Below are 55,221 nucleotides of genomic sequence, written 5' to 3'. Positions count from 1 at the left end.
TCAGCATTTGCTGCGGTTGGGCAGATTTCACCCACCTATTACGTGCAGGACGGTGTCGTGCCACGCAGCACTTTGCCGAGGGTGCTCATGGCAATAGAGAGGCTTAGTCGGGAGTATGAGTTGCCGGTGGCCAATGTTTTTCATGCTGGCGATGGGAATTTGCATCCTTTAATCCTCTACAACGCAGACACGCCTGATGTGGAGTCTCGTGTTCGGGATCTGGGTTCAGCCATTCTGCGTGAGTGTCTTGATGTTGGCGGCAGCATCACTGGTGAACATGGGGTTGGGGCTGATAAGCGCTGTTATCTCGATTGGATGTTTGCAGCGGATGATCTGTCCACAATGAAACTGCTACGAAGAGCCTTCGACCCAGATGGACGGGCCAATCCTGACAAAATTTTCCCCACTCCAAAAAGCTGTGGTGAGTCGGCTCGGCGGCAGGTCATCTTGACTTCAGAAGGTCTTGAGATGCCTTCAGAAGCCAAGGCATTCTGACTGCTCCGGAGGTGAATCCTTGACTGCGACTATTGCCTTAAATAACCATGTCCTTCAATTGCTGAACAGTTCCGACATCTCCTCATCGTCATCAGTTGGAGGCCAGTTGAGATCTACGCTTACCGGGGCATGATCACTAGGCTTTTCATGGCCCCTTAGATGTTTGTGAATCACACAGCTTCTGGCCTGACTGAGAAGCTCATCGCATAGGTAGATGTGATCAATACGCCAACCCTGATCACGGTCCCAGGCACCACTTCGATAGTCCCACCAGCTCCAATGGTTGGCATCTGGTTCGAACACGCGGAACACGTCGTGGAGCCGGTCCCCTAGAACGTTTAGGAGAGCCTCTCTTTCCAGCTTGCTAGCCATAATCCCGCCCGTTAGTCGTTCGGGATGATGAATGTCTCTTGCTTCCAAGGCGATATTGAAATCCCCAACGAGGCAGAGGGGTTCATCCCGTTTCGCTTGTGCACTCAGATAGCGGTTTAGGCAGCTCAGCCATTCGAGTTTGTAGGGATATTTCTCCGATTTCAGAGCGGAACCGTTGGGAACGTAGACATTGACGATACGAATGTTGTTAACGAGCGCGCTGATGACGCGCTTTTGCTCTCCCAGTTGCAAGGCTTCGGTATCCTCTGGGAGCTCATCAGTGAAGCCCCGGCGCACATCTTCGAGAGGTTGGCGGCTAACGATTGCAACGCCGTTGTAGGCCTTCTGTCCGTGAAAGTGCACTTGATAGCCCTGTGCTTCAAAGACCTCGTGAGGAAACAGCGGATCATCCACTTTGGTCTCCTGGAGGCAAAGGAGATCGGGTTGGGCATCCTGTAGCCAAGCTTGCACCTGATCGAGGCGGGTGCGAATTGAGTTGACGTTCCAGGTAGCGATCTGCACAGGTCATGAAAATCTGACCATGACAATTAGCATTAGCCTTACTGAACTTGGGGATGCGTCATTGATCAACAGAGCCCCCTTAGGTCTTCATATCTTGCGCAAGCTTGGCTTGGCTGCACTGCCAATTGCCTTGCTCAGCCTGACAACAGTTGTCGATCCTGCTGAAGCACAGCTTTCAGGTGATTATCAGACACCTCAGGAGCGTGATCTTTACAACACCGTTCCGGGGAACAACGACAAAGGAACGATTCTCGATGCCACCAATCCGATGGACCTTATGAATCGTTTGCAAAGGTCCACAGCAATGGACGATGCCACAGCTCCTTCTGATGCAATCGATGCAGCCCTCAAGGCCCTGGAATTGGAGAGTTCTGAGGCTTCGGCGAATCAGCCCTGAGGACAGTGTTTGAACCTTTTGTGCGGATTGAGTTAAGCCTCCACTGACTCGCCAGGCCATCAATCAAGGGATCCGCTTCGCCTGGTTTGTTACGGCGTTCACTAGCTTCTTGAAGCAGAGTTTGTGCTTGCTGGTCTTGGCCTTGCTCCTGCCGCATGAGAGCAAGAGCGAGCAAGGGACGCGCGTCTGTTGGTGACTCATTCGATAGAACGCGATAGAGCGCAGCGGCAGCCTTGGTTTGTCCTGTCTGGCGCTGCAAATCTGCCAGGAGAAGCCCTATGGGTATGCGCTTGCCTTTCGTTTTGGACTCAAATCTCTTTTTGAGTTCAGCAACGGCTGCTTTTTCTCTCCCGGCCTCTAGGTCAAGCAAGATCTTCAGTTGCAGGACCTCGAGGTTGTGAGGCTGGATGGTCATTAGCTGGTTGATGTCCTTCTGGGCTCCATCGCGATCTCCCTGTTCGCGCTTTAGTTCCGCGAGCATCAACTTCCATAACCAGGTTTTTGGCTGCCTGGCCATTAGCAGTTCAATTTGGCTCATTGCCTCCTCGTTGCGGCCTAGGACCAGCAATCGCTCCAGCAGCTTCTGCTGTTCTTCTGTGTTCAGATCACCATTATTTTGTTGATCTAGCAGTTCTTTCACCTGCCGATTGAGGATCTCCCGATTGCCCAGAGCTCTTGACTCAGGTGCGATCAATTGCGCTCCAAACCAGGCCAGTGCTGAGGCGGTCATGAGCCCAGTGATCAGAAGGATCATCCCGCGGGAGGGCAGAATCCTTTGGGGCTTAAGCACTTCAGCCAGCAGAAAATTACCTGGTCAGTCTGGGACGGTTCACGAATGCTGGCTAGATTTCCAATTGGGCCAGTGGATGCCCTTTTTTTCGATGCGCGACCATCCGATTCCTGCGGCCACTGAGCCGTTGCAGTACAGGGCCATCGGTGTCGTAAGAGGCACTTATCGGCCGCAAGATTCTGAGCAGTTCACTCGAGGCTTCCTGGTGGATTCTGACGGGGTTGAGATTGAGGCTGTTGTCCTAGGCCGGGTGCTCACCTTGATGCGTCGTCATCTAGCCATGGATCAACCTCATCTATGGGTCGTCTATCCCCGCTGCCGCGAAGCGGATCATCTGCATCTACAGATCTCTGGAATCTGGGAGCCCAGCACCCTGAAACAAACCTTGCTTGATGAAAGTGATTCAGAGTGTTCGAGTGATTCCAGCTTGGAAATTGAAGATCAGCTTCCTCAAGGGGACGACTACTTTTCTATTCGTGGTGAATTGATCTATACCAGGCCTGAAACCGGTGACCTGGTTTTGAAGGTTCGCCAGAAGCCTAGGGCTGATGGCAGTAGACCATTGCCGTTCAAATTGCAATTAAAAGGGGATGTGCCCCTCAGTAACTTGCGTCATTTTGTGAGCTTGGAGGTGCGACGTCGTGGGCAGCAGCTTCACCTTGAAGACTATGAAGTGATGGGGCCGATGCCTACTCGCGGTGGCAAGGGGCGAGGCGGAAGAGGTTCCCTTGTTCGACGGGATGGACGCGGTAGCCAGCCCAATAACTGAATGTCGTTGATCCAATCTTTCTGCTTAAGCCTTGGTGTTAGATCCTTCGCTTCATTGGCTGTCTATTTAGGCGTTGTGATTGCTATTGGTTTGGCGGTTGACAAGCTGTATTGGCAATCTGTTTATGTTTGGTTTGGTCAGTTTCCCAAGGGACTTCCTCAGGGGCAATGACTGCCCTGTTTGTTGACTGCCCAACTGGTCTGGCTGGTGACATGCTCCTGGCCGCATTTTTGGATCTGGGTGTGCCTCGGGCCGTGATTGAGGCTCCTCTTGCAGGACTTGGCCTTGAGCAGGGTTATGCCCTTACGGTCGCAGAGGACCGCAGCGCTGGCTTGAGGGGCCTGAGGTTATCCGTCGAAGGGCTCGAATTGGAGCCTCCTCATCGGCTTTGGCATGACATCAGAGCGCTGATCATGGAGGCTGATTGGTCAGAACCATTGCGCGCCAGGGTGTTGACGGTGTTCAAAGCTTTGGCGGAAGCAGAGGCTGCGGTTCATGGTCACCCCATCGAGCAGGTGCATTTTCATGAAGTGGGCATGATCGATGCTTTGGTTGATGTGGTGGGCGTTTGTGCGGCTGTTGAGCACTTGGCTCCTGAACAGATTGTCTGCGCCGTACCGCCGGCGGGGCGAGGCAAGACGGCAACAGCTCATGGCTTCTTGCCGGTTCCGGTCCCGGCCGTTTTAGAACTAGCCCGAAGACATCAAATCTGCCTCGAGGTTGGTGATGACCTCCCGGCTTGTGAGCTCACCACACCGACGGGGCTTGCCTTGATGGCTGTGCTGGCAGAGCGCTTTGGTCAGCCTCCGTCGTTAAGAATCAACGCGATTGGCGTGGGTTTGGGACACCGCACCCTTGATCGCCCAAACATCCTGCGAATCTGTGAGCTCGATGGTTTCGCGAGAGAGCGATCTGAAGAAGAGATGGCTGGTTTGAGATGGCAGCCGGTGGTTGTGCAGGAAGCCTGGATTGATGACGCCACGCCTGAGGACGTTGCCGTTTTCAGTGATCAGTTGAGGGATGCCGGAGCGTTGGATGTTGTTTCTGAGCAAGTGCAGATGAAAAAAGGTCGCCAGGGGGTCAGTGTGAAGGCATTGGTGACTGCTGAAGAGGCTCCTGGGTTGCGAGTGGTTTGGTTCTCTCAGGGAACGACTCTGGGGTTGCGGGAGCACTCCCATGGGCGGTGGTTGCTGCCTCGTCGTGGGGGATCCTGTCCCACGCCATGGGGCTCAGTGCGTGTCAAGCAGGTACGGCGACCTCAAGGGATCCTCACTGTCAAGCCGGAGCATGACGATCTCCTTCGCCTCAGTGTTGAGACGGGCCATTCTCTGGAGGAGTTACGCCGTGAAGTGTTGTTGGCTTCGGAGGATTTTGTTGCAGATGAGGATTGGACATGGTGATCTCAGGCTTGATTCGCCATGGGCGGGGGTTGAGGTTTTGGCTGGGCAAGGTGGCTCTCCCAGGTGGGTTTCGACTCTGGATCACGCTCGCAAGTCTTGCCTTTGTGGCGGTGGCATTGGTCAGCCATGGGGCACAGTTGCGTCAGCTTTCCCTGAGTGACCTGGCCTGCTGGTGGCTGGTGCTTGGCGTGGGCATCAGCTGGTCGAGCCTCGTGGTGAATGCACTCGCTTGGCGAGTGTTGGTGGGTTGGTTGGGCCATCGACCCAGGCAAATATCACTGATTCCCCTTTTCCTGAGTAGCAATCTGCTCAAGTATCTGCCTGGCGGGATCTGGCATTTGGTTGAGCGAATGCGGGTGTTAAGGCCCCATCTGGGGGCCGGGCCTGCATTGGCTTCTGTGTTGCTCGAGCCCTTGCTCATGGCCGTAGCGGCCCTGCTTTGGGTTCCCTTCGGAGGTTGGCAGTCAGGCCTTGCGATGGCCTGTTGCTTGCCAGCAATGTTGTTGATACCTCGCTGGAGAGAGCCCCTGCTCAGACGCTTAGAACGTGCCAAAGCCAAGCAGCTCGATCGGGTTGAGGCGGGTCTGGTTGGTGGTGTTTCAGCAGAATCATTGGGCAGTGGACGAGACGACTACCCCTGGGGTTCGCTGGTGATGGAGATGCTCTTCGTGGCGTTTCGCTTTGTTGGATTTTGGTGTTGTGTGATGGCGTTTTCGCTGAGCACCAGCTTGTCGATGGGGGAATGGTTGGCAGCGTTTGCCTTGGCTTGGACTGTGGGCTTGGTCGTTCCTGCAGCGCCTGGAGGGCTAGGGGTTTTTGAAGCCACTCTTTTGTTGCGAGTGGGCTCTGAGGTACCGGAAGCTCCCTTGTTAGCGGCGGTGCTCTGCTACAGGGTGATCGCAACGATTGCCGATGCGCTTGCCGCTGCTGCGGTTGCTGGGGATCGTGCGTTATTGAAGCGACAGACGGTGCATTAGCGAGGCAGACGGCGAATGCAATGAGGCGATGAGATATCTAAGCTTTCAAAAGCTAAATTGTCTACAAAAGTCTGAAACCCTTATTGAAGATTTCAGATTAGCGACAGCATTAATAAATCTTGTGGCTCTAAGTAGAACGTTCTCTGTGTTGTTGAGTCGAGACAAATCGGTGTGCCTTGTTGCTCGACATGGTTTGGTTTTATTCTTTCTGCATGGCTAAAAAGGCTGAGTAAATTTATCGGAATCAACGGCACTTCTTGTTGCGAAGTTGCTTGCATTTTGCGTTAGAAGTGCTGGAGAGATTCTGGTTTCTTGGGGCATTCTAGGGGTGGAATTTCCCTTAATGATTGTCAATCTATAAAATCATGGCTGGAGGCTAAAGCCTTAAAAGAGAGGCTTCTGGGTTAAAAATTCTCTTTGAGCTCAAAGAATAGTAACTTGCTACTTTTCTTTCAAGCAGTGGCTTTTACGGTTTTCTTTTCATCGCTTCTGTTGAAAATTTTCAATTTACCTGTATTGGTTTGCACCGCAAGAAGTTCTCTGAAATCTTCTTATGCTCGTAAATTTCGCTAAGCACCGGTTCATTGTGAACATAAATATGTATCGCATGCATCACACTGTTGCTAGCAAAGAAACTGACCATGGATGTTCTTGACCTTTTCCCAAGGTCCATCCTCAAGGGGGAGCTTGAACCCTCAGTGCTCAGCAGCCTGCAGAGTCTTGCGGCTCAGGTGCTCGCGAATCCAGAAAACAGCCCTGATGCATCGGCGAAGCTGGCTGGGCAACTAAACCAACAAAGAGAGCTTGCTCTCAATCAACTAGAAGTTCAGAATTTTTGTAATCAAGCTGTCTTGCCTGGTTGTGAACGTTGGATTCGTCATGTGATTGATCGGCAACCTCCGCAAGGACGTGGCCCATGGACACCAGGCCGCTATCGGCTGCAGATGGTGGATGTTTGGTTGAACAGTCAACGTGCTGGTGATTACAACCCGACCCATACCCATGGTGGAAGTTTTTCGGGTGTTGCATTCCTGCAAGTGCCATCTCAGATCAGGCCAGAGAGTTTTGATGGTCAGCTTTGTTTTCATGGCCCTGAGGAATGGCACATCCAAAGTTTTCGCACAGGAATGGCGCACTATGTTTTGCCAGTGCCAGGTGAGTTTTATGTTTTCCCGGCATGGCAACCTCATTCTGTGATGCCTTTTCGAGGTGAAGGAGAGCGCTGGTCATTGGCTTTTAATGTTTTGGCATTGCCTAAGACAAAGGATCAGCCCAAGCCACAAGATGAGCCCACCACCTCTCAGTTCAATCGAAACGTGTCCCTTTCATCCCAGAGGGCTGAGGTGAAAGGGTTTTAGCTAATTTTGTGGTTGAAAAATCAATGCTTTACCTTGGCCAAGAACAGTCCAATAGTCTGGAGAGAATTAAATCATGCCCTGCAACTTTGCTAAAAGAAAAGACGCTTAGTCGTTACCTGATATCAGAGCCAATAGCAACAAGTGAAAGCATCATAGGCTCCATATATTAATAGTCTCGAAGCAACTTAAGCCACGCTCAAGGTTTAGATCTAAGAGAGAGGTCGCTTGATTGTGTGTTTAGCCAAGTGGCGCATTCACTGTATACCAGATTGGCGAACCCATTTCAACTGTAACCCCGACTAATCGTAGCGAAAGGAAAGCGGACACGCCAAGAAATAGGCGTATTAGAAACACATTATTGGATTTTTCCATGATTTGGTAGTCAATCAAAAGACACCAATATCTTAGTCTTCGCATGCTGCCAATCTCGTATCAAATAAGTGATTTATCTGTAGCAAATATTTTGAAGGAGAGGCTTTTTTTTCTGTCGAGTCTCTCTTCGCAATTCTCGCTTATTAGGAGTCTGTGGTTTTGAATCGGGTCTGCCTTTCTGAACCCGACCCAAAACTCTTGTTGAAGATCATTTGAAGTATTGAAAACTAAGTGAGTGGTTCTTTACTTAAAGGAGGCTTTTTTCGTTCCCCTTGATCGAGCCCTGGGACCAATGCCAGCGAAGCGATTAATCCCAGAGCGATGATAATCAGTGCTGGCAAGATGGATTCCGCCATGCGTTCATCTGCGGCGTATTGGTACAGCCGTACAGAAAGGGTGTCGAAATCAAAGGGTCTCAGAACAAATGTGAGAGGTAGTTCTTTAACCGTGTCGACAAAAACCAAAAGCGCTCCTACCGCTAGGGGACCTTTCAGCAAAGGCAGATGAACGCGTCGAAGCACCTCCTGCCATTGACAGCCAAGTCCAGTAGCGGCCTCATCCAGGCTTGGGGAGAGGCGCTCGAAGGCAGCGTCGAGTCCTCCTTTTGCAACTGCCAAGAAGCGATCGCTATAGCCCCACAGCAGCAGCAGAATCCATGCGAGGTTCCATGGAGCACCGTTGAATGGCATCAGCGCAATGGCCATTACAGCTCCTGGAATGGCATAACCAATACCTGCCATAAATGAGAGGTTGCCCATCCAGCGAGTTGATGACCAACGCTTGGCGATTGCAAGGATCAGACCTGCTACCACTGCCAGGCTTGCTGCTGCCAGCCCAAGTCCAAGACTGCGTTCTGTCAGTGGGATTAGATCAGGATCTATCCCTTGTTCGAGTTGATCGAGATTGAGGATGGCCCACAGCAGGGGCACACCCAAAGTGATCGTGGGAGGAATGAGGGCTAGGCACTGAGCGCACAGGGCGCGTACACCGTGCAGCTTCCAGGCTGGAGAATCGCCACCAGCGACACCCTCTGTCCAGCGGCGGCTTCGTCGTCTCAGTCGGCGTTCATACCCCACCAGTGACATCACGATGATCAGCGCGATCATTGCTAGTCCAATGGCGCCGGCAGGATTGCCTTCCATTTGCCAGGTTTCAACGATGCCAGCTGACAGGCTTGGGATGGCGAGTAGTGCTACAGCCCCGAGTTCATTGACGACTTCCATGCCCATCAGGGCAATCCCGGCACCAATCGCTGGCAAAGCCATGGGCAGAGCAATGCGTCGAAAACTGTTCCACGGTCCAACCCCAAGACTGCGACAGGCTTCCAGTTGGCGGCGTCCGCAGATTGAAAAGCTTTCAGTGCTGAGGAGAAAAACGTAGGGATAGGTTGTCAGCGCCATGATCAAAATCCCCCAGCCCATGCCATGAATTCGTATGGCATTGCGACTGCCAAGGTCGATCAGGATGGCCGAGAGTAGGTAGGCGGGTGTGGCGAGGGGCAATAGCTGAGCCACTCGTAGGGCTCGACGTCCTGGGAAGCGGCAGTTTGCTAATAACCAGCCGTTTGCAGTTCCAAGTAGGCCACCCAATAAGGATGTCCCGATGAGCAGAGTCAAGGTCCCTTGAATCTGTTGTGGGCCATCGACTCCCAGGCTGGCCGATCCATTGATGAATCCCTGCAGTGCTTCACGGATCAGACCAATCAGAGGCCAGAGAGCAAGCACAGCAAGCAGAATGGCCATGCTGTTGAGAAGCAGGCGGTCTGGTTGCCAATGGCGTTTGCGCAGGCGGTTCGAGCCGTAGTTTGAGGGGACGGCGTCTTGGGTCATCAGGCGATCAATCTCAACCGTTAGAGGCCATCAGGGAGAAGGTTTTGATGTTGAGCAAGCGAAGTTGGGTGGCATTGGCAGAGTTCTGCAGCGGTGAAGACTTTTCTCAGCATGACCTCAACTGCGTTCAACAGCATTGTGAGTCACGACATTCTTTTGGCTCTGCGATGGCTTTGAAAGCTGGCCTTCAGCTTCTTTTTGTGCTCGAGTTCCCTTCCAGCTTGTTGATTGAGGGGTGGTTTTCTAGGGGCGTCGCTCGCGTACCGGAATAGGCACAAGTGAGGGTTCCATCAGTCCGCCGCCGCTGTTGTCGTCATCGGAATCGGCCAATAACCAAAAGGCCAGCATCACGAGGGCCAGGGCGGTGATGGCGGTCAGCAGTTCAAGCATGGCCCTCTCCGTTGAAGAAACACTTTAGCCAGGTAGATCTCAATGAGAAGTATTAGAAGCTTGATTTGGTTCATACTGAAGTATCAATTCAGCACAGCAAACATAACCAGCGAGTGTGCAGTCGTTTTTATTGCCTCAGAATTGAGTGCGCTGTTGATCAAGCTGTTGGTCAGGTTCTCCTCCTGGCGCGGGTTGAGTAACTGCCATTGATGCAGCTGTTGAGTAGCAAGCAGTGGGCGAAGTTGTCGATCTGTTTGCCTGTTGGTTGGATTCAGCTGAACCCTTTGCCGGCGTCCTTTGCTACGCAGGCCTGAAGCTGGCGTCGCAGGGTGTCGTGATCGAGTTGGCGTCCAATCAAAACCAGTTGGTTCTTGCGCTCAGCGGGCCAGTCGCTGTCATCAATGGAGAAGCGCTTGCCGGCCAAATGAAAGATGTGGCGGCGTTCGCTCTCGTTGAACCAGAGAATCCCTTTGGCACGAAAGACTTCTGCAGGAAGTTGATTGTCTAAGAAATTTTGGAACTTCCGCAGCGCAAAAGGGTCATCGCTGCTGAAGGATAAGGATGTGAAGCCTTCGATTGCTAGGTGATCAGGGTTGTCATCGTGGTGATGACTTTGATGACTGTGATCGTCGTGGTGATGACTGTGATGACTGTGATCGTGGCTCTCTGCAAGGTCTGCTTGTTGTAAGCGATCGGTTTCAAACAGGCCAACGCTTAGCAGTAGCGGTAAGGGCACGTTTCCTTTGATTGATCGAAGGATGCGCGGATTTTGTTTGAGGTCTGCCAACTTGGATTCAACCTCTTTTAATCGCTCTTCAGGGACGAGATCTGTTTTGTTGAGTAGCAGGATGTCGCCATAGATCACCTGGGCTCTGCCGACTTCGCTTTCCAGGAGCTGGTCGTTAAAGTTTTCCGCGTCGATCAAGGTAATGATCGAATCCAAGCGGGTTTGATCTCGCAGTTCACTGCCAAGAAAGGTCATGGCAACGGGTAGCGGATCTGCCAGGCCTGTGGTTTCTACAACGAGGTAATCGATTGGGTCTGGACGTTCGAGAATCCGATCAACCGCTTCGAGCAGCTCCCCATTGATCGAGCAGCAGATGCAGCCATTACTGAGTTCAACCATGTCCTCGCTGGTGGTCACGATCAACTCGTTGTCGATTCCAATCTCACCGAATTCATTCACCAATACGGCGGTTTTTAGGCTCTTCTGATTGCTGAGGATGTGGTTGAGCAGGGTGGTTTTGCCGGCGCCTAGGAAGCCAGTGAGGATTGTTACCGGTACGCACCGGTCTTGCTCGAGCGCTTCGCCATGATCAGGTTGAGTGGTTGCTTCGGATGCGATTGCTTCGTTCATGGGCTTGCCGTCAGGGGAGCGGGAGGGTGCTGGAACCACGGCCATTGATTCCATGCTGGCAGCAGTTTCGTCTTAGTGAGTTTTGATCAGCCAGGCTCAAGCAAATTGATTGCTTCGGCGAGCTTCAAATCACGATCGCTCAATCCGTTGACGTCATGGGTCGTCAACTCGATCGTCACAGTGGCATAGACGTTGCTCCATTCCGGGTGATGGTTCATGGCTTCAGCTAGCAGTGCCACACGGGTCATAAAACCGAAGGCTTCCACAAAGTTGCGAAAGCGCCATTGCCGTCGCAGCCGTTGATCCGCCAGGGTCCACCCCGGCAGCTTTTCAGCTACGGAAGAGAGCTGTTCAGCAGTAAGCAGGATTGCCGTCATGAGGTTGTGTTGTGAGATTTGGAGTCATTCTTGTCTGTGATGGTTGCTGTGTTGTGTTGCTCTAATGATGCAATGGCTGAAGGGTGATTTGATGTTGTCCCCTAGGAGTGATTGCGGCAGTTCAATCCAATGCTGTTGTCCGAGCTGGTCGGATACTGTTCAACAATTTTTTTTGAACCAGCCGCATTATTGAGCGCTGTGGTGCGTTGTCGAGAGGTTTTCTTGTAAGAGCATCGATCAACGATGCACATTTGGCAGTGCATTTCTGCGGCTCAGGTTTGATCTGTTGGCATCGATTGCCCCTGATCTGGTGATTCAGCTAGATCGTGGAGACGATCAACGAGCAGATCCACGTCGGTCTCAGTACCACCATCTTCAGCCCAGGCATCAGGGTTGTGGCGTTGCTGCACCAACTGGTTGAGTTTGGAACCATTGCGGCGTGCGAATAAGTTGGCTGTGCTGCTTGGTGCTGCTTCTTTTTGGTTAGCAGTTGGCTTGACTGGTTTGGATTTCGAGAGATCAGGAATGGCGAGATTGAGGGCACCTCGTAGTAGATGCTCGATGGCTTGTTTTTGATCCATGCCGTGCATCGCGGCATAACGATCAAGTCGCTTTAGCAATTCATCAGGCAGATCATTCATGGCTTTTCATTTCGCCAATCGCGTGGATCGCCACCCGCCTGTGGCTTCCATACCGGCGATGTTCCCAGAGATAAATTGCCTGCCAGATGCCTAGTAGCAGCCTGCCTTGATCAATGCTGAGGCTAAGAGTGCTGCAGGTGAGAGCTGTGCGGATATGCGCGGGCATATCGTCTGGCCCTTCATCGTCATGGAGATAGGAACGCCGGTGGCCTAGGCCGTTGATTGGCCGGAATCCCTCTTCTGGTACGAGAGCCTTGAGATAAGCCGAGAGATCTGTGAGCACTCGTGGGTCTGCGTTTTCGTTGATGGTGAGGCTGCAGCTGGTGTGCAATGCCGTGAGGTGGAGAACACCACGCTTAATCCTCGAGGAGGCAATCCAATGATTGAGTTGGGCAGTGAGGTCTGTGAAGCCCTCACCTGTCGTGACGATCTCCAGCTGATGTAACGCTTGCTGAAGAGACATCGCTGTTGGGGGGAGTGACTAGCTGCCTAAGTTTGGTCTACACAGTTGAGCTGGCAGCCATGGGGCGTGCTGTTTCGCTGAAAGGGTCTGCTGGCGATCATTGCTTTGCTTGCTGCGCTTGCGAGTGGCTGTGCCCCTCTCCATGTGTAGCGGGTGCTGAAGCAGCTGAAAAATATCTGCCCGATGGCTTGTCTCGAAACCTTTTGCTGGCAAAGACAACACTCGCCAATGGATGACTTATGCCTTGATGGCCAGCAATGGTGAGGAATTCCCTTGTGGTTGGATGACCTTGACTGATGACTGATGCCGTAAGGAATGCACCTGGAACAGGAGATGACCGTCAATGTTGAACCTGAGCTCACCCTCTTGTTTGACGGGGCTTGTCCTTTTTGTTGCCGTGAAGTGAGCTTTTTACGCGCTCATGATCGTCACGGCCGCTTGAATTTTGTTGATATTGATTCCCCTGACTATGAGCCTGAGGCCTTTGCTGGCATCAGTTATCGGCAGGCAATGGGGCGCATGCATGCGTTGCGTCGCAATGGTGAAGTCGTGCGAGATGTCGCGGTCTTTCGCGAGGCTTATCAATTGGTGGATTGGGGATGGCTCTATGCACCCACGGCCTGGCCTGGTGTTGCTCGTGTTGTGGATGGGGTCTACAAGATCTGGGCTCGATTACGCCTGCGGCTCACTGGCCGCGAATCCCTCGATCAGCTATGCCGCTGCCGCATGAAGCGGCTTTAGTTTTTTGCTTCTCTTTTGCCTAACGCTTAAGGGGTAAGGGGGAGTCAAGAACCACGAACTTTTGGCCTTAGGGCGCTCGTCTGTTTAAGGTTGATGCAGTCATGGATCCAGCCCTTGCCTGCGCTGGCTTGGCAACGACTTGGTGAATATCTGCACGAGACCCAGCTTTTGGGTTCGATTCAAAGCACCCTCTATTGGGATCAGAACACTCGCATGCCTGTTGCCGGCGCAGCTTGGCGCGGTGAGCAACTCAGCCTTCTCGCTAAGCAATTGCATGCTCGTCAAAGCAGTTCACAATTTGAGGGGCTGTTGGTGGAGGTTCGCGCTGAATTTGAGCAAGCTCGTTTAGCGGGGGAGTTGGAGCCAAGCCAGGTTGTTGAGCGAGCTCGCAACCTGGAGCTGCTTGAGCAAGACCTCAGGCGACAGCAGCGCCTAGATCCTGCTTTGGTGGGAGCACTCGCTACTGCGAAGTCAAAGGGATATGCCCGATGGCAGCAAGCCAAATCAACGGCTGATTTTTCCTGCTTCGCGCCGGCTTTGCAGCATCTGATCAGTTTGCGGCAGGAACAGGCGCAGCAGCTCGCAGAACAACGCAGCTGCTGGGAAAGTTTGGCCCAACCTTTTGAGCCGGATCTGACCTTCACGCGTTTAAAGGAGCTGTTTGCTCCATTACGTCAACGCCTGCCTGATTTAGTTGAGAAGGCACGCGCTTGGACTCGTTCTCGTGCTGTTTCATTGAGATGGGATTTGCATGACACAACTCAGCAGGATCTTTGTGAGCGCTTGCTGCAGCAATGGGGTCGGGATCTGAGCATCACTTGCGTGGCGCGATCACCTCATCCGTTTTCAACCACCCTTGGACCTCAGGATTTTCGACTCACGACAAGAGTGGTGCCTGGGCAGCCCTTGTCTTGTTTTTTGGCCACCGCCCATGAATGGGGACACTCCCTCTATGAACAGGGTCTACCTGCTCAAAGTCATCAATGGTTTGCCTGGCCGTTGGGCCAGGCCACGTCGATGGCGGTGCATGAGAGTCAGTCTCTGTTTTGGGAGAACAGAATTGCTCGCAGTAGGGCTTTTTGCAAATGCTGGTGGCCTCATTTTGCCTCTGTAGGAGCGCCACTCAGCTCTGCTGATGAGCTTTGGCTGGCGATGAATCCATTAACACCAGGATTGAATCGCGTAGAGGCCGATGAACTCAGTTATGGCTTGCACATTTTAATTCGAACAGATCTTGAAATTGCGCTGCTAGAAGAAGGCTTACCGGTGGAGGATTTGCCTGATCAATGGAACCAGCGCTATAGCAATTTGCTTGGTGTGATTCCCGAAAATGATGGCGAGGGCTGTCTGCAAGATGTGCATTGGAGTGAAGGTTTATTTGGCTATTTCCCTTCTTATCTGATGGGGCATCTGATTAGTGCGCAGCTATCAGAAGCGATGCAGCAGGCGATTGGTCCACTTGAGGAACATGTCGCTCATGGGAATGAGCATCAGCCGTTGGCTTGGTTGCGAGAGCATATTCACCCGATTGGCCGGATGATGAATGCTGAGCAATTAGTGGAGCATGTAACCGGAAAAGCTTTATCGAGCAAGCCTTTCCTTGATTATTTAGAAGACAAGCTCGAGCATTTACGTGACCTTTGATTGAGAAGGATGTGAAAACGCATGGCTCGAGCCAAACGCTTACTGCCATCTGGCTGCAGTTTCCATATCACGCTGCGTTGCAATAGCCGGCAGTTCTTGATTGCTAAAGGGTTAAGGCGGGATGTGTTGTTGGCGGTCCTTAAAAAGGCCCAGCAGAAGTTTGCTGTGAGGGTGTATGGGCTCTGCCTGATGGCTAACCACCTGCACTTGCTGCTTAAGCCAACCAATACCAAGGATTTGCCGAGGGTGATTCACTGGTTTGCTTGGTACTCCGCCATGGCACTCAACCGCTTGAGCGGGTGTTGCGGGCATTTTTGGGAGGCTCGGTATTACGCCACAGCGATTGCTCCGAAAAATCACAGGCGAGCACTGAATACCTTGCGGTATATCCATGCCAACCCCAAAGCAGCAGGAGTAAGAAAAGGATTCTTTGATCCCTATAGCAACTATGGCCACTACAGCCGGTTGAAAGCAGATGGCATCAGTGAATGGCACCCAACCTTTTTAAAGCTATCGGCATCCCTGGATGGATGTGCCAGGCGCTATGAGCGTTTCTGCCAGCGCTATCGCCATAACAGTACAAGTCTGAAAGATGACGGCCATAAGTGCTTTGGCTGTGGAGCCTCGCCAGAATAATTAAATAAGCTAGGGATGAAGTTTGGACCACATCCATTGATGTGGTGTGACGAGAATCGTGGTGGTATTTATGCGAACGGGAAGAAGATTGATATTAGCCAATTGCGTGTGGGGTGGTAGCCCGTGACCAAGATCACAAGGACTCTTGTCTCAGATCATCGAGCCAGAGAGTGATTCCGGCGATCGTATGACCATCGGATGGGAACAACCCCACCGATCCACTACCAAATTAAATCCATGAACAACACTGAACTATCCTTGAATCAACTAAAAGCCATTACCGGCGGAGCTTGGATCGGTGAAAATGGTGAGGGCTGCATTAGTCCAAGTCTTGCCGAATTCCTGAAAAAGTTGGGCTGGGATCCTTCTAAACCGGTGAAACCCATTATGAAAGCCTTCTAAATAATCAGAGACAATCATTCTGATCAACCTATTCCTGGTCTTCTGAAAGAGGGTTGCAATGAGATCAAATAAGCCCTTGCTGGTCTCTGAACAACTTCCTTACGATTTCACATCTTTAATTAAACCAATGAATGACTTTACTAACACTTAGCTGAGCCTTGACGAGCTAGCAAACATTACTGCTGCAGATCGTTATAAGTATTGGTGAATTCCTTGCCAATACTTATAACGATCTAAATAACGATCTAAAAAGCGTTGTTGTTTTCTATGGTGAATGGTACGGTGGCGCTGCTGGCGATAAAAGCTGGGATCGCGCAGCTTTAGACGCAGGCCAAGCAGCATGCATCCGGGACATGGAATGCAACAACTGCAACAAGGAAGAGCAGCCGAAGTGATTAGCTTCCGATAGCGTTATCTACCCCGTAGCAAGGCGGTTTTTTGCTGCGAATTCGATCAAATCCATGAGAATTGGCATCAAGTTGCTGTCAAGTTCCGTAACGCAAATGGCATTCGAGATGGCGACAAAGCTCTCAGCCTGTGGTGATTAAGTTAGGGATATAAGTAGTATTACGATAAAAGAAGTTGACGGTACTTTATGTTATGGATGCGAAGAAATTATTACTGAGTTCGGATATTTTGGTTTTATCTCTCTGGCCACATCAACTGCAGTAATAGATCTCCCCAGAGCAACAGTAATTCCCTTATCGCTGCATTGCTTCAACACTTTTCTCTGCTAACGATGTGAGCACCTCTTTCCCCTGCTCACTTACCAACACATCATCTTCAATACGAACACCGATCCCCTTCCAATGATCAGCAATCACTGGTTGCCCCTCCGGCACTGGCAAACGGTCACTGACATACAAACCCGGTTCCACTGTTAACACCATGCCGGGCTCAAGATCCACCGGATGCTCACCAAGGCGATAGGCACCGACATCATGAACATCAAGGCCAAGCCAATGGCCAGTGCGATGCATATAAAGGTGTCGGTAGGCCCCTTGCTCAATCAGTCCATCAACACTGCCAAGCAACAAACCCAACTCCACAAGCCCTTCAACGAGCACCCGCACCGCAAGATCATGCACGCGATCAGCAGTGCCACCCGGTTTCACCTCAGCTATCGCTGCCTGCTGCGCTGCTAAAACCAGCTCATACAGAGCGCGTTGCTCTGCGCTAAAGCGTCCGTTAACAGGGAATGTACGAGTGATATCTCCGTTGTAGTAATCAACGAGCGAACAGCCTGCATCGATCAACACCAGCTCACCATCAACAAGCGGAGCATTGTTAGCGGTGTAATGCAACACGCAGGCGTTATCGCCGCCGGCCACGATCGATCCATAGGCAGGGCCGCGCGCGCCTTGCTCAAGAAAATGCTGCTCGATTACAGCCTGCAGCTGTCGCTCATTCATTCCCGGACGCGCCGTATTCCGAGCCAGCTGATGAGCTTGCGCAGAAATCCGAGCCGTCTCACGCATGCGCTCGATTTCCTCTGCTCCCTTGCGCAACCTCAACTGATGGATGAAAGGACAAGGGGCTACAAGACCAAGCGCTGATACGCCGCTGCGTGGGGATTGATCGAGTTGCTTAGCCCAGGCCTGCAGAACCAGCGGCTCCACCTTTGGATGCTTCCCCACCCTGAAGCCAATCGCTTCGGCGCCTTTGAGGTAATCGCCCAACAGCTGAGGCAATTCAGCTATTGGATGAGCACGATCAGCACCGAACTGCGCTACTGCTCCCTCAACACCCCAACGGAAGCCATTCCATACCTCGGTCGTTGGCTCTTTGGGTTGCACAAACAGCACAAAACGCTCACCTTCGGGCCGATAGGGCAAAAACAAAGCCACCGCATCAGGCTCATCCAAACCGGTGAGATACCAGAAGTCACTGTTTTGACGAAACGGATACTCGCAATCGGCGTGATGCGTCACGAACGAAGCCGCTGGAATTACCGCTGCCACACCTCCCAATTGCGCCATCAAGCAAGCGCGACGCTGATGGAAGATACACAGATCGATCACGGCCAGAGACACAACAGCATTTGGACGTCAGGATGGCAGCAGAACACCATGCAGGGGGAACCCTCCATGCCATCGTCCGCCATTAGCGGATCACCACTAATCCTGATACCTAAGACGGTCACACTGCGTGGCCATGATCAGGAGTGGCAAAAGCATTTACGACTTGTCGTGATCAACCACGACATCCTTACTCCCCCCCGCCAGGCATGAGCAACGACCTGCTGGTCTTAACGCTATTGGTCGTTGTAGTTATCACCGGTTCTGCCTTGTGCTCAGGTGTGGAGGCAGCACTGCTCACAGTGAATCCTGTGCAAGTGCATGAGCTGGCCGCACGGCCCCAACCAATCGCAGGCGCCAGACGCTTAGCCCAACTACGTCAACGCCTGGGACGCACTTTGTCTGTACTGGTGATCGCCAACAACGGCTTCAACATTTTCGGCAGCCTGATGCTTGGCGCCTTTGCGGCTTATGTCTTTGAGAAGCACAACATCAGTGATGTGGCCTTACCGTTGTTTTCGGTAGGTCTCACATTGCTCGTGATCGTGCTGGGCGAGATCCTGCCGAAATCCCTCGGCAGCCGCCTGGCCCTCTCGGTTTCCCTGTCCAGTGCCCCAGTGCTGCACCTGCTCGGCCTGCTAATGCGTCCTGTGGTGGTGTTGCTCGAACGGTTATTGCCAGCAATTACCGCCGAGAACGAACTGAGCACGAATGAGAATGAAATCAGGCTGCTGGCAAGGCTGGGGTCGCAAAAAGGGCAGATCGAGGCTGATGAAGCTGCCATGATCGCCAAGGTGTTCCAACTCAACGACCTCACAGCCCGCGACCTGATGATCCCCCGGGTGGCAGCTCCCACCCTCGATGCTGCTGCCAACCTTGAAACACTTCGCCCTGAACTGCTCACCCACAACGCCGAGTGGTGGGTCGTGCTTGGCAAAGAAGTCGATAAAGTTCTTGGCGTGGCCAGTCGCGAAAGGCTGCTCACCGCCCTTCTGCAGGGTCAGGGTCACCTCACCCCTGCAGACCTCAGTGAAACGGTGGAATTTGTACCTGAAATGATTCGCGCCGATCGACTACTCACTGGCTTCCGTCGTGACAACAGCGGCGTGAGAGTGGTGGTTGATGAGTTCGGCGGTTTCGTGGGCGTGATCGGTGCCGAAGCGGTCTTGGCCGTACTGGCCGGCTGGTGGAGGAAGTCAAGCTGATGACGCAAGCACCACCCTCCACACCCGAGCGCTGTCACCTTCTACTCAGCCAGTGGGTCAAACAACTATCGCTGAGTAACCGCGAATACAACCAATTCGCTGGGGAGCTGATCGCACTAAATCGCCAACTCAAGCGATTGGAGCAGCGTCGCTTGCGCATCGCAGTGTTTGGTCGAGTAGGAGTCGGCAAATCAAGCCTGCTCAATGCACTGCTGGGTCAGAACGTCTTTGCCACCGATGTAGCCCATGGCTGCACCCGTCACCAACAAGCGGTGGATTGGTGCCAACCGATTAATAATCTTGATTCTGTAGAGCTGGTCGACACTCCCGGCATCGATGAAATCGCTGCTGCCGGCAGGGCACGGCTAGCGGCGAGGGTAGCTCTGCAGGCAGATCTGGTGCTACTGGTTCTTGACAGCGACCTTACCAGCGTCGAAGCAGCTGCCCTCAAGACCCTGCTCAAAAGTGGCAGGCCGATCGTGCTTGTGCTCAACCGCTGCGATTGCTGGTCTCCAGAGCAGCGCAATGCACTTTTGGCAAGTATTCGCAGCCGCCTACCCGCTGCAGCTCTCCAACTACAACTCCATGCGGTGGCCGCCGCGCCACGTGAGGCCCAGCTTCGTGCTGATGGCCTTGTGCGTAGCAAGATCTGCCCCCCTCAAGTGGAGCCGCTGCGCAAAGCCCTGATTCACCTGCTGATGGAGCAGGGTGAGTTACTTTTGGCTCTCAATGCCTTACGCCAGGCCGACCGTTTTTACCAGGTCCTCAAGCGAGGACGGTTGCAGCGAAGCAAGGCTGCAGCACAAGGCTTAATCGGCCGTTTTGCTGCCATCAAAGCTTCCGGTGTGGCAGCCAATCCTCTAGTGCTGCTGGATCTAGCCGGAGGTATGGCTTGTGACACTGCTCTGGTCGTCAAGCTTTGCCAGCTCTATGGCCTGCAGATCGGCGGCCCTGCAGCCCGGCAACTACTCGGCCGACTCTCAAGCCACAATGCCCTTCTAGGAGGTGCTCAGCTGGGCATTCAACTGGCACTCAGCGCAGTGCGTCAGCTGCTGCTGCTGGCAGTTCCCTTCACCGGCGGTTTAAGCCTGGCGCCAGCAGCCCCAGTTGCCCTCGCTCAAGCAGCCCTCGCCGTGCACACAACACGACGCACCGGCCGCCTAGCAGCACGAGAACTACTGCTTGGCAGCCAACGACGCGAGGCCCAACCCGCTGCACTGCTAAGGCGCCTGGCGGCCAACGACCCTCAAGTCCGGCGCTGGCTGATCGATTGGCCAGAGCTGGCGGCCAACGAACCGTGCCAACTTCAGACCCTGCTTCCATGAGCAAGCATCAGGGCACCATCGCCCTGTTTGGCACCAGCGCCGACCCCCCAACCTGCGGCCACCAAGCACTGTTGGAAGGCTTGGTGGCGATGTTCCCAAAGGTCGCCACCTGGGCTAGCGACAACCCAATGAAACACCACTGCGCCCCATTGGAGAAGCGAAAAGCTCTGTTGGCTACTTTGGTGAAAGCGATCTCTAATCCGCAGTTAGAGCTGGTGCAAGAACTCAGCAGTCCATGGGCGATCACTACTCTGAAACTCGCAAACACTCGCTGGCCTAGCAACGAATTGGTGTTTGTGGTTGGCAGTGATCTGGCTGGCCAAATCCCCCACTGGAAAGATGCTCGAGCTGTCTTGCAACTCGCCCGCCTCGCCATTGCTCCCCGTCAAGGTTGGCCACTACAGCTACAACAACTCGAAGCCCTCGAATGCTTGGGTGGTCGTATCGAGCTGCTACCAATGCAAATCCCCGCCACCTCAAGTTCTGAGGTGCGCAGTCAACCCAAGCCGGCCCAGATCCCTGCAGCATTGTGGCCATTGGTTCTGGAACACAACCTCTACGGCCTCGCCACCAGTCCCTGATGCGCCTTGCTCTAGCCCAGCTCAATCTACTTGTAGGCGATCTGGCTGGCAACGGCGAAAAGATTCTGACTGCCTGCCGTGAGGCTGCTGATCTCGGCGCAGATCTGGTACTCACGCCTGAGCTTTCCCTGTGGGGATATCCACCCCGAGATCTGTTACTTAGCCACAACCATCTCGTTCAACAAAGCGATGTGCTCAACCAGATGGCGAGCATCCTGGCCCGCGAAGCCCCTGAGCTGGCAGTGCTCGTGGGCCTAGCTGAGCAAGCCCATGACCCTCAACTGCCCCAGCTCTTCAATGCTCTAGCCCTGATCAAAAGATCCCAATGGCAGGTGGTAGCTCGCAAGCAACTGCTACCAACCTATGACGTCTTCGATGAAAAACGCTATTTCCGCCCAGGAGGAACCCCGGCTGTGTTGGAATTTGAACGCGATGGGCGTCGCTGGCGCCTTGGGCTCACAATCTGCGAAGACCTCTGGGTAGAAGAAGCACTGCAGGGCAAGCGCATTGCCGGCCCTGACCCCATCGCAGCGCTCCTGCCACAAAACATCGACCTACTACTTAATCTCTCGGCCTCACCATTCAGCCAATCCAAAGAACTTCTGCGCCAGCGCTTGGCCGCTAGGGCTGCACAGAGACTGAGCGCTCCGGTGATCTATGTGAATCAAGTGGGCGGAAACGACGAGCTGGTCTTTGATGGCGCCAGTTTCGTCGTCGATAAGCATGCTGAGCTTGCCCTGCAATTGCCCAGTTGTCGCGAAACACTAGCCATCTGGGATGCAACCTCTACAGCCACCCATCTCGACATCCCTACGATCGAACCCCTGGAGAAACTATTCCGGGCCTTGGTTCTAGGTGTGCGTGACTACGGTCGCAAATGTGGCTTTAAGCGTGCCCTGCTTGGCCTCAGCGGTGGTATCGATTCGGCTCTCGTGGCCGTGATCGCTGCAGCGGCAATAGGTGCCGATCAGGTGACATCCCTACTGATGCCTTCACCCTGGAGTTCAGCTGGTTCAATTAATGATGCCCTAGCCCTCGCCAAACGTCTAGGGATGGCTACCCACACTGTGTCGATTGCGACCTTGATGACGAATTTTGAGGCCGCCCTCATCCCTCCTCTCGGCAAGCCACCCGAGGGCGTGACTGCAGAGAACCTCCAATCCCGCATCCGCGGCACCTTACTGATGGCATTGGCCAACCAACAAGACCAGCTGCTGCTATCCACTGGCAACAAATCCGAACTAGCAGTGGGCTACTGCACCCTCTATGGCGATATGAACGGCGGCCTAGCCGTGATTGGAGATGTCTACAAAACCAACGTCTTTAGGCTCTGTGATTGGATTGACAGCCCTGCTGCCGAAAAATGCCGCCAAGAGGTAGGACTACCAACTAAAGGCGAACTGATCGGTACGACAATCCGCCAAAAGCCTCCCAGCGCCGAATTGCGCCCGAACCAACGCGATAGCGATTCACTACCCGACTACGCCCTCCTCGACCCTCTGCTTAAAGCTCTGATTGAAGAACGCCTCAGTACGGAGCAACTTGTCAGCAGAGGACATGACCCTGCCCTCATCGAGCGGGTGCAGCAATTACTGCGACGGGCCGAATTCAAACGGCGTCAGGCCCCGCCCCTGCTGAAGGTGAGTTCGCAGGCCTTTGGCAGCGGCTGGCGGCTACCGATCGCCGCCGAATAATCACCACAAAACCTGGTCAGGCTGTCCTGATGTCGCCAACCTAAAAGAAGTCATTGGCGTCCATGGACTCCTCTCTACTTTCGGCCCCAATAGCCAGCATCGGGGTACCGACCGAAATTAAAGCCGATGAGCTGAGAGTGGCTCTTACTCCTGACGGGGTGAAAGAACTGGTCACCAAGGGGCTAGAAGTAAGGGTTCAGGCTGGCGCCGGGGCTGGAGCAGGCATTGGTGATGAGGCCTTCGCTGATGCCGGTGCCAAGCTTGTCAACCGCGAGGAGGCCTGGGCAGCCCATCTCGTCGTGAAGGTGAAGGAGCCTCAGGAAGAGGAATTCGGTCTACTCAGGCAAGACATGGTGCTCTTCACTTACCTACACCTAGCCGCCTACCCGAAGGTGGGTGAAGCGCTCCTCAATGCTGGCACCACCGGCGTGGGTTACGAAACGGTGCAACTAGAAAACGGCAGCCTGCCGCTACTGGCACCAATGAGCGAAATCGCTGGCCGTCTAGCCGCACAAGTGGGCGCCCATTTGCTCGAACGACCTCATGGCGGACGCGGCGTGCTAATCGGAGGCTGCACCGGCGTGCAACCAGCCCGGGTGGTCGTGTTGGGCGCTGGCACCGTGGGCTGGAATGCAGCCAGGCTGGCCGCCGCCATGGATGCCGAAGTGATGCTGCTAGACCGCTCACCTGAACGCTTGCGCAGCCTTGAGGCAAGGCGCCGCGGCAGGCTGATTAGCGTTGTCAACAGCCGTGGCCTGCTGGAGCGACTCATCCCCACTGCAGACCTTTTGATCGGTGCCGTCCTGACGCCCGGAGGTCGAGCACCCACCCTCGTCGATGAAGAGATGGTGAAACAAATGAAGCCCAATTCAGTGATCGTGGATGTAGCGATCGATCAGGGAGGTTGTGTGGCCACCAGCCAAGAAACCACCCATACCCATCCCACCGTGACCATCCACGGCGTCCAGCACTACGCCGTCGGCAACATGCCAGGTGCGGTGCCTTTTACCTCCACTGAAGCTCTGGTGAGTGTGACCCTGCCCTACATCCTTGGCATTGCCGGGCGGGGCCTTGAGGAGGCCGTCACCGAACGTCCCGAACTTCTTTCCGGGCTCAACACAATTCAAGGCTCCGTTTGTCATCCGGGTGTCGCCAAGGCCCTAGGGCTACCACCAAGGCACCCAATGGCATGCTTACGCTAAAAAGCCTTCACCACAAAACCAACTCTCAAAAACGCTGCTTCGCAACGCTTTTAATCAGCATCACGACAGTGGTGTATCAGAGCTGAATGAAATCTCACTCAACCGATCCAAAGGCCTCTGCAGGGAGTCCTTCGCAATCCCCTCCCTGAGAGCCAATAGCAATCCTGCCGCTTCCGCATAACTACGAGCTCTCTGCACTCCAGAGGCAATTCCCAGCGCCTCTGGCGTCACCTTCAGCACGCTCGGGTTGGTCACGGTGATCAAAGGGACACCCCGCTCCAAGCAAGCCAACACCGCTTCACCGCCAAGAGCACCCTCCGGGGCCACCACGGCACCAAGCTGCTCAGCTCGCAACAGCTCTGCTCCTGCAGGCAATGCCTCTTCAGTTGTGAGTGGCACAAGATCCGGTGCGCGGCTTAACCCCACCAACACACAGGCCAAAAATGTATAGCCCAACTCCTCACCAGCAGCACGTGGATCCAAAAGTGGATCGCATGGCAGTGGAGACAAAGCCGGCGCATGAGCGCAAGGCAAGCCGAGCTCACCCACCAGCAAATGGCTAATCACCGCCTCGGCACCGGCAAGCGCATCAACACCACTGCCCTGGCGATAGGCCCTCAGAGCCTCGCTTTGAGGATCCTCCGGGAAACGGGCAACCACAGCGATTGCGCTGGCACCGGCATCGCGAAGCTGCTCGCCAGCCCGCAGCAGCGCATCGGGCTGGCCTAATTCACCCCAGCTAGCCCCACTACTCCCCTCACGTAAGCGCACCTCCAAGGGAACGTCTGTGGTGACCACTGGCCCGAGATTCAAGCCAAGACTGGCGCGACAACCCTCAGCAACCTGCCATTGCCTCTGCCGCAACTCCGGTTCGATGCCAGCATCCAACAACAGACCAATCCGTTGCTGACGCACAGGTCGCAAGCCAAACTCACCAGCAGCAAAACGATCCAAGCTGTAGCCCTCGACGTATTGAATGCGCGGGTCACTCCAATAAAGCGCCGCTCCATTGATCACATTCGGATGGGTGATCAAGCAACCGCTAGCTGCTGCTAACAGCCGAGCACTAGGCAAAGCATCACCGGCATAGCCACCAATCGCACAGCCAATCCCCGTAGGCACCACCAGCAAGGTAGGCAATGGAGGCGGGATCGAAACGCTTGCAGAGAGAAGAAAAGAAGGGATCAAAACGTCATCCCCTTACGTGTCAGAACTAACCACAACCGCCTCAATCTTCAACTTGCGAGAGTGGTCACCAGTGGATTCCACTGCTGTGATCGCCCATCGCAAGGGCTCGCCATGTGCAGCGAGCTGTTCTCGTAACCAGGGCCGCAACTGATGCAAAGGCAACTGCGCAGACCAGACCAGCTCAAACTGCATCACACACAAATTCAAGCTCACTTCAGATGCTCACCAAACTGGGCTTCATTGAAGACATCCTGTCACCACAAAACTGGCAAAAAACGCTGTGCTCCGAGCCATCAATCTCATTGGTGTAAGCAAAGCTACGCCAAAAGCTGTGACAGTGATCCAAATCAAAATGCGTCATGCTGCTCAAGCCTCTCAAGAGAAAGGCTCAACACTCAGGCCACCGTTGAAGTCACTCTCGAAAAACACCGCCAAGATCACCGCTCACCCGTTCTGCATCGCAAAAACTCCAACCATCAAAAAGCCGGTCTCAAAAGACCGGCTCACTGAAGTTAAATCAAGCGTAAGGCTAGGTACAAGACCCACCTACAACCTCCAGAATCTCCTGGGTAATTGCTGCCTGACGTGCTTTGTTGTAGTCAAGCGTGAGAGTCTTAGCTAAGGCCTTAGCGTTGTCGCTGGCATTGTTCATCGCCGTCATCCGACTGGCCAACTCGGAAGCCGCCGATTCCTGAAGGGCACGCAGCATCTGATTTTGCAGATAGAGAGGCAACAAAGCATTGAGCAGTTGCTCAGGACTCTGTTCAAAAATGATGTCCGACGGCAGCGGAGGCTGCTCATTAGCAGGTCCAACACCTTTCTCAACTGTGAGACGACTATCCTTTGTCGTCAGCCGGAAGATCTCATCATCGGCTTCGGCGATGCCCTGGGGATCAAGCGGCAAGAGGGTTTGCACCACAGGATTGCAGCTCACAAGGTTAATGAACTTGGTGTAAATCACCTCGATTCGATCTGTGCTTTGAGAAAGGAATTCGGCTAAAACCTCAGTGGTGATCGACTCTGCGTCATCAGAGGTTGGAACTTGCTCAAGGCCAGTGAAGGTAGCCCGAATCGTGTACTGGCTTGATCGATTGCTGAAATAGGTGATTGCCTTGCGACCAATTAAGACAAGATCAACCTTGTATCCCTGGCCATTCAACTCGGCATAGCGCTGCTCAGTGCGCTTAATGATGTTGGAGTTGTAGCCTCCGCAAAGGCCACGATCACCTGTAACAGCAAGCAGGGTAATGGTTTTGAGATCGCTGGTCTTCAAGAGAGGCGCATCTGCCATCTCAAAACTCATTCGCGATTGAATGTTCTCCAACACGCGAGCCAACCGGTCTGCGAAAGGGCGACTTCGCAACACCTGTTCCTGTGCTCGACGCACTTTCGCAGCCGCTACGAGACGCATCGCCTCAGTAATCTTTCTGGTGTTCTTAACGGAAACGATCCGGTCGCGGATGTCCTTGAGGTTCGCCATGGATAGGGTTCTCCGGGTTTACCTTCAGGGTCAGGCCGAGGCCAGCATCGACGACTTCACCTCGTTGATGGCGGCCTTGAGAATGGTCTCAGCATCCTCGTTGAGCACTTTCTCAGTCTGAACTTTGGTGATGTACTCGGGCTTGTTGGTCTTGAGGTAATCACGCAATTCACGTGAAAACTGAGTGACCTGATCCTCAGGCACCTCATCAATCAAGCCTTTCACTCCTGCATAAACGATCGCAACCTGCTCAGCCAAATTCAGCGGTGCAAACTGAGGCTGCTTAAGCAGCTCACGCAGTCGCTTACCACGCCCCAACTGCTTCTGAGTTGCTTCATCTAAATCAGAGGCGAACTGAGAGAAAGCAGCCAATTCATCAAACTGAGCCAACTCAAGCTTCAACGTGCCGGCAATCTTTTTGATCGCTTTGGTTTGAGCAGCACCACCAACCCGGCTCACTGAAATGCCAACGTTGATGGCAGGACGCAATCCTGAGTTGAAAAGATCTGAACTCAAGAAAATCTGACCATCCGTGATCGAAATCACATTGGTAGGGATATAAGCCGACACGTCTCCTGCTTGGGTTTCAATGATCGGCAGTGCCGTCATCGAACCGCTACCCATCGCATCAGAAAGCTTTGCTGCCCTCTCAAGAAGGCGGCTGTGGAGATAGAACACATCTCCTGGATAGGCTTCACGACCGGGAGGACGACGCAGCAGCAGTGACATCTGACGATAGGCCTGGGCCTGCTTAGTTAGATCGTCGTAGATGACCAACGTCGCCTTGCCCTTGTACATGAACGACTCAGCAATAGCTGCGCCCGTGTAAGGAGCCAGGTACTGCAAAGCAGCAGGGTCGGAAGCGCTAGCTGCCACAATCACGGTGTAATCGAGAGCGCCCTTCTCGCGAAGCACCTCAACTACGTTGGCCACAGAGGCAGCCTTCTGGCCGACAGCTACATAAACACAGACAACATCCTCTCCCTTCTGGTTGATGATCGTGTCGATTGCGATCGCAGTCTTACCTGTCTGACGGTCACCAATGATCAACTCACGCTGACCCCTACCGATAGGAATCATCGAATCGATTGATGTAATCCCTGTCTGCAGCGGCTCATGAACTGACTTACGTTTGATGATGCCTGGAGCTATCGACTCAATCAAGCGACTCTCAGTACTGGGGATATCGCCTTTGCCATCCATCGGTTGACCCAAAGGAGTCACCACTCTGCCCAGCATCTCATCGCTGACGGGCACTGAGGCAATCTTGCCAGTAGCTTTGACGGTACTGCCTTCCTGAATACCAACACCCTCACCCATCAACACCGCACCAACATTGTCGTCCTCCAAATTGAGGGCGATCCCTTCAGTGCCATCCTCAAATTCCACCAGTTCGCCAGCCATGACCTGCTCAAGGCCATAGACACGAGCGATACCGTCACCAATCTGCAGAACAGTACCGACGTTGCTGACGGAAACCGACTTGTCATAGTCGGAGATCTGCTGCTTGAGAATCGCGCTGATCTCGTCGGGGCGGATGGAAACCATGGGAGGCGTTGGTGTTGAGGAAGAGGGTGAGAAAGGGAAAAAGGTAGGGAGCTAGCTCACCTTGGCCAGTGCCAGGCCAAGACGTCGAACCTGTCCAGCAACGCTGGCGTCGATCACCTTGGAGCCGACGTTGACAACGAAACCACCGATTAAATCTGGATCAATTTTGAGGTTGATCTCCAACTTGTCGGTATTGGCCACAGCCTGCACTTTCTTTTGCAGCGCAGCCTGTTGCTGCTCACTGAGTTCAGCAGCAGAGGTCACTGTGGCGAGAGCGATGTTGCGTTGCTCGCGATAGAGCTCAATCAAGCGCTCAAGCACCGCATCCAAAACGCCGATTCGCTGACGATCGGCGAGCAGCTTCAGAAGGTTGAGGAAAGAAGGTGTGACCTGATTAGCAAAAAGCTTTTGCAAGGCAGCCTTCTTGGCCTCCACTTCCAAAACGGGTGAGGCCATTGCCCCACTTAGCTCAGGGCAGTCGTTCCACAAGGCCAAAACTGCCTTTGCCTGATCAACCACCTGATCGACTTCCTTGCGGCTTTCAGCCACTTGAAGAAAGGCCTCGGCATAGGGGGTGGTAATGGTGTTAAGCAGTGGCATCAGACTTCCCCAAGGTTTTTGATGGACTGACTCACCAACTTGGATTGAGCCTCGGCATTGAGTTTCCCAGGTAAAGCAGATAGTGCATTCTCGATCGCCATACGGGCAGCTTCTCGACGCAATTGAGCGCTAGCACGACTGGCTTCAGCATTGAGATCTGCTGTAGCACCCTGCTTCACACGTGCCATCTCCTCAACCGTGCGTTTTTCACTGTCAAGACGAATGGCTTCAGCACGAAGCTTGCAATCCTCGCGGATCTGTTCGGCTTTCTGATGGGCAGCTGCCAAATCCTTTTTGGCAGCTGCCAAAGCCTCGGTGGCCTTAAGCAGACGCTCTTCAGCATCCTGAAGATCAGCCATAATGGCGACACGGCGGCGCTCAAGGATCCCCCCTATAAAAGGAGGAAGGAATTTGTAGAGACCGAAAATAACAATCGCCAGATTGACAATGTTGGCGTCAAACAAGTCGAGGTTCAGGCCGAAACCACCCTCACTGGCAAAGAACAAAGGACTAATCATTTGGCTGCCAGCAGGCGGTTAACGATGAGATCACCAAGCTTTTCTGCATCACCCTTAAGTTGACTCAAGGCCAAATCCCTCTGAGCATCAATCTCACGGCGAGCCTTCTCCCGAGCTGTATTCGCATCAGCATTTGCAATAGCGAGGGCTTCTCGGTAGAGCTGTTCAGAATCCTTTTCAGCTTCTTGAATTAACTGCTGGGCAGCAATACGAGCTGACTTGAGCTGTTCCTTAAGCTCTAACTCCAGCTTCTCCGCCTCCGCAAGCTTTTGCTTCGCCTCAGCGCGACTGGTTGTGACATAGACCTCTCGTTCTTCAACGACCCGACCAACGGGTCTGAAGAAGAGAGCATTGAGGATGAAGGTGAGGAGTACCACCTGCAACGCCATGAGCGGCAGAGTGGCATCGAAGTCAAATAGACCTCCAGCACCGAACAGAAGCAAGCTGGTCATGAGGCGAGAGTGACAGCAGTTGAAGCAGGACTCAGAACGGAGTGAAGGCTGGAGGGCGATGAATGCCCCCGGGGAAGAGTTCCGATCAACTCACAACCATGGCCGTGAGGTGATGAGAGCAGCCAGCGAGCGACTCCGGTCTGGATCAACCAGCGAAGGGATTGGCGAACAGCAACACCAAGGCGACCACAAGGCCATAGATGGTGAGAGATTCCATAAAGGCAAAAGAGAGCAACAGGGTGCCGCGAATCTTGCCTTCAGCTTCAGGCTGGCGGGCAATGCCCTCAACAGCGCCGCCTGCAGCGGTGCCCTGACCGATACCTGGGCCGATGGCCCCGAGGCCTACAGCTAGACCAGCGGCAACAACAGACGCGGCGGTGGTAATGGAATCCATGGTTGAACTAAAGGTGTGGGGCGCTAAAACAGCGCGTATGGGGACCGAGAGGTTGATACCAGCGCCAGGGACATCTCGGAGATTGTGAGATGGGCCCGAACAAGCCGGACCTGCGCGCATGGAGTTTGCCAGACCGAGGGGTTAGGCCTGGCTAGATCAGAGTTTGATCAATGGTGCTCTTCTACCGCTTCACCGATGTAATAGGCGGCGAGGGTGGCGAAGATTAGAGCCTGAATGGCACTGGTGAACAGGCCAAGGAACATGACCGGGACTGGCAGGAAGAGGGGAACAAGGAAAACCAAAACCGCAACAACCAATTCATCAGCAAGGATGTTTCCAAACAGACGAAAGGAGAGTGATAAAGGCTTGGTGAAATCCTCCACGATCTTGAAGGGGATCATGATCGGGGTGGGATGGACGTAGTACTCGAAATACCGCAATCCCTTGCGACTCAAACCGGCATAGAAGTAAGAGAGCGACACAAGTAGAGCAAGTGCCACGGTGGTATTGATATCAGCCGTAGGAGCACCCAACTCCCCACTGGGGAGGTGGATTAATTTCCATGGGACCAAAGACCCGCCCCAATTGCTTACAAAGATGAACAAGAACAAGGTGCCAATGAACGGCATCCAATCGCGATAAGCCTTCTCACCAATCTGGGTGCGAGCTAAATCACGGATGTAATCCCAGAGGAACTCGAGAAGATTTTGAACCCCGTGTGGATCACGCTCCATCTTGCGTGTGCCCACAACAACAAGGGCAAGAATGGCGCCAATCACAATCCAGGATGTCATGAACACCTGGCCATGGAGCTGAAGATTGCCAATCTGCCAGTAAAGGTGTTGACCCACCTCCAGTTCGGCAAAGGGAAGAGCAATTGGCAAGAAACCCATCAGGCTGGAAATTCGGTGTCGAGAAAACGACGGTTTGAGGAGAAGCCGGCAAACCGGCAATTCAGTTGATCCAGGTTTGGTTCAAGTTCATGACTCAAGCAAAACCTGCAGGATCATGGCGGGCTTATAGAGCAGAAAACCGAGCAGGGCCGGCAGAAGCTCAAGCTGAGGCAAACGAGAAACCGCAAGTACAAGCAAAACGGGAACGAGAAGCTGAAACTTGCTCACACTCTTCGATCCGTTGCCGAGCTTGCCAACGCTGCGAGCTAAAAGCCGCAGGTAGAGAACTCCAGACAAAGCACCGACTAGCACACTGCTAGCGATGTGAAGATCGAAGAAAAGTGCGGTGACGGCCACCGCAAAAGCGGAGACGGTCAACGTTGCCAGGATGTAGCGCCGCTGTAGCTGCGCATAGTCGTCAGATGAAGCCGTAGAAGCCACAGCTGACAACTCAGGATCCATAGAGAGCTCAGTGTTAGGGCTAGCCTCCACAGCTGTTTCCAGTCCACCCTGTCCCTCCTTTGGAGGGTCAATTTCAGGCTGGAGCAGCGGGGATGCCAGCAAGGGCGCCGAGGCTCTTGGATAAAGGCCCGCGGAATCTATCATGTAGATGCAACATTTCCAGGCGAAAGCAAGAGCACCTGCCGCCGTTGCAAATCCCTGGCCAAAGAGCTGATCCGCTTCGAATCCCAGCCAAGCGGCAAACATCCGAGAGCTGTATCAGGCGCCGCCTCGATTGCCTGAAGCAACTCAACTTGCTCAACACTTAGCTCTAGAGGAGCCATCTCGAAATCCAGCACAGACTGGCCAGGCCAGCCCCAGAGACAGATAGAAAGCTTTCCCGTAGCAGCAAGCAAGTCCTTATCATCTGTCCAACCCAGGGAGGCCTGTGGCCCCTTGGAGAGGAAGAACTCGAAATGACTGATGTCTGGATCTAGCTGTTCCATCAGTTGCCATTGCTGACGCTGCGGTAACGCCAAAGCCATCTCAAGCAATTCACCCTGCAACAGCCTTACTGGATCCCAAACCTTGGGATTAGAAAAACCCACAAACTCCAAATCAGCTGAAGCGACAAAAGCAAAAAGTCGTTCAAGGTTGTAACTCGTCTCCTGGGGATGGAGATACATATCTGCAAAGTTCACGTCTGCTACGCAGTCGATAGCCCAGCGCTGTTCATGATTAAGCCTGAGGCGGTTGTGCTCAGGCAAGATTGCAAACAGCTGCCGGGCCAATCTCAGGCCCTGCTCATCAGTGCCCACTCCCAGGGACGAAAGAAACCGCTGAATGCGATGAATTTCCCATCGACCAGCTTCGGCATAAAGGAAAAGGTGCAGCAAAGCCCCTGGCTTTAAACGGGATGCCAGAGCTTTGAGTCCAGCTTCTGGCTGTCGCAAGTGGTGCAGCGCACCAACGGAATTGATGTAGTCAAATTGCCCCTCATCTTCAAGCTCGAGCAAGCTTTGGTTCTCGATACGAACATGCGCCTGATCGTTGCCTCCGGAACGCTGTAAACGCTCTCGAGCCACCTCCAGCGCGCCGCGGGAAATGTCCACAGCCAGAATCTCCGCGCCGGGATTGAGATGGGCTAGGTAATCGGTACTAACACCCGTACCGCATCCGGCATCAAGGATTTTTAGAGGCTCACTACCAGCACATTTTCGGACAACAGAACCGGTACAGACCGCATAGGCCATATCCACACACCAACGCCAGTTGTATCCAGGCGGCGGCCCGTCCTGCAAAGGATCTCCTGGGTAAGGGAAGCGGTCATAAAAAGCACTGACAACAGGTGTGGCCTCATCGCACGGCTGAGCAGCAGAGGACATCGAAAGGGAGCTGGCAACAAAGAGAGCATTTCATGGCCTCCCCCGAAGGGAGTCAGGACATCCCCTACAGCACATATCCCAAAGCGAAGAAAGCTGAATCGACAAAATCAAACTCGTTTCTAGAAAGAAGATTGTGAAGAACAAGAATCGAACCTATGACATCTCCTGAATGCCCTTGAACTTCTCTTGTCCAATAATGTTTTAAGCAGTTTTTTGTTGTCAATTAAGACTTGGCAAAGTGCTATTAACACGTCTCAATAGGTAAACTTGACTAAGACCTCCCCTCTTGAGCAGCTCCTCCGTCCTATCCCGCCGGAGTCAAAAACAACGGCAAGGGGCATTACGGCTTAGCCGTAATGATGGAAGCGATCAGTTGTCTTTCTGGCAAAAACGTCTCCCCCTCCCCTGGGCACTCTGGCCCGCTGAAGGCCGTTTACTACTTACCCTTTTTGCCTTCTGGAGCCTGGCAGGGCTGATGGTGCTTGGCTCGGCTAGCTGGTGGGTCGCCACTCGAGAAATGGGAGAAGGTGCTTATTACCTCAAACGACAACTGATATGGATGGCTGCCAGCTGGAGCCTGCTTGGCCTGGCTGTCTCTACCAGTCTGCGCCGTTGGCTAAAACTTGCAGGACCAGCCCTCTGGCTAAGTTGCTTCCTCGTCGCAGCGACCCTAGTCATCGGTAGCACCGTCAATGGGGCCAGTCGCTGGTTAGTGATCGGCCCTCTCCAGATCCAGCCATCAGAACTAGTCAAACCCTTTGTGGTGCTGCAAGCCGCCAACCTGTTTGCCCACTGGCAGCGCATCAGATCTGATGAGAAATTGCTCTGGCTTGGCATCTTCGGGGCCCTACTTCTACTGATTCTCAAACAGCCCAACCTCAGCACTGCCGCACTGACGGGCATGTTGTTATGGCTGATGGCACTGGCCGCTGGTCTGAGGTTGCGCACTTTGCTGGCAACCGCCATGGCAGGCGGCCTGCTTGGCACAACCAGCATTCTGATCAATGAGTATCAGCGCATACGAGTGATCTCCTTCCTCGACCCATGGCAAGACCCACAAGGGAGTGGTTATCAGCTCGTACAAAGCCTGCTTGCCATCGGCTCCGGGGGGTGGTTTGGCGAGGGCTTCGGCCTCTCCACCCAAAAACTGCAATACCTGCCCATACAAAGCACTGATTTCATCTATGCCGTTTTTGCCGAGGAATTTGGTTTCGTGGGCTCGGTGATGATGTTGCTCTTCCTGATGTTGGTTGCTTTCCTCGGCCTACGGGTAGCTCTGAGTTGCAGAACCAACCAGTCGCGATTGGTTGCTATCGGCTGCACAACGATCCTGGTGGGTCAAGCCGTGATCAATGTGGCCGTGGCCTCCGGCGTGATGCCCACAACCGGCTTGCCCTTGCCAATGGTGAGTTATGGAGGCAATTCACTGCTCTCAAGCGTCATGATTGCCGGTCTTTTGATCCGTTGTTCCCTTGAATCAACAGGGCTCCTTGGTGGCAGATCCCCTCGACAGCGACGTCAGTCGATAGGGTAAATACCGTAATTTGATCCGGCTGAACCGGCTCTACCCATCCCTGCTCTGGACCTGGTTCTCTCAGATCTAGCCCGCAACGGTGAGCAAATGCTCAGCCACGGGCTAAGCAATCAAGGTCCGCTCACCCTGGCCCTCGTTTTTGCTGCCGGCTTTCTAACCAGCCTAGGCCCCTGCTCCCTTTCCCTATTACCCGTCACCCTGGCCTATCTGGCAGGTTTTGATAGCAATCAGGCCCCCTGGCTCCGCAGCATCGCATTCTGTGGCGGCATTGTGGGTTCCCTGGTACTGCTTGGCAGCCTTAGTGGTCTGATCGGACGGATTTACGGTCAGGTGCCTGGAGTGGTGCCCACCTTGGTAGCACTGCTGGCGGTAGTGATGGGACTGAATCTGCTGGGCCTCCTAAAACTGCCCCTGCCTACAGGACCAGATCCAGATCTTTGGCGGCAACGCGTTCCAGCTCCACTTGCCCCAGTAGCCGCCGGGTTGGCCTTCGGCCTAGCCGCCTCCCCCTGTACGACACCTGTACTGGCTGTACTACTGGGATGGATCGCCCAAAGTGGTCAACCTTTGGTAGGAATCGTGCTACTCACCTGCTTTGGCATTGGGCAGGTCCTACCACTGCTACTAGCAGGAAGCGCAGCTGCCATCCTGCCGAAATTACTGGCACTGCGACCATTAGGCCGCTGGATCCCCCCCATGAGCGGAGCCGTTCTACTCACGACGGGCGTTCTCACTCTGTTGGCCCGCTGGAGCTGAACCTATGGCCACCTTTAAACGCCTTCTTGCCTGGATCTCCGACCTACGAATAGCCATAGGTTTGCTACTCGTTATCGCACTCGCAAGTGCCCTAGGTACTGCGATACCCCAGGGAGAACTCCGAGAGAGCTACCTGGAAGGCTATAGCGACAAACCCTGGCTGGGCTTTGTCAACGGTTCGATGATTCTGCGCCTGCAGTTGGATCACGTTTACACCAGCAGCTGGTTTTTAGCGCTGTTGGCCTGGCTTGGGCTTGCACTGATCCTCTGCAGCTGGCGAAGACAATGGCCTGCTCTGCAAGCAGCTCTGCAATGGATCGACTACCAGGAGCCGCGGCAATTAAGCAAACTTGCCATCGCCGAAACAATCTCAAGCCCACCAAAAAACGAAAGTATCGACAAACTGGCCGCCCATCTCCATCAACAGGGATGGCAAGTCCAACAACAGCCTGGCAGGCTTGCCGCGCGGCGCGGGATTATCGGCCGAGCAGGGCCAATGCTTGTGCATCTGGGCCTAGTGCTGCTGATGATAGGGGCCGTCTGGGGTTCCTTAGGTGGAAATCGTTTGGAACAATTCCTCGCCCCGGGGCGTTCCCTCGACTTGTTAAACCGTGATGGGAACAGCCATCTCAAACTCACCCTGACAAACTTTGGAATTGAAAGAGACCCAGCGGGTCGACCTGAACAGTTTCGCTCACAACTAGAGCTGCTTGAGCCTGGTCAAGACACTGCCAAGCTGCACGAAGTCAGTGTCAACCATCCGCTGCGCTTCCATGGCTTAACTGTCTATCAAGCAGACTGGTCTCTAGCTGCGATCACACTGCAACTTGGCCGCAGCCCTCTACTGCAGCTGCCTCTGCGCACTTTCCCAGAGCTTGGTGAACAGGTCTGGGGGCTCGTACTACCAACCAACCCTGATGGCAGCGAGCCAGTCCTTCTGAGCCTCACCAGCGAAGCAGGGCCAGTACAAGTGTTCGATGCCACTGGTGAGCGATTGGCCAGCCTGCGACCAGCAGGCCCAACGGCAGAAGTAAAGGGAATACCAATCCGCGTCGTCGATGTTCTACCCGCCAGCGGCCTGCTTCTCAAGCGCGATCCGGGCGTGCCTCTGGTCTACATCGGTTTCTTGATCACCCTGGTGGGTGGGGGACTGAGCATGATTGCCACACGCCAACTCTGGGCGGTAGGCGACCCTGAAAATGAATGCCTACACGTTGGCGGTCTCTGCAACCGCAATCTGACCGGCTTCGCTAATGAGCTGCCCAGCCTGCTTGCAGCAGCAATACCACAGCAATAAGAATCAATATTTACAATATTGCCAATATTTTTTTAATCCTCTGATTTTAGATCAACCAGCACAAGAAAAGTCAAATAAGCCTAGATCAGTATAAACAGTTTTCATTTAAATAGTTATTCCAAAAACATTTAAATGCTGGCTTCACCCTTTCTTCAAGCATGCTCTAGAGGGGCATGCTTCTTGGTTGATGATTTTCAAATCACACTCTTGCGTTCCAAAACTCCTCCGCGCCGACATTATTTTCCATCTATCTATTACCACCTATCGTACCATCACTATATTGATTCAAGGTGCAAATATTATGAAGTTCTGCATTGCAGTCGTGATAAATTGCTCCGTCATTGATCAACAAGGGATTGCTAATGCTTGAGAATAATTATTCTAGTGCCTGAGTGTTCTATTGTGGCATGATTTACATAGCAATCTTCAATGCAATAAGCATTTTCACCTGAGACACTTGGATCAGTATTAATTGTACTGCCAGCATGATTTGGATGAGGTGTAATTGGCTTGCTCGCCATAATCAAGCCATAAGACTCTTTAGCAAAATTACGCTATCAATCTGACTGGGCATAAAACCAGCCGCATCTATTGCTTAAGTGACTAGCAGAGCTGACGACTGCCATGGCTAACCCGCACCACCGTATGCACATTGCCGCGCGGATTGAAATCTGCTTCTAATTGCATCCAGACCGGATTACAGGCGACAACCAAATCATCAAGAATCTTGTTTGCGGCCTCCTCATGTGAAATCTTGCAATTCCGATAGCTATTCACATAGAGCTTGATCGCTTTGAGCTCAATCACTCTCGGGCCTGGCTGATAAAGCAGACGTAGCACAGCAAAGTCGGGATACCCAGAGAACGGACATTGACAGGTGAACTCAGGCAACTCAATTGAGATCTCATAGGGCCGCTCAGGCCTCGGATTGTCAAAGCAGATCAGCTCACCCTCAGCAATCACCCGTTCGCCATAGAAGGGTTTAGATGCCTGCGCTTGAGTACTGCTCACGGGGATGGAACGATGCCTAAAACGGACCCTAGATCTCGACTCCTAGCTCGGCCTTAGAGAAGAAAGCATCTGCTTTGGAGTCAACGCAAACCGCAGCAACGCTCATCAAAACCCCAATTTAAGAAACTCTTCAGATAACAAAGTCGAAAATGTTCACCATGAACAGCGTGATCGCTGTAAAAAGGAATTGAAGGACAAAACGTTGAGCTAGGTCATCGCATCGTCGTTGATCCATCAGCCGGAAGTAGCCCTCCGCAAGGCGAAGCAACGCTCCTTTCCACGAAGCGGCACCTCTGCCATCAAGGCAAGAAACCCCATCCCTTCGAGGCTCATCCCATGACCACTCAAGAACGCACCTATCGCGGCGTCACCTACAAGACTGCTGACCACGAGCAGCCCAGTAATAGCGCCGTGAAGCATGTCTACCGCGGACAGCGCTATGAGGCTCCCCTCAAGCATGACGCACGACCTGCTGATACCGAGGTGGAACTCAATTATCGCGGCAAGGTCTACCATCACCGCCAAAATGACGCCGCAACAAGCTGCAACAGCTAAATCGGTAACAACAGCCACAACCCAGGCCCGTTGAAAAAGCCCTAATGGGTTCACTCACGGGCCCAGTTCATGGACATCTGGTTAATCGGTACTGGTGACAGCATCCAGATCCGCCCTGCCAGCATCCATGGAATGCTCTGGCTACAGACCCATTTTGAAGATGCCCACTGGGATGCGCTTGCTTCAAGCCAAGTCAGACTTCCTCAATTGGACGCGGAAGCCCTTTCCCAGGATGCAAAGAACGCAGGAATGAGCCTCGGGCATCTATCTGCCCTATCAGTTCCAGGCCGTTTCTGACACACTTCCTTTATCTCTGAACGAGCAACATCAAGCCGTCATGAAGAAAGTCGAGGCGATTGTCCGTCCCTTCAAGCTTGAGGACGTCAAGCTTGCATTAGTCAATGCCGAGATCATCGGCATGACTGTGAGTGAAGTGAGAGGCTTCGGACGCCAGAAAGGCCAAGTTGAGCGCTATCGGGGCTCGGAATTCACCGTTGAATTCCTGCAGAAGTTAAAGGTCGAAGTAGTCGTCGACGACGACAAGGTGGAAGCTGTCGTGAACGCCATTGCAGAAGCTGCCAAAACAGGCGAAATCGGTGACGGCAAGATTTTCATCTCTCCAGTGGATTCCGTAGTACGTATCCGTACCGGTGAGCGTGACAGCAAGGCCCTCTAGGCCAACGTCTGAGCCACAATTCTCTCAAGAACTGGAAGATCTACGAGGGTCTCGTCACCCAGCCAGAGCAGGTATTCATGATTACCCGCCGGTCCAGTGATCGGAGAGGCGATAAGTCCCTTGGGCCACCAATCCAAAGACCTTGATGTGTCGATCACGCTCTTCAAGGCATCCACATGGGCCAAGGCATCCCTGACCACTCCACCTTTACCCACCCGCTCACGCCCAACCTCAAACTGGGGCTTCACCAGCAGCACTGCCTCCGAGTGGTCTGGCTTAAGTAGTTTCTTGATGGCAGGCAGCACAAGCCGCAAGGAGATGAAGGCAAGATCAGCAACAGCAAGGCTCGGTAAAGGCTCCTCAGCCCCGTAGAGCTGATCAGGGCTGAGGGTGCGCAGGTTGGTGCGCTCTCTGAGCACCACACGAGGGTCGTTGCGCAAATCCCAGGCCGTCTGGCCATAGCCCACATCGATTCCATAAACCCGAGCGGCACCATGCTGCAACAGACAATCGGTGAAACCTCCTGTCGAGATGCCGCCATCCAGGCACACTCTTCCCTCAACATTGAGAGGAAACTCCCGCAGAGCGCCCAGCAACTTTTCCCCGCCACGAGACACGAATCTCGGTGGCTGCTCAACCTGAAGCTCAAGCTCCTGTGACACCTCATGACCAGGCTTATCAAGCAGCTGGCCATTACCATCTCGCACCTTGCCGGCGCGGATCAGCTGCTGAGCCTGATGGCGAGAACTCGCCAAGCCCTTCATCAGCAGCTGCAGATCAAGACGCTGTTTGTGGGACATTTCGTCATAAAAGCAGACTTGAAAACGAAACAAAAACCTCTTAACTACCGCAAAAAGCGAAAGCTTCCGAGAAGATCACCGCAACTCGCCCGCAAGGACGTGTCTCAAGGCCAACCTCCACAACCCATAGCTCTCCATCGGTACCAAAGCCGCAGCAATCACCATGTTGTTCCTCAAAAGCAACTCGCCACAGTGCTGGAGCTACTTCCGCCGGGCAGCTTTGTGACCCTTGAAAATCAACCCAACGATCTACCGCCATTCCAATTGATCCAATGCAAAGGTGGCCGTTGCTGGGTACGGCAACAGGCCTGGGGGCAACATGTTCATTGGGAAGTTGAACACCGCCGACTCAAGTCAGCCTGAATCCAAAGACTTAAGTTCAAGAATCAACCGCCCATCTGTGAGCCCTTGATCGAGCGCTACACACTGCCCGAAATGGGCGAGATTTGGACCGACAGGGCCAAGTATCAAAGCTGGCTAGATGTAGAGATCGCTGCTTGTGAGGCCAACTGTCAACTGGGGAAGATCCCAGAGACTGAAATGCAGCAGATTCGTGAACGCGCAACCTTCGAACCACAGCGCATCTTGGAGATTGAGGCAGAGGTTCGCCACGACGTCATCGCCTTCCTGACCAACGTTAATGAACACGTAGGGGATGCCGGCCGCTACATCCATGTCGGCATGACCAGCAGCGATGTGCTGGATACGGGTCTGGCCCTGCAGTTAAAAAACTCTGTGGCATTACTACAACAAGAACTGGGCAGCCTTCAAGAGGCGATCCGCAGCTTGGCAGTGGAGCACAAGGGCACAGTCATGATCGGCCGCTCCCATGCCATCCATGGCGAACCCATCACCTTCGGTTTCAAACTGGCCGGTTGGCTAGCAGAAACAATGCGCAATGCCGAGCGACTCGAGAGGCTGGAGAAGGATGTGGCTGTAGGCCAGATCAGTGGCGCCATGGGCACCTACGCCAACACCGATCCAAAGGTTGAGCAGCTCACATGCGAACGCCTTTGCCTCATCCCAGACACCGCTAGTACCCAAGTCATCTCTCGCGATCGTCATGCGGACTATGTACAGACCCTGGCATTAGTGGGGGCGTCTCTAGATCGATTCGCGACAGAGATCCGCAACTTGCAGCGAACCGATGTACTGGAAGTGGAGGAGAGCTTTGCTAAAGGACAAAAGGGAAGTTCGGCGATGCCACACAAACGCAACCCGATTCGGGCTGAGCGGATTAGTGGTCTTGCAAGGGTCCTACGCAGCTATGTCGTCGCAGCACTCGAAAACGTGGCCCTCTGGCATGAGCGTGATATCAGTCACAGCTCCACTGAGCGAATGATGCTGCCGGATTGCTCCGTCACACTCCACTTCATGTTGCGAGAGATGACCCAAGTCGTGCAGGGCCTTGGTATCTACCCAGCAAACATGCGTCGCAACATGAATATCTATGGCGGCGTGGTGTTCAGTCAGCGGGTGCTATTGGCGCTTGTTGAGAACGGCATGAGCAGAGAAGATGCCTACAGTGTTGTCCAGCGCAACGCCCATGCTGCGTGGAATACCGAAGGAGGTAACTTCCGCGCCAATCTTGAGGCCGATCCTGAAGTATCGACCCTTCTCAATGCCAAGGCGCTAGCCGAATGCTTCAGCACAGAGCTACACCAAGCCAACCTGGACGTGATCTGGCAACGGCTCGGACTCTGAATCCGATGTTCTGGACGTCTAAACCGATTGGAATGATTTGAGTCGTTTAAGTCTCGCCAGACTTTTTACCATCATTGAATGGGTTCTAACGCGCTCTCAAACCCCACAAAACCAGTGAAGGTCAATGTGATCTGCTTCTACCCCTTGCCGACAACTTGATGGCTGACCTGATGCGTATCGAACACGACAGCATGGGCCCTGTTGAGGTGCCCGCTGGGGTTCTCTGGGGTGCACAAACCCAGCGATCGCTCCTTAACTTCGCCATCAGCACAGACCGCATGCCAGTCGAACTGATCCATGCCTTGGCATTGATCAAACAGGCTGCCGCCAGCGTGAACTGTCGCCTGGGTGTGCTCGATGAAGTCCAGCGGGATCAAATTATCAAGGCCGCCTCTGCTGTTGCATCCGGTCTTCACGACGATCAGTTTCCACTGAGGGTGTGGCAGACCGGTAGCGGTACCCACACAAACATGAATGTCAACGAGGTGATTAGCAACCTGGCGTCTCAGGCAAACGACGAACCCCTAGGTAGCCATAGGCCGGTGCATCCAAACGATCATGTCAATCGATCCCAGTCCACCAATGACGCCTTCCCTACAGCTATACATATCGCCGCAGTCCAGGGGATCACCAAAAACTTGCTGCCTGAACTGGAGCGATTGATCGCAGCCTTTGCCCGAAAAAGCGATGCCTGGAGTGACATCATCAAAATCGGTCGCACTCATCTACAGGATGCCGTACCTCTCACCCTTGGCCAGGAGGCCTCTGCGTGGCGGGATCAAATTGCCTCAGCCCATAGTCGTATTCAGTCAAGCCTGATAGAGCTCTACCCCCTGCCGCTTGGAGGCACCGCCGTGGGGACTGGCCTCAACGCCCCAGCTCGCTTCGGTCAAGAAACAGCTGCGCAACTTGCCAGCATCACAGGCCTGCCATTCAGCTCAGCGAAAAACAAGTTCGCCGTGATGGCGAGCCATGACGGGTTAGTGAATGCAATGGCTCAGTTGCGCATGTTGGCGGTTGCCCTTTTCAAGATCTCCAATGATCTGCGCCTACTGGCCTGTGGCCCAAGGGCCGGCCTGGCAGAGCTGCATCTACCTGAGAATGAGCCGGGAAGCTCGATCATGCCTGGGAAAGTCAACCCCTCTCAATGCGAGGCCATGGCCATGGTCTGTTTACAGGTCATCGGGCTTGATTCAGCCGTGACCATGGCAGGTGGGAGTGGTCATCTCCAAATGAACGTCTACAAACCCCTGATTGGCTTCAACCTGCTTCACAGCATTGAATTGCTACATGACGCCTGCCGCAATTACCGGCTGGCAATGGTGCAAGGGATTGAAGCAAACCGAATCAAGATCCAACATGATCTAGAGCAATCGCTGATGCTAGTGACAGCTTTAGCCCCAGAAATCGGTTACGACAAAGCCAGTGAGATTGCCCACCTCGCCCATGAGAAGGGATTCAGCCTGCGTGAAGCAGCACTAAAACTCGGCTATGTGAGCAAAGAAGACTTCGATCGAATTGTTAATCCGGCATTGATGACATCTGCTCGGCTGTGACCCCCCGATGACATCAAATTCTGGCGAATCAAGAAGCATCCAGAGCCAGAGTTCCGCCCAGCAACGAATCAGCAATCTTCATGGTCAAGCCCAGCGCGCCCGCCGGGGTTGGCGACCCTGGATGCTCTTTCTAGTTTGCTCCCTTTTCTATTTCTACGAGTTCTTCGCACGAGTCGCACCGGGCGTCCTACAACCCGAATTGATGCGGGTCACCGGCTCGAGCCAAGGAGAGTTTGGTCTCGCCATGGGAATGTATTTTCTCGCATACGCTCCCTCACAGCTTCTTGTAGGCCGCCTTCTCGATCGCTTCGGAGTCCGTGCCGTCGTTGCCCCAGCGGCACTTGTCGTAGCCCTGGGTTGTCTGCTCTTTGCCAGCACCAACAATGTGGTGGTGCTGGGACTAGGGCGCTTGATGCAGGGATTGGGCAGTTCAGTTGCTTATCTCGGCGTCATCTATCTCGCCATGATCTGGTTCCCGCCAAAACGCCATGGGATGGTCCCGGGTTTAACCGTAGCGATGGGCACTCTGGGCGCATCTTTCGCTCAATACCCACTTCTGATTCTGACGAAGTCATGGGGTTGGCGCGTCCCTTTGCTGGTTTGTACAGGGGCGGGTCTGATCATCGCTCTCATGCTGTGGAAACTCCTACCCAAGCGCCCCAATTGGTTCGTGGAGTTGATGCGAGAAGACGGGTTTGATCCAAAGAGTCCGCAGCCACTCGCGAGTCTGATCAAGGAAATCATGCGCGACCGGAATATCTGGTGTCTTTCTCTCGCCGCAGCAGGTTTATATCTCCCGATCTCAGTGATTGGCGATCTTTGGGGAGTGACCTTCCTGCACATCCACTCAGGTTTGTCGACAGGGCTATCGAGTTTGCTCACCACTCTCATCTTCATTGGTTTCGCCGCCGGAGGAATTGCAACTGGGCACTTATCCGATCGCTTGAAGCGCCGCAAGATTCTTTTTGTCACTGGAGCAATCTTGTCGTCCGTGATCGCCGTTGCGATTGCCTTGACGAACTCAGCCCCGCTTTGGTTGACCGCGATGTTGATGATCGCGCTCGGATTGACAACAGGTTCCCAGCTGCTGGCTTTCGTGATGACGGCCGACGTGGCAAAACGTCATAACCGTGCGGTCAAACTAGCTTTCGTGAACTTCGTTGTCATGGTGCTGCCAGTCTTCATTCAGCCCGCTGTTGGCTTCCTTGCTCAAGTAGGGGTTGCTAAGGGCTTGGTCCCATCCCCGGGCCAGGAGCTCCAAGGCTATGGTCTCGTTGTGGTGCTGATGTTCATATCAACAGGGCTCTCCCTCTGCGTGAAAGATACGAAACCGCGCAAGGAGAAATTTGTCATGGCCCACTAACCAACCAGAACTCGCCTGATCAAGCCACCCGCTCTGTAGCAGGATTGCGTTCTTCGTCAACTGCAGCCGCATTTAACAGATCCTCTGCCTCACACACAGGGAAGCGATTGATCGCTTTCAGTGCCAAACGTGCATTACGACGCAACTGCTCACTGATCGCCTCGCAGTAAGGCACCTGTGCGAGCAGGTCCACCGTGCGGCGGAGGATCCGCACGACATCGCCCTCATCCAGTGACGTATTAGCAATCAGATCACTCCAGGCTGTACCACGGGCCCAGGCATCGATCAAACCCATCAGCTCAGGCTCCCACCAAGCGGGAACAACCACTTGGCAGCGTTCCTGTGCCCGCAAGAGCTCTCGGCGAATACCTGCTAGATCATGGAGGGCCTCCTCCGCACTCGCCGGTGGTGGGTAGCCACTCCAAAGATCAGGACGATTGACCTCCGTGCTGATCGCCTCGAACACCGCCGCCAGATTGGCAGGGTGCAAGTCATCCAAATGGCCACTCATCAATGAAAGACCCAGCCAAAGTTCGTTGTCGCCGCGCATCGCCGCCACAGTGCGTCCAATCTCCGTGGGTTCCAAATCATCAAGACAACCAAAGTGCTGCAAGATCTCGATCAAACTCAAAAATGTCTCCCAATGACGGTTGGCCCTCTGGTGCAGCAACTGCTGACGTTCGCAGATCTCAAGCTCAAGCTCCTCCATACGACGACGATGTTTCTTGAGCTGTTTGCGATCCCCCCAACGATGAGCCGGTTGCTGCTCTAACTCTTCCTCAAGACCACGAACCCGCTGCGCCTGGGCCAACACCTCACCGGCCAGGTCGTACTGGGGAGTCGTCATGTCGTGACGCTTGGCCATATGGGCGACAGCAAGAGCAAGGCTTCCACTGTGCTGATCCCCATGGCGAAGTTCGCCAGAGCGCTGCAGATCCGGCTCATTCATTTCAGTCACTTGCAAGCAGCTCAATTCCGCATGCAGACTGACAACCGCCGGACAGGGCAGCAGTAGCCAAACGTTCTCATCGGTTAGGCAAAGCAGAAGCGGAAACTGACCTGGGCCCTCAAGCTTGTCGACGATCACAGCTGGAGTGACACGTCCCCGCAACTGGGGGGCCTTCAGGCTCACCAACGTGCCAACACTGGCAAACTGCAAAGCCAGGGTGAGCTCATTGGCCAAGGTCTCCTCAGCCTGTTGCTGCAAAATCCGCAACAATCGCCGCTCCTCACGCAATCGACTGCGTCGCTTTTCATAATCCTCAAAGTCTTGCCAGGGAACATCACCAGCAACTCCCTGCAGTTGCCCCAGCTGTAGCCGCAGTTGTTCCAGCGATTCCTCCTCGTACACCAAATCCAGGCTGGCTAAATAGCGACCAAAACTGCGTTCTACAAGTTCCCTTGCCTTCTTGAGGTCATGGCGCTGCAACAAGTTCAGCACCATGCCGTAGCTAGGGGTGAACTGACTCACAAGAGGATCTGCTGGGCTGGTGGCCAGCTGGCCTGCCTCACGCACGCCCTCGAAACGACTTTGCACTGTGACCACATAACCCTGAGAATCCAACCCGCGCCGCCCGGCACGGCCCGCCATCTGTAAAAATTCACTGCCCATCAGTGGTCGGTGGCCACGCTCAGTGCGCTTCGACAACGCTGAAATCACAGTGCTACGTGCCGGCATGTTGATCCCTGCCGCAAGCGTTTCAGTAGCAAACACCACCTTCACAAGCCCCTGCTGAAACAACTCCTCGATCAGTTCCTTCCACGCAGGCAGCACACCAGCATGATGAGCAGCAATGCCCCGCAGCAGGGCATCAGCATGGATGCCATCACGAACAGCCTCTGGATTGGTCTCGCTATAGGTTCGAAGACGCTGGCGAATCTGCTCTTGCTGGGTCGGTGAGACCAGACACTGAGAGCCAAGATCCTTAACGGATTTATCACAGCCACGACGGCTGAAGATGAAATAAATCGCCGGCAACATTTCGCGCTCCGCCATCTGCGCAATCACAAATCTGATGGGCGGTGGTTCTGGCTGAGGGGGCTTAGGGGAACGCCCCTTGCGCTTGTGCCCCTTAGGAGCACGCCACACCTTGCTGTTGGGATGAAGTCCTGTGCCCGCATCGTTGAGCAAAGGATGCAATCCCTTTGCACTGCAGAAGCTGAACTGCAGTGGTACCGGCCGATAATCGCTGAACACCAACTGTGTAGGGCCATGCACCCGCTCGATCCAGTCGGTGAGCTGTCCAGCATTGGCCACCGTTGCAGAAAGCGCCACCAATTGCACAGACGCTGGACAGTGAATGATCGACTCTTCCCACACCGTGCCCCGTTGAGAATCATTCATGTAGTGGCACTCATCGAGCACCACCGCTTCCACGTCAGCCAACGGGTCGTCAGCCTGGTCTGCTTCCGCATAAAGCATGTTGCGGAAGATCTCGGTGGTCATCACCACAATCGAAGCCTCACGATTAACGCTCAGATCACCGGTCATCAGCCCCACATTCTGCGAACCAAACTGTGCACGGAAATCGCGCAACTTCTGATTTGAAAGAGCCTTCAGGGGCGTGGTGTAAAAAACCTTCTGCCCATGGGCAATCGCCCTATGGATGGCATATTCTCCCACCAATGTCTTACCGGATCCCGTAGGAGCACTAACAACCACAGACTGTCCATGGTTAAGTGCGGCAATGGCCTCAAGCTGGAATTCATCCAGCGGAAAAGAAAAGATCGCGAATGGATCCGGTTCAAGCTTGGCGACGTCGGGAGCAGTCGTGACGTGCGCCACTGAACTCATGGTTTCAATCCTAAAGAGCCCTGCAATCCACTTCTGGCCATCGTTGGCATTGGCCCCAGCCAGCATGCCAACAAGGCAAAATCAAGCCAAAGAAGCCATCCTGAACTGCGCAGGGCTTGCAGACTGGACCCATGCAAAGCCAGCCCACAGCACGTCGCCGCCAGCTGCGCACCTGGAGGCCAGGGCCAGGGCCAGCTGAGTTCAAGCCAGTGACACCTCAGGGGAAATCAAAACCTCTACTAGATCTGGCAAGCAACGATTACCTAGGCCTATGTCGGCATCCTGATCTGATCGAAGCCGCCGGAGCGGCCTTGCATTCAGAAGGTGTTGGAGCAGGTGGATCCAGGCTAGTCACTGGTAGCCGGCCAGTGCATATTGCACTTGAAGAAGCCCTCGCCGACTGGCTAGGTCGCGAGCGGGTCTTACTTTTCCCAAGCGGGTTCCAAGCAAACCTGGCCGCAGTGATCGCACTGGCCAACCGCAATACCCCAGTACTGGCTGATCGCCTAGCTCACCATTCTCTATTGATGGGTGTCAAAGCAAGTGGCGCCAGGCTGCAGCGTTATGGCCACAATGACCTGGCAGACCTTGAGCGGCGCCTCAAGCTCTGCCGGCATCATCAACCGCATCAACGGCCGCTTGTAGTCACCGAAAGCCTATTCAGCATGGAGGGGACCAGTCCACCGCTCTCAACAATGGCCGAACTCTGCGAAGTGCATGGTGCCAGGCTGCTCGTGGATGAAGCCCATGCCCTAGGTGTCATCGGTCCTCAAGGGCGAGGTCTTTGCCATGGGCTCTCTGCACCAGTTTCAATCATCAGCGGCACCTTCGGGAAAGCATTCGGTAGCGGTGGTGCCTTCCTGGCTGGTGATTGCGCCATGGGCGATCACCTTCTGCAAACCAGTGGCGCCTTTCGTTACACCACAGCACTGGCACCGCCTTTAGCAGCGGCAGCTCTCACTGCCCTAAACCTGATCCAATCTCACCCTCAATGGGGCAAGCAACTGCAAGAGTGTGCCGAGCAATGGCGTGGTCAATTGACAGCTAGAGGATGGGCTCGCCCGCCTGGATATGGACCCATCCTCTCTCTGGTGATCGGTTCCGACCAACAAGCTCTGAATCGCCAAAGTCAACTCGAGGAAGCCGGCCTCCTTAGCGTGGCCATCCGTCCTCCCACTGTTCCAGAAGGCACGGCGCGCCTTCGGCTTGTGCTGCGCAGGGGGCTACCCGATGAGACATTGGAACGGCTGATGAGCGCCCTTGAAACTGGATGAAAGAGGTAATCGCCATGCACGGATGGTGTGGCGATAGCAACACCTGGCAGCTCTGGGCCCGCCATTTTCAAGCCCATGGCTGGTTGTGGCAAAGCCAAGAACAGGGCTACGCAACACTGCCACCGCTTCAACCCCAATGGCATAACGCCCCTGAACCACAACCAGAACAAAAGCGGGTGGTGGTTGGCCATTCTTTAGGCCCACACCTGCTCGCCAGCGAAGTGCTTGCGCAGGCCACCGATCTGGTACTGCTGGCAAGCTTCGGGGGTTTCTTGCCCAAAGGACCAGCAAACCGTGCCCTACGCACTGGCCTAAAGGGCATGCAAGAACGCCTCGGCACAGCAACTGAAAGCGCCATGCTCCACACTTTCCTGGCGAGGGCCGCCCAGCCAATGCCCGTTAGCGCCTTGCCAGCGGGACCCATCCAGCAAGGCCTCTCAGCAAACGGCCGCAAGCAACTGCAGGCTGATCTCGAGTTACTCATCAAAACTGATGGTTTACCAGCAGGACTTCCTGCCAAGGCAAGGGTGCTAGTGGTGGAAGCGGCGCAAGACGCAATCGTGGCCCCCGCTGCACGAATCGCCTTGAAAGAAGCCCTGCTCAACCATCTACAAAGCCCCCCTTGCCATTGGATCTTGCCTGAAGCGGGGCATGCCTTGCTGATACCCGAACTCATTGAACGCGTGCACAAGTGGCTGGAGTCAGCCCCTTGAGCAATCGCTGGTCAAAACAAGTGTTGAGCAACTTTGAGCAAGCTGCAAGCACTTACAACAGCCAGGCGCAATTACAACGTGCCGTTGCCTGGAGGCTCGCCAGACAGTGTGCTCAGCAGCCGATTCCAGCAGGGTTCTGGGTAGACCTCGGTTCAGGTACAGGCCTAATGGCAGATGCTCTGGAGGCCTGCAATCCCCACCAAGCTGTCCTCCGCGTGGATGGCTGTCCCGAGATGCTGAAACATCAGCACCACTCCAGCAAAACATTGCTGTGGGATCTCAATCTGGGCGTTCCCTCATGGCCCCAACTACCTAGTTTGCTGGCCTCGAGTTTTGCCCTTCACTGGCTGATTAACCCTTTAGAACGACTACATGAATGGATGGCCGCTCTCACTCCTGAAGGCTGGCTGGCATTGGCTCTGCCAGTCCAGGGAAGCTTCCCCCAATGGCACCAAGCAGCAGCAACAGCAGGCGTGAGCTGCACAGCTCTGCCATTCCCCTCCCAAGCGTCATTGCTTGATGTGCTGTCCAGCAATAACATCCGCCATCAACAGCTACACCAGTTCACCCAACAGAGTCCTGAAGTCTTTCAGCTCTTGAAACCAATGCGCCAAATTGGTGCCCAGGCCAGCCCTTGCCCAACCATGGGGGTTGGCAACTGGCGCCATCTCAAACAAGCCTGGCCACGTTGCCAGAACAGTGGAGATGCACAACTCACATGGCTGATCCAACTGCTTTTAATCCAGCGATGACTGAGGCAACGACTCCTCTAATCGTCTGCGGCACAGACACCAACGTCGGCAAGACCGTGGTGAGTGCATTGCTAGTGCAAGGATTAGTTGCCACCTACTGGAAGCCAATACAGAGCGGCCTTGAGGAAGACGGTGGAGACCGCAATAGGGTTTGTCGGCTCCTTGATCTTCCCTCCGAACGTTGGCACCCAGAGGTCTATAACCTCCAGGCCGCAGTATCACCCCACTGGGCCGCAGAACAAGAGAACTGCTGCATCAACCCCGATCAACTTGTATTGCCTGATGTATCTGGTCCTGTAGTGATCGAAACTGCTGGCGGCCTAATGGTGCCACTCAACCGTCAATGGCTACAACTCGATCAACTCGTGCGTTGGCAACTACCGCTAATCCTCGTTGCACGCAGTGGCCTGGGTACCCTCAACCACACCCTGCTGAGCCTTGAAGCACTGCGCTTACGCAATCTGAAGGTCTTAGGTTTGGTGCTCAATGGTCCACCCCACCCCGACAATCCAAAAACCCTGGAACAATTTGGTGGTGTTCCAGTCATCGCTCAGTTGCCTCACTTACCCAATCTCACGGCAGCAACACTCGCAGAGCAGTGGCATCTGCAAGACCTGAGCCTTACCTTCAAACGGCTACTGAAATCCTGGAGTCAAATTCAATGAACAAGCGTCAGTCATGGGCCACCGTTGGAGTTGTTCTTCTCTGTGGAGGAATCCTTGTGCTATTCACCGACATAGAAGTCGGCATGGTGCGCTGGGTCAACTGCGGCCCCCTCGCTACAGAAGGGGAACGACAAAGCGAGGTCTGCCGATGAATCAGCCCCATCTCATCAATGCAACAAACTGAAGCAAGCCAAAGGGATGGATGAATTGAATTCAATCGCAAAACTCTCTGCAACGACAACGACAAGCCTTAGCGAATTCAGCATTCCTTCTTGCTGAGTCAGCACATGTTCAAACGTGTCCTAAAAGCGATAAAACCAAATCAACAGAATAGATCAACTACAAAGTAAATCATAATTATCTAAAGCAGAATGGCTCCAATACCTTTCAAGATACCATCAAAAAGAAGCTTTAGAAAGCCTTGCAATAGCTTAAGACAACTCAAATCACCACTTTGACAACAAGGATTTCATTACTTAATTAAAAGCGCTGGCAAACCATATCAAAACCCTCAAAGTGCAAATGGTGGTGCAATCGCCAAGCAATGGTTCTAGCCAAAGGATTGCAAAGAGCCATCGTGATCGGTTCAGGCCGCAACATCACAATCCAAGATGGCAACACAATCCCATCGGATCATGGATTGCTTCGATCCACTCGCCGCCCCAAACGCCAACAACTGGCATCCCCATCTCTGGCCTCCCTTCACTCAGATCGCATCGGCATCACCGCCGCAACGTGTCATCTCGGCGGATGGAGCTCTATTGATGCTGGATGGTGCACCTCCCCTGATTGATGCAATCAGCAGCTGGTGGGTCACCCTGCATGGCCATGCCAATCCCAGCATCGCCGCTGCCATCGCAACCCAGGCACAGCAACTGGAGCAGGTGATCTTTGCTGACTTCATTCATCCCCAAGCAGAACAACTGGCAGCGCGCCTCAGTGCCTTCACAGGCCTTCAACGCCTGTTCTTCTCCGACAACGGCTCTACCGCCGTTGAGGTTGCGCTCAAGATCGCTTGTCAGTGCTGGCACAACCGCGGCGAGCCTAGGCAACAACTCATCGCTTTCAACGGGGCCTACCACGGCGACACGTTCGGGGCGATGGCAGTGGGGGAGCGCAACCTATTCAGTGCCCCCTTTGAGGAGATGTTGTTTCCAGTAGCACGGGTGCCCTGGCCCGCTACTTGGTGGGGCGATGAAGAGGTTGAAACACGTGAACGGATTGCTCTAACTGAACTGGAACGCTGCCTTCAAACCCCAACAGCAGCAGTCATCTTGGAGCCATTAGTCCAAGGGGCAGGTGGCATGGCCATGGTGCGAGCGGAATTTCTACGAGGAGTCGAACAACGCGTACGTGCTGCGGGAGCCTTGCTGATTGCTGATGAGGTTCTGACTGGTTTCGGACGCTGTGGAGCCCTATTCGCCTTCAAGCGTGCAGGGCTTGCTCCCGATTTGATCGCTTTATCGAAAGGACTCACCGGGGGATTTTTGCCCATGGGCGTCACCATGGCCAGCGAAGAGGTGTTTGAGGCCTTCTTAGGAGATGATCCATCTCTCACCCTCTGGCACGGTCATAGCTTCACTGCTAATCCCCTAGGTTGCGCAGCCGCAAATGCAAGCCTCGATCTACTGGAGGCCAACCCAGAAAGCTACGAAAACTTTGAGGCTAGGCATCGACCTCATCTCGAAGCCCTAGCTGAACATCCAAAGGTGCAGCAACCAAGACTGACCGGCACCATCGCCGCCTTCGACCTCGCGATAGACGGAACCCATGGCTACCTCAATCCAGCAGGACGAATCGTCAAACAACAAGCCATCAACAATGGTGTCTTCCTGCGGCCTCTAGGTCAGGTCGTTTATCTGCTGCCTCCGCTCTGCCTCAATGACGCTCAGCTTGAGCAATGCTATTCAGCCATCCATTTAGGCTTGGAAGCCCTCTGAGTTCAAGTGCTCAACAGACAACAGAAGCAACACCGGCGTTCTTAAGGGCCTTCTGAAAGAGCAGCCTCCACATCGGAGCGAGGCAGACCATAAGGGAAACAGCACTGACTGCGCTGACCACCTTGCTCCCAGGCAACCCTCAATTCTTCCTGCTCCAGAACGATCTCAGCTGACCATTCAGGCATGAGCCAAATCCATCGACAGGGATCCTCACAACTGCGCTCAGCACCTAGACGCTGCAGCCAACTCTCAAGAGAAACGAGGGAATGCCGATCCAAAGGCGTCTGTTCGGGAGGCAACGACGACATTGATGGCACCTGTGATTGAAATCCTGCCAGTAGTCTGTTCACTATTGAGCCAACTAGGCAAAACTTGCAGCTCACGTCCATGAGCCCAAGCCACTCCAAAGCCAATCAGCAGGCTGAACATTAAAGTCAGCCCCAGAAGAAGCAGAGAAAACCACTCCCCCCCGGAAAGAGGACGGCGCACGCCAACCCCCTTCGTAGCACTAGAAGACATTGAAGGCAGCGCATCAGTGCCAACACTGGAGCTCGCAGCCAACAACCCTTCTGCCATCAGGCTGGCGTCATATGCCTGGCGCCGCACCGGGTCGGTGAGAAGCTCATAGGCCTCACACAACAACTGAAACTGCTTAGCAGCCTGTTCAGCAGGAAGCGGAGCCGTATCCGGATGCAGAACCTTGCTGCGACGGCGGAAGGCTAGATGAATGGTTTCAATATCTGCAGAGCGCGCAACTCCCAGACGCTCGTAATGGCTCTTCGCAAGAGTCAAAACCAGAACTTGATCGGCAACTCGCAGAACATCATCTCCTTTCCCCGTGAACAATTCCATCCTAGAGAGAACTATGTTCTGATTGCCCATGTCAAATCAGGCCTGCTTTAGCAACCCAGGCCCGGAGCTCTGGAATGCCCTTGGATGGCATCCCTCCAGTGAACAACTGGAGCAAATGATCGCCCTACAAGCCCTCCTGCGCCAATGGAATGCCCGGGTCAACCTCACCCGCCTGGTCGAAGGTGGTGACTACTGGATCATGCAGGTGTTCGACAGCCTCTGGCCTCTGCAGAGCGAATTGCAGAACGCCCAACAACCACGTCGTTGCATCGATATCGGCAGCGGCGGTGGCTTTCCCGGTCTGGTACTAGCCATCGCACTACCAGGCGCAAGGATCACCTTGGTGGATTCGGTAGGCCGCAAGACAGCTGCCCTCAAGGCAATGGCGGCAAAGCTAGGCCTAACATCCCGCGTCACGGTACGTAGCGAACGGGCAGAACTCACCGGGCAGGATCACTGCTGCCGCGGCTTATTTGATCTCGCGATGGCTCGCGCAGTGAGCACAGCGCCGGTTGTAGCCGAATACCTCGTCCCCCTTCTCAAGCCAAGCGGTGAAGCCCTGCTATTTCGTGGCCATTGGAGCCCTAACGATGCAAAGGATCTCGCTAAGGCTCTCAGATTGCTACAAGCCGATCTAATCAAGATGGAACGTCGCGAACTTCCTGACAATCGCGGGGTACGTCACCAATTACGCCTGCGCGCAACGCTCCCCTGCCCAGCGACCTTTCCACGTCCAATCGGTGTACCTGCCAAGAACCCGCTCGGGTCTTAAAAACTGGTCAGTCGCTGCTGAGGATGACCACCAAGACGGTTGCGCAACCTACGCAGCAAGCCTGGGATCTGATCACACCAGGGGCTGTTCACCAACACCTCCCTGAGGGCCGTCTCACTCACATCTGCATCCAGTGCTTCGGCATTCGCTCCAGGGAACCAGTGGCTGCCACTGCCAAGTAAGCCGTAGCGGGCTTTGGCATAACCCTCCATTCCCCAAGCCTCTACAAGATTATGAAGCCAAAGCAAGATCGGAAGATTGATCTCGCCTGGAGACTCCTGCCAGGGCGGCAAGCCCCTCTGCCAACTGGTCCACCAAGCCTCACCTAAAGCCAACTGTGCCGCATCAACGAGTCGCTGCTGAACTGGTGGCAGCAACTCAGCGGCACTCTGCAAGAGATCCACCGCCTCGAGATGCCGATCGAGATCACTGGGTCGCGCTGCGCCAACACTGATCGTATGAACCCTTGGGTCTTGCAAGCAAAACAGATCATTGAAAACAATGGGATGAAGTGGAGCACAGAGTTCCAGAAGTTGAGACGAGGGACTATGAAGATGGCCACCCTTATCTGTCGGGCTAATGATGAAAACGCCTAGGTCATGACGAGCAGCTGCATCCAGTGCAGGATCATTGTCTTGAAAAATGAAATACCAGTGAAGGTTCACATAATCAAAGGCATCCGTCTCGATCGCCTGCACGATTAGGTCTGTGGGGCCATGGGTGGAAAAACCCACATGGCCGATGCGTCCATGACCCTGCCAACGACGCAACACATCCATGCAACCTCCTGGTCGCAAGGTCTGCTCCAGATGCTCCGAAAGGTTGAGGCCATGGATGGCAACTAGATCCAACCGTTCACATCCCAATCGTTCAAAACTGAGTGCCAACTCAGCCTCAAAGACTTTGGGGTCCTCACGAGGAGGGACTTTGCTCTGCAACAGCCGCTGTGGATCCAAGACATCACGCAGCGCCCATCCCAACTGCCGCTCAGAGCTGCCGTAATGGCGTGCCGTCTCCACATGATGAAAGCCACAGGCCACCGCTCGCTCCAAAATGTCCTGCAGCAGTTGCTGCGACTCAGAGGTAATGACATCCGCCTCCAAATCTGTCCAGCTTTGCTGAAAGCGCATCCCCCCTAAAGACAACACAGGCATTGATAAACCGGTGCGGCCAAAGCGGCGGCAAGGCAGAGAGCTCTGCTCCAAAGACGCCTTCATTAACTCTTAGGAGCCATGATTACGCCGCTTACGAGAAGTCCTTTGAAATCCGAGAGGAAGCAATTCCAGAGCTGCTAATTGAGCTCTCAATTCATCTAGCTGCTCAAACTGCACCCATTTGATGCAGTTCACCG

The 55,221-nt window shown here is 54.1% G+C and carries 60 protein-coding genes, 1 pseudogene and 1 riboswitch (2 of these 62 cut by a window edge); of the genes and pseudogenes, 34 read left to right on the top strand and 27 right to left on the bottom strand.

What is annotated here, in order from left to right:
• A protein-coding gene (locus SIB66_RS05900; protein WP_236070249.1) for an FAD-linked oxidase C-terminal domain-containing protein crosses the window boundary here: on the top strand, positions 1-495 show its 3' end. The gene continues 981 nt to the left of window position 1, outside the view; 495 of the gene's 1,476 nt are visible here — the last part of the coding sequence; the start codon falls outside the window, past its left edge; the stop codon is at positions 493-495.
• A 54-nt stretch (positions 496-549) separates the two neighbouring features.
• On the opposite strand, the gene xth is transcribed toward SIB66_RS05900, so the two are convergent.
• Positions 550-1,389 (bottom strand): exodeoxyribonuclease III, encoded by an 840-nt coding sequence (gene xth / locus SIB66_RS05895; protein WP_063406298.1) that lies wholly within the window; start codon positions 1,387-1,389, stop codon positions 550-552.
• A 19-nt stretch (positions 1,390-1,408) separates the two neighbouring features.
• Between xth and SIB66_RS05890 the strand changes: the two genes are divergently transcribed.
• The gene (locus SIB66_RS05890; RefSeq protein WP_236070223.1) at positions 1,409-1,786 is read left to right on the top strand and encodes a hypothetical protein; all 378 of its coding nucleotides are present in this window, start codon (positions 1,409-1,411) and stop codon (positions 1,784-1,786) included.
• On the opposite strand, the gene SIB66_RS05885 is transcribed toward SIB66_RS05890, so the two are convergent.
• Positions 1,737-2,516, bottom strand: a complete 780-nt coding sequence (locus SIB66_RS05885; protein ID WP_236070224.1) for a tetratricopeptide repeat protein — start codon at positions 2,514-2,516, stop codon at positions 1,737-1,739. The genes SIB66_RS05890 and SIB66_RS05885 overlap by 50 nt on opposite strands.
• A gap of 151 nt (positions 2,517-2,667) precedes the next feature.
• Here SIB66_RS05885 and SIB66_RS05880 point away from each other — a divergent pair, with 151 nt between their 5' ends.
• From SIB66_RS05880 to SIB66_RS05865, 4 genes are all read left to right on the top strand, one after another.
• Positions 2,668-3,345: a hypothetical protein gene (locus SIB66_RS05880; protein WP_236070250.1), complete on the top strand. Its 678-nt coding sequence runs from the start codon at positions 2,668-2,670 to the stop codon at positions 3,343-3,345.
• A 167-nt stretch (positions 3,346-3,512) separates the two neighbouring features.
• Positions 3,513-4,745, top strand: a complete 1,233-nt coding sequence (locus tag SIB66_RS05875; RefSeq protein WP_063406301.1) for a LarC family nickel insertion protein — start codon at positions 3,513-3,515, stop codon at positions 4,743-4,745.
• The gene (locus SIB66_RS05870) at positions 4,739-5,722 is read left to right on the top strand and encodes a lysylphosphatidylglycerol synthase transmembrane domain-containing protein (RefSeq protein ID WP_063406302.1); all 984 of its coding nucleotides are present in this window, start codon (positions 4,739-4,741) and stop codon (positions 5,720-5,722) included. Before SIB66_RS05875 ends, SIB66_RS05870 begins: the two co-directional genes overlap by 7 nt.
• Positions 5,723-6,363: 641 nt before the next feature.
• Positions 6,364-7,080, top strand: coding sequence for a putative 2OG-Fe(II) oxygenase (locus SIB66_RS05865; protein WP_063406303.1), 717 nt, complete (start codon positions 6,364-6,366; stop codon positions 7,078-7,080).
• A 599-nt stretch (positions 7,081-7,679) separates the two neighbouring features.
• On the opposite strand, the gene SIB66_RS05860 is transcribed toward SIB66_RS05865, so the two are convergent.
• The 5 genes from SIB66_RS05860 to SIB66_RS05840 form a co-directional block, all read right to left on the bottom strand.
• The gene (locus SIB66_RS05860; RefSeq protein WP_063406304.1) at positions 7,680-9,281 is read right to left on the bottom strand and encodes an ABC transporter permease; all 1,602 of its coding nucleotides are present in this window, start codon (positions 9,279-9,281) and stop codon (positions 7,680-7,682) included.
• 661 nt (positions 9,282-9,942) lie between these two features.
• Positions 9,943-11,028: a CobW family GTP-binding protein gene (locus SIB66_RS05855; RefSeq protein WP_236070251.1), complete on the bottom strand. Its 1,086-nt coding sequence runs from the start codon at positions 11,026-11,028 to the stop codon at positions 9,943-9,945.
• An 86-nt stretch (positions 11,029-11,114) separates the two neighbouring features.
• Positions 11,115-11,405 (bottom strand): 4a-hydroxytetrahydrobiopterin dehydratase, encoded by a 291-nt coding sequence (locus tag SIB66_RS05850; protein ID WP_063406306.1) that lies wholly within the window; start codon positions 11,403-11,405, stop codon positions 11,115-11,117.
• A 272-nt stretch (positions 11,406-11,677) separates the two neighbouring features.
• Positions 11,678-12,046, bottom strand: coding sequence for a hypothetical protein (locus SIB66_RS05845; protein WP_063406307.1), 369 nt, complete (start codon positions 12,044-12,046; stop codon positions 11,678-11,680).
• Positions 12,039-12,509, bottom strand: a complete 471-nt coding sequence (locus tag SIB66_RS05840) for a secondary thiamine-phosphate synthase enzyme YjbQ (RefSeq protein ID WP_063406308.1) — start codon at positions 12,507-12,509, stop codon at positions 12,039-12,041. The genes SIB66_RS05845 and SIB66_RS05840 overlap by 8 nt, the downstream gene beginning before the upstream one ends.
• 59 nt (positions 12,510-12,568) lie before the next feature.
• On the opposite strand from SIB66_RS05840, the gene SIB66_RS05835 reads away from it, so the two are divergent.
• From SIB66_RS05835 to SIB66_RS05815, 5 genes and pseudogenes are all read left to right on the top strand, one after another.
• Positions 12,569-12,745 carry a hypothetical protein gene (locus tag SIB66_RS05835; protein ID WP_413410277.1) on the top strand — a complete coding sequence of 59 codons (177 nt, stop codon included), beginning with the start codon at positions 12,569-12,571 and terminating at the stop codon, positions 12,743-12,745.
• A gap of 79 nt (positions 12,746-12,824) precedes the next feature.
• Complete coding sequence (locus SIB66_RS05830; RefSeq protein ID WP_236070226.1) at positions 12,825-13,250, top strand: thiol-disulfide oxidoreductase DCC family protein; 426 nt, start codon at positions 12,825-12,827, stop codon at positions 13,248-13,250.
• Positions 13,251-13,343: 93 nt separating this feature from the next.
• The gene (locus SIB66_RS05825; protein WP_063406310.1) at positions 13,344-14,894 is read left to right on the top strand and encodes a carboxypeptidase M32; all 1,551 of its coding nucleotides are present in this window, start codon (positions 13,344-13,346) and stop codon (positions 14,892-14,894) included.
• 21 nt (positions 14,895-14,915) lie between these two features.
• Positions 14,916-15,473: pseudogene (locus SIB66_RS05820) on the top strand (transposase); the annotation flags it as partial.
• 255 nt (positions 15,474-15,728) lie between these two features.
• The gene (locus SIB66_RS05815) at positions 15,729-15,932 is read left to right on the top strand and encodes a CCRG-2 family RiPP (protein WP_236070227.1); all 204 of its coding nucleotides are present in this window, start codon (positions 15,729-15,731) and stop codon (positions 15,930-15,932) included.
• 192 nt (positions 15,933-16,124) lie between these two features.
• Here the strand turns inward: SIB66_RS05815 and SIB66_RS05810 are convergent, their stop codons facing one another.
• Complete coding sequence (locus SIB66_RS05810; RefSeq protein WP_413681438.1) at positions 16,125-16,274, bottom strand: hypothetical protein; 150 nt, start codon at positions 16,272-16,274, stop codon at positions 16,125-16,127.
• A 359-nt stretch (positions 16,275-16,633) separates the two neighbouring features.
• Positions 16,634-17,911 carry an aminopeptidase P N-terminal domain-containing protein gene (locus SIB66_RS05805; RefSeq protein ID WP_063406311.1) on the bottom strand — a complete coding sequence of 426 codons (1,278 nt, stop codon included), beginning with the start codon at positions 17,909-17,911 and terminating at the stop codon, positions 16,634-16,636.
• A gap of 18 nt (positions 17,912-17,929) precedes the next feature.
• On the opposite strand from SIB66_RS05805, the gene SIB66_RS05800 reads away from it, so the two are divergent.
• The 6 genes from SIB66_RS05800 to ald all read left to right on the top strand — a co-directional run bounded on the left by SIB66_RS05800 (position 17,930) and on the right by ald (position 23,957).
• The gene (locus SIB66_RS05800) at positions 17,930-18,163 is read left to right on the top strand and encodes a hypothetical protein (RefSeq protein WP_236070228.1); all 234 of its coding nucleotides are present in this window, start codon (positions 17,930-17,932) and stop codon (positions 18,161-18,163) included.
• Entirely contained in the window at positions 18,160-19,155 is a 996-nt protein-coding gene (locus SIB66_RS05795) for a CNNM domain-containing protein (protein WP_011130826.1), read from the top strand. Before SIB66_RS05800 ends, SIB66_RS05795 begins: the two co-directional genes overlap by 4 nt.
• Positions 19,155-20,480, top strand: a complete 1,326-nt coding sequence (locus SIB66_RS05790) for a GTP-binding protein (RefSeq protein ID WP_063406313.1) — start codon at positions 19,155-19,157, stop codon at positions 20,478-20,480. The genes SIB66_RS05795 and SIB66_RS05790 overlap by 1 nt, the downstream gene beginning before the upstream one ends.
• A complete protein-coding gene (locus SIB66_RS05785) occupies positions 20,477-21,061 on the top strand; it encodes a nicotinate-nucleotide adenylyltransferase (protein WP_063406314.1) in 585 nt (194 codons plus the stop codon). The genes SIB66_RS05790 and SIB66_RS05785 overlap by 4 nt, the downstream gene beginning before the upstream one ends.
• On the top strand, positions 21,061-22,755 hold the full coding sequence (locus SIB66_RS05780) for an NAD+ synthase (protein WP_063406315.1): 1,695 nt from the start codon (positions 21,061-21,063) through the stop codon (positions 22,753-22,755). Before SIB66_RS05785 ends, SIB66_RS05780 begins: the two co-directional genes overlap by 1 nt.
• Positions 22,756-22,817: 62 nt before the next feature.
• Entirely contained in the window at positions 22,818-23,957 is a 1,140-nt protein-coding gene (gene ald, locus SIB66_RS05775) for an alanine dehydrogenase (RefSeq protein WP_063406316.1), read from the top strand.
• Positions 23,958-24,017: 60 nt separating this feature from the next.
• On the opposite strand, the gene SIB66_RS05770 is transcribed toward ald, so the two are convergent.
• From SIB66_RS05770 to SIB66_RS05720, 11 genes are all read right to left on the bottom strand, one after another.
• Entirely contained in the window at positions 24,018-25,145 is a 1,128-nt protein-coding gene (locus SIB66_RS05770; RefSeq protein WP_063406317.1) for a DUF3326 domain-containing protein, read from the bottom strand.
• Positions 25,146-25,157: 12 nt separating this feature from the next.
• Positions 25,158-25,337, bottom strand: coding sequence for a hypothetical protein (locus SIB66_RS05765; RefSeq protein WP_063406381.1), 180 nt, complete (start codon positions 25,335-25,337; stop codon positions 25,158-25,160).
• 337 nt (positions 25,338-25,674) lie between these two features.
• A complete protein-coding gene (locus SIB66_RS05760) occupies positions 25,675-26,625 on the bottom strand; it encodes a F0F1 ATP synthase subunit gamma (protein WP_011130834.1) in 951 nt (316 codons plus the stop codon).
• Between the two features lie 30 nt (positions 26,626-26,655).
• The gene (gene atpA / locus SIB66_RS05755; protein ID WP_011130835.1) at positions 26,656-28,173 is read right to left on the bottom strand and encodes a F0F1 ATP synthase subunit alpha; all 1,518 of its coding nucleotides are present in this window, start codon (positions 28,171-28,173) and stop codon (positions 26,656-26,658) included.
• 51 nt (positions 28,174-28,224) lie between these two features.
• A complete protein-coding gene (gene atpH / locus SIB66_RS05750; RefSeq protein WP_011130836.1) occupies positions 28,225-28,773 on the bottom strand; it encodes an ATP synthase F1 subunit delta in 549 nt (182 codons plus the stop codon).
• Complete coding sequence (locus SIB66_RS05745; RefSeq protein ID WP_063406318.1) at positions 28,773-29,291, bottom strand: F0F1 ATP synthase subunit B; 519 nt, start codon at positions 29,289-29,291, stop codon at positions 28,773-28,775. Before SIB66_RS05745 ends, atpH begins: the two co-directional genes overlap by 1 nt.
• Positions 29,288-29,743, bottom strand: a complete 456-nt coding sequence (locus SIB66_RS05740; protein ID WP_063406319.1) for a F0F1 ATP synthase subunit B' — start codon at positions 29,741-29,743, stop codon at positions 29,288-29,290. Before SIB66_RS05740 ends, SIB66_RS05745 begins: the two co-directional genes overlap by 4 nt.
• Before the next feature lie 145 nt (positions 29,744-29,888).
• Positions 29,889-30,137, bottom strand: coding sequence for an ATP synthase F0 subunit C (gene atpE, locus SIB66_RS05735; RefSeq protein WP_011130839.1), 249 nt, complete (start codon positions 30,135-30,137; stop codon positions 29,889-29,891).
• Between the two features lie 167 nt (positions 30,138-30,304).
• Positions 30,305-31,030 (bottom strand): F0F1 ATP synthase subunit A, encoded by a 726-nt coding sequence (gene atpB, locus SIB66_RS05730; RefSeq protein WP_011130840.1) that lies wholly within the window; start codon positions 31,028-31,030, stop codon positions 30,305-30,307.
• An 87-nt stretch (positions 31,031-31,117) separates the two neighbouring features.
• Positions 31,118-31,636, bottom strand: a complete 519-nt coding sequence (locus SIB66_RS05725) for an ATP synthase (protein ID WP_236070229.1) — start codon at positions 31,634-31,636, stop codon at positions 31,118-31,120.
• Positions 31,633-32,856, bottom strand: coding sequence for a class I SAM-dependent methyltransferase (locus SIB66_RS05720; protein ID WP_063406320.1), 1,224 nt, complete (start codon positions 32,854-32,856; stop codon positions 31,633-31,635). Before SIB66_RS05720 ends, SIB66_RS05725 begins: the two co-directional genes overlap by 4 nt.
• Before the next feature lie 286 nt (positions 32,857-33,142).
• Here SIB66_RS05720 and SIB66_RS05715 point away from each other — a divergent pair, with 286 nt between their 5' ends.
• From SIB66_RS05715 to SIB66_RS05705, 3 genes are all read left to right on the top strand, one after another.
• Entirely contained in the window at positions 33,143-34,390 is a 1,248-nt protein-coding gene (locus tag SIB66_RS05715) for an FtsW/RodA/SpoVE family cell cycle protein (RefSeq protein WP_011130843.1), read from the top strand.
• A gap of 87 nt (positions 34,391-34,477) precedes the next feature.
• Entirely contained in the window at positions 34,478-35,146 is a 669-nt protein-coding gene (locus tag SIB66_RS05710; protein ID WP_236070230.1) for a cytochrome c biogenesis CcdA family protein, read from the top strand.
• Between the two features lie 4 nt (positions 35,147-35,150).
• Positions 35,151-36,443, top strand: a complete 1,293-nt coding sequence (locus SIB66_RS05705; protein WP_063406321.1) for a cytochrome c biogenesis protein ResB — start codon at positions 35,151-35,153, stop codon at positions 36,441-36,443.
• 603 nt (positions 36,444-37,046) lie between these two features.
• Here the strand turns inward: SIB66_RS05705 and queF are convergent.
• On the bottom strand, positions 37,047-37,454 hold the full coding sequence (gene queF / locus SIB66_RS05700; RefSeq protein WP_063406322.1) for a preQ(1) synthase: 408 nt from the start codon (positions 37,452-37,454) through the stop codon (positions 37,047-37,049).
• Between the two features lie 198 nt (positions 37,455-37,652).
• A riboswitch (Glutamine riboswitch) is annotated at positions 37,653-37,728 on the top strand.
• Positions 37,729-37,790: 62 nt separating this feature from the next.
• Here queF and SIB66_RS05695 point away from each other — a divergent pair.
• The 3 genes from SIB66_RS05695 (at position 37,791) to SIB66_RS05685 (ending at position 38,685) form a co-directional block, all read left to right on the top strand.
• Positions 37,791-38,009, top strand: a complete 219-nt coding sequence (locus SIB66_RS05695) for a DUF4278 domain-containing protein (RefSeq protein WP_074160837.1) — start codon at positions 37,791-37,793, stop codon at positions 38,007-38,009.
• A gap of 69 nt (positions 38,010-38,078) precedes the next feature.
• Complete coding sequence (locus tag SIB66_RS05690; protein WP_041384564.1) at positions 38,079-38,306, top strand: hypothetical protein; 228 nt, start codon at positions 38,079-38,081, stop codon at positions 38,304-38,306.
• A 40-nt stretch (positions 38,307-38,346) separates the two neighbouring features.
• The gene (locus tag SIB66_RS05685; protein ID WP_011130849.1) at positions 38,347-38,685 is read left to right on the top strand and encodes a P-II family nitrogen regulator; all 339 of its coding nucleotides are present in this window, start codon (positions 38,347-38,349) and stop codon (positions 38,683-38,685) included.
• On the opposite strand, the gene SIB66_RS05680 is transcribed toward SIB66_RS05685, so the two are convergent.
• The gene (locus tag SIB66_RS05680) at positions 38,682-39,485 is read right to left on the bottom strand and encodes a TlyA family RNA methyltransferase (protein WP_063421616.1); all 804 of its coding nucleotides are present in this window, start codon (positions 39,483-39,485) and stop codon (positions 38,682-38,684) included. The genes SIB66_RS05685 and SIB66_RS05680 overlap by 4 nt on opposite strands.
• An 18-nt stretch (positions 39,486-39,503) precedes the next feature.
• Here SIB66_RS05680 and SIB66_RS05675 point away from each other — a divergent pair, with 18 nt between their 5' ends.
• The 4 genes from SIB66_RS05675 (at position 39,504) to SIB66_RS05660 (ending at position 44,108) form a co-directional block, all read left to right on the top strand.
• Positions 39,504-39,848: a hypothetical protein gene (locus SIB66_RS05675; RefSeq protein WP_413681125.1), complete on the top strand. Its 345-nt coding sequence runs from the start codon at positions 39,504-39,506 to the stop codon at positions 39,846-39,848.
• A gap of 45 nt (positions 39,849-39,893) precedes the next feature.
• Positions 39,894-41,189, top strand: coding sequence for an adenylosuccinate lyase (gene purB / locus SIB66_RS05670; protein WP_063406325.1), 1,296 nt, complete (start codon positions 39,894-39,896; stop codon positions 41,187-41,189).
• Positions 41,190-41,347: 158 nt separating this feature from the next.
• Complete coding sequence (locus SIB66_RS05665; protein ID WP_063406326.1) at positions 41,348-42,745, top strand: class II fumarate hydratase; 1,398 nt, start codon at positions 41,348-41,350, stop codon at positions 42,743-42,745.
• Between the two features lie 7 nt (positions 42,746-42,752).
• A complete protein-coding gene (locus SIB66_RS05660) occupies positions 42,753-44,108 on the top strand; it encodes an MFS transporter (protein ID WP_236073754.1) in 1,356 nt (451 codons plus the stop codon).
• Between the two features lie 19 nt (positions 44,109-44,127).
• Here the strand turns inward: SIB66_RS05660 and SIB66_RS05655 are convergent, their stop codons facing one another.
• Complete coding sequence (locus tag SIB66_RS05655) at positions 44,128-46,902, bottom strand: DEAD/DEAH box helicase (protein ID WP_063406385.1); 2,775 nt, start codon at positions 46,900-46,902, stop codon at positions 44,128-44,130.
• Positions 46,903-47,033: 131 nt separating this feature from the next.
• On the opposite strand from SIB66_RS05655, the gene SIB66_RS05650 reads away from it, so the two are divergent.
• The 6 genes from SIB66_RS05650 (at position 47,034) to bioA (ending at position 52,246) form a co-directional block, all read left to right on the top strand.
• Positions 47,034-48,176 (top strand): aminotransferase class I/II-fold pyridoxal phosphate-dependent enzyme, encoded by a 1,143-nt coding sequence (locus SIB66_RS05650; protein WP_063406327.1) that lies wholly within the window; start codon positions 47,034-47,036, stop codon positions 48,174-48,176.
• Positions 48,173-48,889, top strand: a complete 717-nt coding sequence (locus SIB66_RS05645; protein WP_063406328.1) for an alpha/beta hydrolase — start codon at positions 48,173-48,175, stop codon at positions 48,887-48,889. Before SIB66_RS05650 ends, SIB66_RS05645 begins: the two co-directional genes overlap by 4 nt.
• Positions 48,886-49,641, top strand: coding sequence for a methyltransferase domain-containing protein (locus SIB66_RS05640; RefSeq protein WP_063406386.1), 756 nt, complete (start codon positions 48,886-48,888; stop codon positions 49,639-49,641). Before SIB66_RS05645 ends, SIB66_RS05640 begins: the two co-directional genes overlap by 4 nt.
• Positions 49,608-50,306, top strand: coding sequence for a dethiobiotin synthase (bioD, locus tag SIB66_RS05635; protein ID WP_236070233.1), 699 nt, complete (start codon positions 49,608-49,610; stop codon positions 50,304-50,306). Before SIB66_RS05640 ends, bioD begins: the two co-directional genes overlap by 34 nt.
• Positions 50,303-50,458, top strand: a complete 156-nt coding sequence (locus tag SIB66_RS05630; RefSeq protein WP_236070234.1) for a hypothetical protein — start codon at positions 50,303-50,305, stop codon at positions 50,456-50,458. The genes bioD and SIB66_RS05630 overlap by 4 nt, the downstream gene beginning before the upstream one ends.
• Before the next feature lie 459 nt (positions 50,459-50,917).
• A complete protein-coding gene (bioA, locus tag SIB66_RS05625; protein ID WP_063406330.1) occupies positions 50,918-52,246 on the top strand; it encodes an adenosylmethionine--8-amino-7-oxononanoate transaminase in 1,329 nt (442 codons plus the stop codon).
• A 41-nt stretch (positions 52,247-52,287) separates the two neighbouring features.
• Here bioA and SIB66_RS05620 read toward each other — a convergent pair whose 3' ends face one another.
• Both SIB66_RS05620 and SIB66_RS05615 read right to left on the bottom strand, forming a co-directional pair.
• Entirely contained in the window at positions 52,288-52,524 is a 237-nt protein-coding gene (locus SIB66_RS05620) for a DUF3143 domain-containing protein (RefSeq protein ID WP_041374690.1), read from the bottom strand.
• The gene (locus SIB66_RS05615) at positions 52,496-53,128 is read right to left on the bottom strand and encodes a J domain-containing protein (RefSeq protein WP_063406331.1); all 633 of its coding nucleotides are present in this window, start codon (positions 53,126-53,128) and stop codon (positions 52,496-52,498) included. Before SIB66_RS05615 ends, SIB66_RS05620 begins: the two co-directional genes overlap by 29 nt.
• Between SIB66_RS05615 and rsmG the strand changes: the two genes are divergently transcribed.
• On the top strand, positions 53,127-53,870 hold the full coding sequence (gene rsmG / locus SIB66_RS05610) for a 16S rRNA (guanine(527)-N(7))-methyltransferase RsmG (protein ID WP_063406332.1): 744 nt from the start codon (positions 53,127-53,129) through the stop codon (positions 53,868-53,870). The two genes, SIB66_RS05615 and rsmG, sit on opposite strands and share 2 nt — an antisense overlap.
• Here rsmG and SIB66_RS05605 read toward each other — a convergent pair.
• Together SIB66_RS05605 and SIB66_RS05600 are read right to left on the bottom strand one after the other, a co-directional pair.
• Positions 53,867-55,087, bottom strand: a complete 1,221-nt coding sequence (locus tag SIB66_RS05605) for an aldo/keto reductase (RefSeq protein ID WP_063406333.1) — start codon at positions 55,085-55,087, stop codon at positions 53,867-53,869. The two genes, rsmG and SIB66_RS05605, sit on opposite strands and share 4 nt — an antisense overlap.
• 6 nt (positions 55,088-55,093) lie before the next feature.
• Positions 55,094-55,221 carry the final stretch of a ferredoxin gene (locus tag SIB66_RS05600; RefSeq protein WP_011130866.1) on the bottom strand. 253 nt of this gene lie beyond the right edge of the window, so 128 of the gene's 381 nt are visible here — the last part of the coding sequence; its start codon lies beyond the right edge, outside the window — the gene reads right to left on this strand; its stop codon occupies positions 55,094-55,096.

Source organism: Prochlorococcus sp. MIT 1318 (assembly GCF_047304505.1).
GTDB classification, from domain to species: Bacteria; Cyanobacteriota; Cyanobacteriia; order PCC-6307; family Cyanobiaceae; genus Prochlorococcus; species Prochlorococcus marinus_D.
Note: the sequence above shows the minus strand (reverse complement) of the source record. Positions and strands in the feature narration are given on the sequence as shown.

What these genes read in the sequence shown, in the direction of transcription:
- SIB66_RS05830 (WP_236070226.1), top strand. Translation starts at nt 12,825, where the DNA reads ATGCACCTGGAACAGGAGATGACCGTCAATGTTGAACCTGAGCTCACC.
- ald (WP_063406316.1), top strand. Translation starts at nt 22,818, where the DNA reads ATGGACTCCTCTCTACTTTCGGCCCCAATAGCCAGCATCGGGGTACCG.
- SIB66_RS05865 (WP_063406303.1), top strand. Translation starts at nt 6,364, where the DNA reads ATGGATGTTCTTGACCTTTTCCCAAGGTCCATCCTCAAGGGGGAGCTT.
- atpB (WP_011130840.1), bottom strand. Translation starts at nt 31,030, where the DNA reads ATGGGTTTCTTGCCAATTGCTCTTCCCTTTGCCGAACTGGAGGTGGGT.
- SIB66_RS05630 (WP_236070234.1), top strand. Translation starts at nt 50,303, where the DNA reads ATGAACAAGCGTCAGTCATGGGCCACCGTTGGAGTTGTTCTTCTCTGT.
- SIB66_RS05710 (WP_236070230.1), top strand. Translation starts at nt 34,478, where the DNA reads ATGCTCAGCCACGGGCTAAGCAATCAAGGTCCGCTCACCCTGGCCCTC.
- SIB66_RS05720 (WP_063406320.1), bottom strand. Translation starts at nt 32,856, where the DNA reads ATGTCCTCTGCTGCTCAGCCGTGCGATGAGGCCACACCTGTTGTCAGT.
- atpE (WP_011130839.1), bottom strand. Translation starts at nt 30,137, where the DNA reads ATGGATTCCATTACCACCGCCGCGTCTGTTGTTGCCGCTGGTCTAGCT.
- SIB66_RS05835 (WP_413410277.1), top strand. Translation starts at nt 12,569, where the DNA reads ATGGGGCGTGCTGTTTCGCTGAAAGGGTCTGCTGGCGATCATTGCTTT.
- SIB66_RS05845 (WP_063406307.1), bottom strand. Translation starts at nt 12,046, where the DNA reads ATGAATGATCTGCCTGATGAATTGCTAAAGCGACTTGATCGTTATGCC.
- SIB66_RS05725 (WP_236070229.1), bottom strand. Translation starts at nt 31,636, where the DNA reads ATGATAGATTCCGCGGGCCTTTATCCAAGAGCCTCGGCGCCCTTGCTG.
- SIB66_RS05740 (WP_063406319.1), bottom strand. Translation starts at nt 29,743, where the DNA reads ATGACCAGCTTGCTTCTGTTCGGTGCTGGAGGTCTATTTGACTTCGAT.
- atpA (WP_011130835.1), bottom strand. Translation starts at nt 28,173, where the DNA reads ATGGTTTCCATCCGCCCCGACGAGATCAGCGCGATTCTCAAGCAGCAG.
- SIB66_RS05800 (WP_236070228.1), top strand. Translation starts at nt 17,930, where the DNA reads ATGGAAGATACACAGATCGATCACGGCCAGAGACACAACAGCATTTGG.
- SIB66_RS05875 (WP_063406301.1), top strand. Translation starts at nt 3,513, where the DNA reads ATGACTGCCCTGTTTGTTGACTGCCCAACTGGTCTGGCTGGTGACATG.
- SIB66_RS05855 (WP_236070251.1), bottom strand. Translation starts at nt 11,028, where the DNA reads ATGAACGAAGCAATCGCATCCGAAGCAACCACTCAACCTGATCATGGC.
- SIB66_RS05660 (WP_236073754.1), top strand. Translation starts at nt 42,753, where the DNA reads ATGACATCAAATTCTGGCGAATCAAGAAGCATCCAGAGCCAGAGTTCC.
- SIB66_RS05815 (WP_236070227.1), top strand. Translation starts at nt 15,729, where the DNA reads ATGGGAACAACCCCACCGATCCACTACCAAATTAAATCCATGAACAAC.
- SIB66_RS05810 (WP_413681438.1), bottom strand. Translation starts at nt 16,274, where the DNA reads ATGCTGCTTGGCCTGCGTCTAAAGCTGCGCGATCCCAGCTTTTATCGC.
- SIB66_RS05880 (WP_236070250.1), top strand. Translation starts at nt 2,668, where the DNA reads ATGCGCGACCATCCGATTCCTGCGGCCACTGAGCCGTTGCAGTACAGG.
- bioD (WP_236070233.1), top strand. Translation starts at nt 49,608, where the DNA reads ATGGCTGATCCAACTGCTTTTAATCCAGCGATGACTGAGGCAACGACT.
- SIB66_RS05605 (WP_063406333.1), bottom strand. Translation starts at nt 55,087, where the DNA reads ATGAAGGCGTCTTTGGAGCAGAGCTCTCTGCCTTGCCGCCGCTTTGGC.
- SIB66_RS05645 (WP_063406328.1), top strand. Translation starts at nt 48,173, where the DNA reads ATGAAAGAGGTAATCGCCATGCACGGATGGTGTGGCGATAGCAACACC.
- SIB66_RS05790 (WP_063406313.1), top strand. Translation starts at nt 19,155, where the DNA reads ATGACGCAAGCACCACCCTCCACACCCGAGCGCTGTCACCTTCTACTC.
- SIB66_RS05695 (WP_074160837.1), top strand. Translation starts at nt 37,791, where the DNA reads ATGACCACTCAAGAACGCACCTATCGCGGCGTCACCTACAAGACTGCT.
- SIB66_RS05690 (WP_041384564.1), top strand. Translation starts at nt 38,079, where the DNA reads ATGGACATCTGGTTAATCGGTACTGGTGACAGCATCCAGATCCGCCCT.
- SIB66_RS05840 (WP_063406308.1), bottom strand. Translation starts at nt 12,509, where the DNA reads ATGTCTCTTCAGCAAGCGTTACATCAGCTGGAGATCGTCACGACAGGT.
- SIB66_RS05885 (WP_236070224.1), bottom strand. Translation starts at nt 2,516, where the DNA reads ATGACCGCCTCAGCACTGGCCTGGTTTGGAGCGCAATTGATCGCACCT.
- SIB66_RS05825 (WP_063406310.1), top strand. Translation starts at nt 13,344, where the DNA reads ATGCAGTCATGGATCCAGCCCTTGCCTGCGCTGGCTTGGCAACGACTT.
- SIB66_RS05665 (WP_063406326.1), top strand. Translation starts at nt 41,348, where the DNA reads ATGGCTGACCTGATGCGTATCGAACACGACAGCATGGGCCCTGTTGAG.
- SIB66_RS05760 (WP_011130834.1), bottom strand. Translation starts at nt 26,625, where the DNA reads ATGGCGAACCTCAAGGACATCCGCGACCGGATCGTTTCCGTTAAGAAC.
- SIB66_RS05850 (WP_063406306.1), bottom strand. Translation starts at nt 11,405, where the DNA reads ATGACGGCAATCCTGCTTACTGCTGAACAGCTCTCTTCCGTAGCTGAA.
- SIB66_RS05765 (WP_063406381.1), bottom strand. Translation starts at nt 25,337, where the DNA reads ATGCAGTTTGAGCTGGTCTGGTCTGCGCAGTTGCCTTTGCATCAGTTG.
- SIB66_RS05870 (WP_063406302.1), top strand. Translation starts at nt 4,739, where the DNA reads ATGGTGATCTCAGGCTTGATTCGCCATGGGCGGGGGTTGAGGTTTTGG.
- SIB66_RS05685 (WP_011130849.1), top strand. Translation starts at nt 38,347, where the DNA reads ATGAAGAAAGTCGAGGCGATTGTCCGTCCCTTCAAGCTTGAGGACGTC.
- atpH (WP_011130836.1), bottom strand. Translation starts at nt 28,773, where the DNA reads ATGCCACTGCTTAACACCATTACCACCCCCTATGCCGAGGCCTTTCTT.
- SIB66_RS05805 (WP_063406311.1), bottom strand. Translation starts at nt 17,911, where the DNA reads ATGGCGCAATTGGGAGGTGTGGCAGCGGTAATTCCAGCGGCTTCGTTC.
- SIB66_RS05705 (WP_063406321.1), top strand. Translation starts at nt 35,151, where the DNA reads ATGGCCACCTTTAAACGCCTTCTTGCCTGGATCTCCGACCTACGAATA.
- SIB66_RS05745 (WP_063406318.1), bottom strand. Translation starts at nt 29,291, where the DNA reads ATGATTAGTCCTTTGTTCTTTGCCAGTGAGGGTGGTTTCGGCCTGAAC.
- SIB66_RS05795 (WP_011130826.1), top strand. Translation starts at nt 18,160, where the DNA reads ATGAGCAACGACCTGCTGGTCTTAACGCTATTGGTCGTTGTAGTTATC.
- SIB66_RS05785 (WP_063406314.1), top strand. Translation starts at nt 20,477, where the DNA reads ATGAGCAAGCATCAGGGCACCATCGCCCTGTTTGGCACCAGCGCCGAC.
- SIB66_RS05680 (WP_063421616.1), bottom strand. Translation starts at nt 39,485, where the DNA reads ATGTCCCACAAACAGCGTCTTGATCTGCAGCTGCTGATGAAGGGCTTG.
- SIB66_RS05650 (WP_063406327.1), top strand. Translation starts at nt 47,034, where the DNA reads ATGCAAAGCCAGCCCACAGCACGTCGCCGCCAGCTGCGCACCTGGAGG.
- SIB66_RS05615 (WP_063406331.1), bottom strand. Translation starts at nt 53,128, where the DNA reads ATGGGCAATCAGAACATAGTTCTCTCTAGGATGGAATTGTTCACGGGG.
- bioA (WP_063406330.1), top strand. Translation starts at nt 50,918, where the DNA reads ATGGCAACACAATCCCATCGGATCATGGATTGCTTCGATCCACTCGCC.
- rsmG (WP_063406332.1), top strand. Translation starts at nt 53,127, where the DNA reads ATGTCAAATCAGGCCTGCTTTAGCAACCCAGGCCCGGAGCTCTGGAAT.
- SIB66_RS05780 (WP_063406315.1), top strand. Translation starts at nt 21,061, where the DNA reads ATGCGCCTTGCTCTAGCCCAGCTCAATCTACTTGTAGGCGATCTGGCT.
- SIB66_RS05890 (WP_236070223.1), top strand. Translation starts at nt 1,409, where the DNA reads ATGACAATTAGCATTAGCCTTACTGAACTTGGGGATGCGTCATTGATC.
- SIB66_RS05655 (WP_063406385.1), bottom strand. Translation starts at nt 46,902, where the DNA reads ATGAGTTCAGTGGCGCACGTCACGACTGCTCCCGACGTCGCCAAGCTT.
- SIB66_RS05860 (WP_063406304.1), bottom strand. Translation starts at nt 9,281, where the DNA reads ATGACCCAAGACGCCGTCCCCTCAAACTACGGCTCGAACCGCCTGCGC.